Raw genomic sequence first — 55,923 nt, 5'->3', positions numbered from 1 at the left:
ATGCAGGTCTACCTGCTGGCCGTCGAGGTAGGGCGCCATCAGCGCCTGGTTTTCCTTGCGCAGCACCAGCCCGCCGCTGACCACACCCAGCGACGGCATGGAAAAACGCACGTATTCGGCCCGTTCCGGGGTCCATAGCAGGGTCGGGTCGCAGGTGAAGCTGTTGCGGTCTTGCAGCATCTGAAGGCCGCGGGCGCGGTTGACCCGCAAAATGGTGTGGTCGTACTCGGGCATCTGCCCGATCAGCAGTGGCAACAACTGGTCGATCACCCCCTGGCCTTTTTCCGGGCCTTCGAAAATGGTGAACGGCGGCAGGTCGCGCACCAGCCAGAAGATGTGTTCCTTGGCACTGACAGGCTGTAGCAGCAGTGCGGGCAATAGCCCGCACAGCAGGACCAGGTGACGTAGGCAGCGGGCCGCGCGCATGAAACCGGGCAGCGCCAGAGTCAGACCGTGCCTGCTACGCGCAGGCTGGCGATGGCCGCCGCGTCATAGCCCAGGCTGGCGAGCAGTGCCTCGGTGTGCTCGCCAAGGGCCGGGCCGACCCATTCGCTGGAACCGGGGGTCTCCGACAACTTGGGCACAATGCCGGGCATGCGAAATGGCTTGCCATCCGGCAGCTTGGCCTGCAGGAACATCTCGCGTGCCAGGTACTGCGGGTCGTTGAACATGTCTTCGGCTGAATAGATACGGCTGGCCGGTACTTCGGCGGTGGTAAGCACCTGCATCAATTGCTCCAGCGGCAGGCTGTTGGCCCAGCGATCGATCACCCCGTACAACTCGTCACGACGCAGGTCGCGGCCGTCGTTGCTGGCCAGGGTCGGGTCGTCGGCCAGGTCGTCGCGGCCGATCGCTTGCATGAAGCGCTTGAAGATCGCATCGCCGTTGGCGCCGATCTGCACATGCTTGCCGTCGGCGCTGGTGTGGATGGAGGAGGGCGTAATGCCTGGCATGATGTTGCCAGTGCGTTCGCGGATAAAACCGAACACATCGAATTCCGGGACCATGCTTTCCATCATGGCAAAGATCGCTTCGTACAGCGCCACGTCCACCACCTGGCCCTGGCCGCCATTGACTTCCCGGTGGCGCAACGCCATTAGTGCGCCGATCACCCCCCACAGGGCGGCAATCGAATCACCGATGGAAATGCCCGTGCGCACCGGCGGGCGGTCGTCGAAACCGGTGATGTAGCGCAGGCCGCCCATCGACTCGCCCACCGCGCCGAAGCCCGGCTGGTCTTTCATCGGCCCGGTTTGGCCAAAGCCTGACAGGCGCACCATTACCAGGCGCGGGTTCAGCGCATGCAGTACATCCCAGCCCAGGCCAAGCTTTTCCAGCACGCCTGGGCGAAAGTTTTCGATCAGGATGTCGGCCTCGGCCAGCAGGCGCTTGAGAATCTCGCGCCCCTCGGGGTGCTTGAGGTTGAGGGTGAGCGACTGTTTGTTGCGGGCCTGCACGAACCACCATAGCGACGTGCCCTCGTACAGCTTGCGCCACTTGCGCAACGGGTCGCCGCCATCGGGCGATTCGACCTTGACCACCTCGGCGCCGAATTCGGCACAGATACGCGAGGCGAAAGGCCCGGCGATCAAGGTGCCGAGTTCGACAACTTTAAGGCCGGCGAGGGGTTTGCTGGGCGTCGACATGGGGCATCCGTGGCAGTTGGGCAGTGCCGTGGTTTTATCACACGTCGGTTTCGCCGGGTACTGCTGCGGCGCATGGAAGGTGCGGATGGGGTAGACTGTGCCACTTTTCTTTTGCACGAAGCCCGTCGACCATGGCCCAGCCGTCCACCACCTACAAGTTCGAATTGAATCTCACCGACCTTGACCGCAACGTCTACGAAAGCGTCAAGCAGACCATCGCTCGCCACCCTTCGGAAACCGAAGAGCGTATGGCGGTTCGTCTGTTGGCGTATGCGCTCTGGTACAACGAGAACTTGTCGTTTGGCCGTGGCCTGTCGGATGTCGATGAGCCGGCGCTTTGGGAAAAGAGCCTGGACGATCGCGTGTTGCATTGGATCGAAGTGGGCCAGCCAGACGCCGACCGCCTGACCTGGTGCTCGCGCCGTACCGAACGCACCAGCCTGCTGGCCTACGGCAGCCTGCGGGTGTGGGAGGGCAAAGTGGTGAGCGCGGTCAAGAACCTGAAGAACCTGAGCATTGCCGCTGTACCGCAAGAGGTGCTGGAAACCTTGGCGACCGACATGCCGCGCAGCATCAAGTGGGACGTGATGATCAGCGAAGGCACGGTATTCGTCACCGACGACCGTGGCCAGCATGAGGTACAACTGCAGTGGCTGCTTGGTGAGCGTGGCTGAAGCAACCCATGCGCATCGAACCTCGCCCTCTGCCGCCGACCCTGCCATTTCTGGGTAATCTGCCACCTTTGCTCACCCGTCTGTACGCCGCGCGCGGCGTGCAGAGCGAGGCCGAGCTGGACAAAAGCCTGGCGCGCCTGCTGCCGTACCAGCAGCTAAAGGGCATCGAGGCAGGTGTCGACCTGCTGGTCGAGGCGCTCGACCAGCGCCAGCGTATCCTCATTGTTGGCGATTTCGATGCCGACGGTGCCACCGCAAGCACCGTAGGGGTGCTGGGCCTGCGCCTACTGGGTGCGGCCCATGTCGATTACCTGGTACCCAACCGCTTCGAGTATGGCTATGGCCTGACCCCGGAAATCGTCGAAGTGGCGCTGCAACGCCAGCCGCAACTGCTGATTACCGTGGACAATGGCATTTCCAGCGTCGAGGGTGTGGCGGCGGCCAAGGCCGCTGGGCTCAAGGTGCTGGTCACCGACCATCACCTGCCAGGCCAGCAGTTGCCCGACGCAGACGCCATCATCAACCCCAATCAGCCGGGCTGTACGTTCCCCAGCAAGTCGTTGGCCGGAGTAGGGGTGATCTTCTACGTGCTGATGGCCCTGCGCGCGCGACTGCGCAGCCTGGGCCGTTACGAGACGCAAGCACAGCCGAACATAGGCGAACTGCTCGACCTGGTCGCGTTGGGCAGCGTTGCCGACGTGGTGCCGCTGGATGCCAACAACCGCATCCTGGTGCACCAGGGCCTCGAGCGCATCCGCGCCGGTCGTGCCCGGCCAGGGCTGAAGGCGATTCTCGAAGTGGCCCGCCGCGATCACCGGCGTATCACCTCGACTGACCTGGGTTTCATCCTCGGCCCACGGCTGAACGCCGCCGGTCGCCTGGACGACATGAGCCTGGGCATTGAATGCCTGCTGTGCGAAGACGCGGCACTGGCCCAGGACATGGCCCAGCAGCTAGACGACCTGAACCAGGACCGCAAGTCCATCGAGCAGGGGATGCAGCGCGAAGCCCTGGCCCAGCTCAAGGACCTGCCGGTCGAGTCGATGCCGTATGGTCTGTGTTTGTTCGATGCCGACTGGCACCAGGGTGTAATCGGTATTTTGGCGTCGCGCCTTAAAGAGCGTTATCACCGTCCAACCATTGCCTTTGCCGATGCCGGCGAAGGCATGCTGAAAGGCTCGGCGCGTTCGGTACCAGGGTTCCATATCCGCGACGCGCTGGATGCCGTAGCGGCCCGCCACCCGCAACTGATCAGCAAATTCGGCGGCCACGCCATGGCGGCGGGGTTGTCGTTGCCTGAAGGCAATTTCCAGGCGTTTGCCGAGGCGTTCGACGAAGAAGTGCGGCGCCAGCTGCGCGAGGAAGACCTGACAGGCCGGCTGTTGTCTGATGGCAGCCTGGCCGTGGAGGAATTCCACCTCGACCTGGCCAAGGCCTTGCGCCATGCCGGGCCGTGGGGCCAGCATTTCCCCGAGCCGCTGTTCCACGGCGTGTTCCAACTGGTGGAGCAGCGCGTGGTGGGCGAGCGGCACCTGAAGGTGGTGCTCAAGAGCGAGTGTGGTTCGGTGCGACTGGATGGCATCGCCTTCGGCGTTGACCGCGAAGTGTGGCCGAACCCGACCGTGCGCTGGGTCGAACTGGCGTACAAGCTGGATGTGAACGAGTTTCGTGGCAATGAAAGTGTGCAGTTGATGATTGCCCACATGGAGCCACGCTGAGCCCAACGCGAAACCTGTGTGAGCGGGCATGCCCGCTCCCAGAGGGCCGGCGGCGGGTTCAGGGCTTGTGCAGTACCTGTGGGAGCGGGTTTACCCGCGAACACCGGCAAAGCCGGTACCATTCACCGCGTCACATTCTTCGCGGGTAAACCCGCCCCCGGTGTCAGGTGCAACGGCTATTGACTGATCTCGGATTGTTTTTTCCGCTGCCGGTTTTGCCAGTGCATTACGCCTGCTGCGACAAACGAGGCCAAACCAAGCAGTGAGAAGAACACAATGCCTTCCACTGCTTCCCGGTTGTACGTCTCGATCACATACTTTTTGATTGATGGATCGTACAGAATCTCTTCGCTGGTCGATAGTCGCCTGACAGTTGGACCGGATAAAGAATCTTCGATTTCAACAAACAGCGGTGTTGCCTTACTCAGATCGGCGGCGTCGAAGCGAGCTTTCTCTGCATAAACCCATGTTTCGATCCGCTTACCGGCTGGTTCGTTGTAAGCAATTCCAAAACCGTAATACGACCTGTCATGGCTCCAAATTTGAGGCTTGGATACAAGGGTGGCTGGGACGCGTACCCATGGGGCGTTTACTAGTTGTGTGCTATCTCTCCAGCTTGTTAGGTAGAAAGGGATAAAACATAAGAAAATGGAGCCGATGAGTAACATGCATGTCATGCGCCTATGTGGCTCTAATTCCTTCATCATTTCGATCCACGCACGCCAAGTCAGCATCAGTAAAATTTCTCCTAAGGATGATGTTTTCTAACGATACTTGTCCTGCTGAGGTGCGGTGCAGCAAGCGTATTTGTCTTGGCCCCCACCAATTATGGTGGTGATCGATGGAGGCGGGCCTACGGGTGGTTGGCCATTGATGCTTTCAATTCCCAGAGTAATTGTGGCGCCACCACCAGTAGGCAAAGGGGGTTGAACAGGTAGGTTTACGCCACCGTAAATAAGTGACTGGGCCCCATTGTTGATTTGAAATAGGTCCAGCTTTCTGGTATCTAGCTGGATCTCCAGGGTGTCAGGGTGCCATGTAATTACTTGTATCAATCCACCGAAATGACTTTTTATGGCGTCTGGATCCGTAATTTCTAAGCTTGGGGATAGTATCGATGTGCCCGTTTCATTGGATATGTCATGTGATTTTAAGCTGCTCATGATCGGAGCTATTGCGGTCGCGATATTTTTTGCTAGCTCCGAGTTGTATGTGCCTACCAAACTGGCACCCAGCGCGACACCGGTGAACACGCCTGCGGTCAAAGGGGCCCCCGCCAGTAGCGCAAACCCCGCTACCACGCCCGCCACGTTGCCTACAAGGTTAATGTAATCACCATAATTCGGCTCTTTTCCAGGCTTGGATTCAGCAACGATCTTCAAAAATGTGACTGTGCCCGCCAGTGTGTTAGTAACGATATTTAGAAATGGCACCGCTCCCGCAGTCATTTGCGTAACAGACAGCACGGAGGCAATGGCGCTGCTGGTCTGTGCAGTTTGCACGACTAGCGAGAAGCCTTGGTTGTCGGTGTTAAACTGGTCATGCACCGCGGCAGCTGCGCCCGCATTAAATCCCGATTTTCCGATCCTATCGACCATTGCGACAAATATTTCGAATCGTTTGCTCATAACTTGAAATCCTTGTTCACAGTCTTAAATGCAATGGTCGTGCGCAGGCGGTCGCAATCTATGGTTGGCGATTTGGCACGGTGCGGCATTTCGCCATTAAAAATGGCAAAACGCCCTGGTTTCGGCAGTGCTGCGGCAATGACGTCGGTCTTGGCATCATTGCAAAAAAGAAGCTCACCTCCCCATGTCGTAGCCCAATAGTCGTTACAGAAAAGGACTGCTGTATGCCCTGGTTCACTGGGTAGGTTGTCCCGGTGGATCGGACTGTCTTGCCCGGAGGTTTGGCCGTTTGCATATACGCCAACCAATCTGGCATTTTGCATGTGCAGGGCGGATAAACGTTGCCAAATGCTGGCGAGAAATCCCCAACTTGGGTTTTTGCTCAGCTCTTCCTCACAGCATCCCAATGATTCTCGCTTGCTTCCGGCGATGAAAAAGTGCCAGCAGGGGCGGGCGAATGGTGTGGAGTTTACTGGCCAGTCATATCGCCAATGAGCGTTTGAGAACGCATTGTTAAGCTGGGCTTGCTCTTCGGGTGTGATGATGTTGTCTATGATGCCTACATCGCTAGATGTAAATTGTCGTTTCATTAGCTATCTCTCTATCGTGCTCATCTTCATTGCCTTGCAGGCGGTAGTTTCGGGTGCAAGGAAACGTTAAATAATTTCAGCTGACTAATCGATAGGGTGAGAGAGTTGCTGGTTGAGAAGACTTTCGGAAGCGGATGTGGCTCTTCAGGCAATTGTGCGTGCGAAATTTCCAGTATGCCCGGCATGCCGGGGCAAACAGGTATATACGGGGGTGGCAAACCTTCCATGTTTGGACGGATCGCTGATCCTTAACAGAAAATTATTAGCGTGGTCGTCAATGCGCCATGCCTAATTCAGCATCATCCATGAGTGCTTTGGCCATTGCGCTGAGAGAGTGCGCAGCCCAGATCATCATGGGCTTTTCATCCATCAGGCCGACGATAGTGAGTTCTCTTACGTAGCCCATCAGCTCCGAAGCCTGTTCTCGGGCGTCTCGGCACGGAATGCCTGCTTCGATACGAAACAGTGGATGGGTCTGGTTTTCACTTTGAAGGAAAGTGGTCTTGCCGACGGTGAATTGGGTGTCTTCGGTGCTCATTGATCCTCTCCTGATATTTTTCGAGAGTCTGTCCTGGCGTCTTTGCGGGTGAACCCGATCCCACGGGGGACCACATACATTAAGTCATGCACAGCACTTGCGGGAGCGGGCTCACCCGCGAAGGCCGGTGAATAAAGCCTCAATGCTTGCAGTGTGTTGTCAGAGGAGGAGAAATGAGGGGTGGATCAGGAACTGTCTGTTTCATATCAATCACTCGTAGATTTGCTGATTGACCGCCTTCTCCGATTCCACACGAAGGGTGGCAATTGTACGCGGTGTGGAATCCAGGCTACGAGCAAACCCGGTAGGCTTTGCGGCCTTCCGCGCACAACTGCCATGACGACAGCTACTCGGTAATGGGTCGGGATTCCACCCCCGGACGCTGACGATCAGCGACCAGCCAAGGCTAGAGAATCAGTATTCCAGCAACAATCAGACGCGAGTCGACAGGACTTGTAGGTTATTTCCTCAGGCTAGGTTTCACCAGATCTGAGTCGTAGGGAACATCTGAAATTCCTATCAGGTATGGGCCCGCTAAAATCTGCCTTTGACCGACCGCCAGCCACCCCAAAATCCCACGGAACATCCCCCCCACCCATTCTGGTCTAGTCTGAAGTTATGACCGGACCTGGGCCAGGGACGTGCAATTGAGTGTCCGGGCCGGATCACCATTGGAGTCCTTGGGAGGTGCCCTCATGAGCCTGCTGCTTGAGCCTTACACCCTGCGTCAGCTGACCCTGCCCAACCGCATCGCCGTCTCGCCGATGTGCCAGTATTCCGCTATCGATGGCCTGGCCAACGATTGGCACCTTGTCCATTTAGGCAGCCGCGCCGTTGGTGGTGCGGGCCTGGTGATCACCGAAGCCGTGGCGGTCACCGCCGATGGCCGCATCACCGCCGAAGACCTCGGCCTGTGGGACGACACGCAGATCGCCCCGTTGCAACGCATCACTCGCTTCATCACCGCCCAAGGCGCCGTGCCCGGTATCCAGCTGGCACACGCCGGGCGCAAGGCCAGCACCTATCGCCCATGGCTGGGCAGGCAGGGTAGTGTGAAGCTCGAAGACGGCGGGTGGCAGCCGGTGGGCCCTTCGAAGATCGCCTTCGACCCGCAGCACACAGCGCCACGCGAGCTGACCGAGAACGAGATCCAGGGTGTTATCGACGCCTTCGTTGCCTCGACTGAGCGCGCCTTGAAGGCCGGTTTCAAGGTGGTGGAAATTCATGCTGCCCATGGCTACCTGTTGCACCAGTTCCTCTCGCCGCTGAGTAACCAACGCCGCGACGAGTACGGCAGCTGCTTCGAAAACCGCATCCGCCTGACCTTGCAAGTGGTGGAGGCCGTGCGCAAGGTCTGGCCGGCCGAGTTGCCATTGTTCGTGCGGGTATCGGCAACCGATTGGGTCGAAGATGGCTGGAACCCCGATGAAACCGTTGAACTGGCCCGACGTCTGCGAGGGTTGGGCGTAGACCTGATCGATGTGTCCTCTGGCGGGACCTCGGTAAACGCCGAAATCCCCACCGGCCCTGGCTATCAGACCCGCTTCGCCGAGCGCGTGCGCAAGGAATCGGAAATCGCCACCGGCACCGTGGGCATGATCACCGAACCGGCCCAGGCCGAGCATATTTTGCGCACCGGCCAGGCCGATATCATCTTCCTCGCCCGTGAACTGCTGCGCGACCCGTACTGGCCGCTGCATGCCGACGATGACCTGGGCGGCAACAAGGCGACCTGGCCTGCGCAATACCAGCGCGCGACCAGCCGGGCCAACCCGATTCACGAGTCGGATCTGCGGGACTGATCCAGGCCTTTACGCGGTTGTTGTAGGAACGCATGCGCGCACCTACAACAACCGCGTATGTTCAGCGGGCTAGTGCTTGATCATCACATGCCGCACGCAGGTGTAATCCTCAAGTCCATACATCGACATGTCCTTCCCATACCCTGAGTGCTTCTGCCCGCCATGGGGCATTTCACTGACCAGCATGAAGTGGGTATTCACCCAAGTGCAGCCGTACTGCAAGCGCGCCGCCAGGCGGTGGGCGCGGCCTGTGTCGCGGGTCCATACCGATGAGGCCAGGCCGTAGTTGGAATCGTTGGCCCACTCAAGCGCCTGCGCTTCGTCGGTAAAACGGGTGACCGACACCACCGGGCCAAACACTTCGTTGCGCACGATCTCGTCGTCCTGCAGGGCATCGGCCAGCACGGTCGGCTCGAAGAAGAAGCCATTGCCGTCAATCGCTTTGCCACCGGTTACCAGGCGAATGTGCGGCTGGGCGATGGCCCGCTGCACCAAGCCTGCGACCTTGTCGCGGTGCTGGGCACTGATCAGCGGCCCCAGCTCGGTGTCCTCGGCCTCCTGCAGGCCGGGCTTGAGGCTGGCGACGGCTTCACCCAGGCGCTCGACGAAGCGTTCGTAGATGCCGTCCTGCACATACAGGCGGCAGGCAGCGGTGCAGTCCTGGCCGGCGTTGTAGAAGCCGAAGGTGCGGATGCCATCGATGGCGGCGTCGATGTCGGCGTCGTCGAACACCAGTACAGGGGCCTTGCCGCCCAGCTCCATGTGCATGCGCTTCACACTGTCGGCGGTGGCACTGATGATGTGTGCACCCGTGGGGATCGAGCCGGTCAGCGACACCATGCGCACCTTTGGATGGTTGACCAGCGGGTTGCCGACGGTCTGGCCGCGGCCAAACAGAATGTTCAGTACACCCGGTGGCAGCAGGTCCTGGGCCAGCTCGCCCAGGCGCAGGGCCGTCAGCGGGGTCATTTCGGAGGGTTTGATCACCACGGTATTGCCGGCTGCCAGGGCCGGGGCGATCTTCCAGGCCAGCATCATCAATGGGTAGTTCCACGGGGCAATCGAGGCCACCACGCCCAGCGGGTCGCGGCGGATCATCGAGGTGTGGCCTGGCAGGTATTCGCCGGCCGCCAAGCCGCCCAGGCAACGCGCCGCACCGGCGAAGTAGCGGAACACATCGGCAATCGCCGGGATTTCGTCGTTCAGCGCGGCGCTCAGGGGCTTGCCGCAGTTCTGAGATTCCAGCCGGGCCAGTTCATCGCCGTGGGCTTCGATGGCGTCCGCCAGCGCCAGCAAGGCCTGCGAGCGCTCTTTGGGGCTGGTTTGCGACCAGCTGTCGAAGGCCAGGTCGGCAGCGCGCACGGCGCTGTCCACCTGGGCCTCGGTGGCTTCGTTGATCTGCGCCAGGGCGGTGCCCTGCGCCGGGTCGAGCACGGTCCAGGCGGGGCCTTGGCCCGCGACCAGTTGGCCATTGATCAGCATCTGCGTTTGCATCGGGGACTCCTCCAGGGTCATTTGCCACTGCCCGCGACGCTTTCGCCGCCACGGGTCAGGTAATAGGCGCCAAGGATTGGCAGCATGGTCACCAGCATCACCAGCATGGCGACCACGTTGGTCACCGGTACGTCACGCGGGCGGCTGAGTTGGTTGAGCAGCCAGATCGGCAGCGTGCGCTCGTGGCCGGCGGTGAAGGTGGTGACGATGATTTCATCGAACGACAGGGCAAAGGCCAGCATGCCGCCGGCCAGCAGCGCCGAACCGAGGTTGGGCAGGATGATGTAGCGGAAGGTCTGCCAGCCATCGGCGCCCAGGTCCATCGACGCTTCGATCAGGCTCTGCGAGGTGCGCCGCAGGCGGGCGATCACGTTGTTGTAGACGATCACCACGCAGAACGTGGCGTGGCCGACCACGATGGTGAACACACCAGGCTCGATCCCCAAGGTCTTGAACGCCGAGAGCAGGGCGATGCCGGTGATGATGCCGGGCAGGGCGATGGGCAGGATCAGCATCAGCGAAATGCTCTCCTTGCCGAAAAAGCTGCGCCGGTACAGCGCAGCCGAGGCTAGTGTGCCCAGTACCAGCGCGATCAGCGTGGCGAGGCAGGCCACCTGCAGTGACAGCTTGATTGCCTCCAGCACATCGGGCCGGGCGAAGGCCACGCCAATCCACTTCAGGGTGAAGCCCTTGGGCGGGAAGCTGAACGCGGCGTCTTCGGTGTTGAAGGCGTACAGAAAGATGATCAGGATCGGGAAGTGCAGGAACAGCAACCCGCCCCAGGCCGCCAGGCGCAGCCCCGGTGATGCTTTTTCAGAGTGCATCGAAGGCCCCCAGGCGCTTGACGATGGACAGGTACACCGCGATCAGCACGATGGGCACCAAGGTGAACGCGGCAGCCATCGGCATGTTGCCAATCGCCCCCTGCTGGGCATAGACCATGCTGCCGATGAAGTAGCCGGGCGGGCCGACCAGTTGCGGCACGATGAAGTCGCCCAGGGTGAGCGAGAAGGTGAAGATCGAGCCGGCGGCGATGCCGGGGATCGACAACGGCAGGATCACCTGCACGAACGTTTGCCCCGGCCGTGCGCCGAGGTCGGCCGAAGCTTGCAGCAGCGACGGTGGCAAGCGCTCCAGCGAGGCCTGGATGGGCAGGATCATGAACGGCAGCCAGATGTACACGAACACCAGAAAGCGCCCCAGGTGCGAGGTCGACAGCGTGCTGCCGCCCACGCCAGGCACCGCCAACAGCGCCTGCAGCAGGGCATCCAGGTGCAACAACTGGACGAACCACTGGGCCACGCCGCCCTTGGCCAACAGCAGGGTCCAGGCATAGGTTTTGACGATATAGCTGGCCCACATCGGCATCATCACCGCGATGTAGAAAAATGCCTTGGTCTTGCCGCTGGTATAGCGCGCCATGTAGTAGGCGATGGGGAAGGCCAGCACCGCACTGGCCAGCGACACCGCCACTGCCATGCCCAGGGTGCGCAGGATGATGTCGAAGTTCGACGGGTTGAACAGCGCGGCGAAGTTGCCCAGGGTCAGGTCCGGGGTCACCGCCATGGTGAAATCGTCGAAGGTATAGAAACCCTGCCACAGCAGGTTCAGCAGCGAGCCCAGGTAGATTGCGCCGAACCAGGTCAGCGGCGGTATCAATAGCAGTGCCAGGTACAGGTTGGGGCGCCGGTACAGCAGGTTGGATAGGCCGCGCAGTGTGCTCATGTCAGCGGCCCTCGGTTTCCTGCAGCACCGTCATTGCCTCGCGGGGCCAGTGCGCCTGCAGCCGCTGCCCGGTCTGCCAGGCCTGTGCCTGTGCCTGCCAGCGGTCGTTGGCCTGGCTTACCGCCAGCAGTTGGCCGTTGTCCAATTGCAGCTCGTAGCGGGTGGCGCTGCCCTGGTACTGGATATCGCGCAACAGGCCGCTTACCTGCACTTCGTGGCTGGTGACCACAAGGTCGCCCAGGCGGATGTGCTCGGGACGGATGGAGAAGGGGGCCGGGCTGCCGTTGAGCTGCATGGCCAGCTCGCCACGTACCACGTTGGAGGTGCCGACGAATTCGGCGACGAAGGTGGTGGCGGGCTTCATGTACAGATTGCGCGGGGTGTCGACCTGTTCGATGCGGCCACGGTTGAACACCGCGACCCGGTCGGACATCGACAGCGCTTCGGTCTGGTCGTGGGTGACGAAGATGAAGGTGATGCCCAGCTGGCGTTGCAGCTTTTTCAGCTCCCCTTGCATCTGTTCGCGCAACTTCAGGTCCAGTGCGCCCAGCGGCTCGTCCAGCAGCAGCACGCGCGGCCGGTTGACCAGTGCACGGGCCAGGGCCACACGCTGGCGCTGGCCGCCAGACAGTTGCGCTGGTTTGCGCGTGCCGTAGCCGGCCAGGGCCACCATGGCCAGGGCTTCTTCGGCGCGACTATGGCGTTCGGCCTTGGCCACGCCCTTTACCTTCAGGCCATAGGCGATGTTGTCCAACACGTTCATGTGCGGGAACAGTGCGTAGTCCTGGAACACGGTGTTGACGTCACGTTGGTAGGGCGGCATGCCAGCGGCCTCCACCCCGTGGATGCGGATCGAACCGCTGGAGGGTTGTTCGAAGCCGGCGATCAGGCGCAGGCAAGTGGTCTTACCCGAGCCGGAAGGGCCAAGCATGGAGAAGAACTCGCCATCGATGATATCGATGCTGACCTGGTCGACGGCCTTGACCTCGCCGAAGGTGCGGGAAACCTGGGTGAACTGGACGGCTAGGGGCATGCGTGGGCTCCGGGCAATGGGCTTGCTCCTGATCCTGCCTTTGCGCGGGTAAACCCGCGAAAAGGCAGGATCAGGCATTCAGGCAACCTCAGCGCCCACCCATGATTGCAATGTAGTCCTGGGTCCAGCGGCTATACGGCACGAACTTGCCGCCCTGGGCCTGCGGGGTTTTCCAGAAGGCAATCTTGTCGAAATTGTCGAAGCCATTGGTCTTGCAGCCCTCGGCGCCCAGCAATTGGCTGCCTGTACAGGCAGCCGGCACCGCCGGCAACGAGCCGAACCAGGCCGCCACGTCGCCCTGCACCTTCGGCTGCAGCGACCAGTCCATCCACTTGTAGGCGCAGTTGGGGTGCTTGGCCTCGGCGTGCAGCATGGTGGTGTCGGCCCAGCCGGTCGCACCCTCCTTGGGAATGGTCGAGGCCACTGGCTGGTTCTCGGCCTTCAGGCCATTGACCATGTAGCCCCATGAACTGGAGGCGACCACGCCTTCGTTCTTCACGTCGCTCATCTGCACCGTGGCGTCATGCCAGTAGCGGTGGATCAGCGGTTGCTGCTGGCGCAGCAGTTCCAGCACGGCCTTGTATTGCTCCTCGTTCAGTTCGTACGGGTCCTTGATACCCAGTTCGGGCTTGGCCGACTTCAAGTACAGGGCGGCGTCGGCGATGTAGATCGGCCCGTCATAGGCTTGCACGCGCCCCTTGTTCGGTTTGCCGTCAGGCAGGTCCTGCGGCTGGAACACAACGCTCCAGCTGGTTGGCGCCTGCTTGAAGGTATTGGTGTTGTACAGCAGCACGTTCGGCCCCCATTGATACGGGGTGCCATACACTTGCTTGTCGACCACGTACCAGCCGCCGTTCTGCAGGCGTGGGTCGATGTTTTTCCAGTTGGGGATCAAGGCGGTGTTGATCGGCTGTACGCGCTTGCCGACGATCAGCCGCAGCGAGGCGTCGCCCGAGGCGGTCACCAGGTCATAGCCGCCCTTGGTCATCAGGCTGACCATTTCGTCCGAGGTGGCGGCGGTTTTCACGCTGACCTTGCAGCCGGTTTCCTTCTCGAAACCGGTCACCCAGTCGTAGGCCTTGTCGCTTTCACCGCGCTCGATGTAGCCGGGCCAGGCGACGATGTCCAGGCGCCCCTCGCCGGCCCCCAGGGCCTTGGGCGGTTCGGCGGCCTGCAGGCTGGCGCTGGCCAGCACGGCGCCAGTCATGGCGCCGAGCAATGCGGTCTTGTGCACTGACATGGTGTTCCCTCTTCTTGGCGATCTTGTTCGGGGCAGTCATCAAGCAAGCGGTGAAGCAATCGTTATAAGCGTAGTGCGCGGGTGCGAGGTATTGGCGATATCGAGTCTAGTTGGCTTTTTGCCAGCTAACGCAACATCCGGAAGCAAATCCCTGCATGGCGTGTGCTGCGCCAAGCCTTACTCTGGCGCTTGAATCTTCTTACGTGGAGACACGCGCATGAATACTCGGGGTTTGCTTGATCAGCTCCTCAAGTCCGGCCAGCAATTGCTTGAAAAACAAGGCGGCGCCAACAAGCCTGGCGGCGCGTCAGGCGGGCTTGGCGGGCTGTTGTCTGGAGCAGGCGGCGGCCTGTTGGGTGGGGGGGCGCTGGGCTTGTTGCTGGGGAACAAGAAGGCGCGCAAGTACGGCGGCAAGGCTCTGACTTACGGTGGCTTGGCCGCGCTGGGCGTGTTGGCCTACAAAGCTTACGGCAACTGGCAGGCCAATCAGCGGGTAGCTGCAAGCGAGCCGCAAACCGTCGACCGCCTGCCGCCGGCCCAGGTCGAGCAGCACAGCCAGGCGGTGCTGAGGGCGCTGGTGGCAGCGGCCAAGTCCGATGGCCATATCGACGAGCGCGAGCGGGCGTTGATCGAGGGCGAGTTCACCCGCCTGGACAGCGACCGCGAATTGCAGCACTGGCTGCATGCCGAGTTGAACAAGCCGCTGGACCCGGCTGAAGTGGCCCGCGCCGCGCAAACGCCGGAGATGGCTGCCGAGATGTACCTGGCTAGCGTGATGATGGTCGACGAGGAAAACTTCATGGAGCGGGCCTACCTGGACGAGCTGGCCCGTCAGTTGCGCCTGGACCCAGGCTTGCGCCAGGCGCTGGATAGCCAGGCGCGGCTTGCCGCAGGTTAGTGATCGGGGCCGCGCAGCGGCCCCAATTGCCTTTGCCCAAATGGCGTGTCCATCAGCACTGCTGCCTGTTTACCCTTCACTTCACCCGCAAAACCGTAAGGCCTCTAGGCTATACTTCGGCGATTTTTCCCGCTCGTTGTGAATTCCTGAGGGCTGAATGTGAAAAACTGGACCTTGCGCCAACGGATCCTGGCAAGTTTCGCCGTGATCATCGCCATCATGCTGCTGATGATCGTGGCCGCCTATTCGCGGTTGGTGACCATCGAAACCGCCGAAGAGGCGGTAGGGACCGACAGCATTCCCGGGGTCTACTACAGCTCGATGATCCGCAGCGCCTGGGTCGATAGCTACGTCACCAGCCAGCAACTGGTGGGCCTGTCCAACCACCGTGAAATCACTTCGGCCGACATGGAGCTGTTCAAAAGCTTCGAAGACCGGCTCAAGCAACACATGGCCAGCTACCAGGCCACCATCCAGGACAAGGATGATCAAACCCGCTTCGACAACTTCGTGCAGTTGGAAGAGGGCTACCTGAAGATCGTCAACCAGGTGCTGGATACTTACCGCCAGCACAACTACGCCGAAGCCGAACGGCTGATCATCGAAGTGCTGACCCCGGCCTGGGTAGATGGGCGCAAGCACTTGAATGAAGTGATCGAGAACAACCGGGCATCAGCCGACGCCGCCACCAACGAGATCGTCAGCGCCGTGAGCACGGCCAAGGGCAGCATGGTCGTTTCGCTGCTGCTGGCAATCGTTGCCGCTGGCATCTGCGGCTTGCTGCTGATGCGCGCCATCACCGCGCCCATGCAACGTATCGTGCATGCCCTCGACAAGCTGCGCTCGGGCGACCTGAGCATGCGCCTGAGCCTGGACCGCAAGGACGAGTTCGGTGCCATCGAAAGCGGTTTCAACGAGATGGCCGAAGCACTGGCCAACCTGGTAGCCCAGGCGCAACGTTCGTCGGTGCAGGTGACCACCTCGGTTACCGAAATTGCCGCCACGTCCAAGCAACAGCAGGCCACCGCCACCGAAACGGCCGCCACCACCACCGAAATCGGCGCCACCTCGCGAGAAATCGCCGCCACTTCGCGCGACCTGGTGCGCACCATGACCGAAGTGACGACCGCCGCTGACCAGGCCTCCAGCCTGGCAGGCTCCGGGCAGCAGGGCCTGGCGCGCATGGAAGAGACCATGCACCAGGTGATGGGCGCAGCCGATCTGGTCAACGCCAAGCTTGGCATCCTCAACGAGAAAGCCAGCAACATCACGCAGATGGTGGTCACCATCGTCAAGGTTGCCGACCAGACCAACCTGCTGTCGCTCAACGCCGCCATCGAGGCAGAAAAGGCCGGCGAATATGGCCGCGGCTTTGCCGTGGTCGCCACCGAAGTGCGCCGCCTGGCCGACCAGACCGCCGTCGCCACCTACGACATCGAGCAGATGGTGCGCGAGATCCAGTCGGCCGTGTCGGCTGGGGTCATGGGCATGGACAAGTTCTCCGAAGAAGTGCGCCGCGGCATGTTCGAAGTACAACAGGTGGGCGAGCAGCTCAGCCAGATCATCCACCAGGTGCAGGCCCTGGCACCGCGCGTGCTGATGGTCAACGAAGGCATGCAGGCCCAGGCCACCGGTGCCGAGCAGATCAACCAGGCGCTGGCCCAGCTCAGCGATGCCAGCACCCAGACCGTCGAGTCGCTGCGCCAGGCCAGTTTTGCCATCGATGAGCTAAGCCAGGTGGCCGCGGGCCTGCGTGGCGGCGTGTCGCGCTTCAAAGTCTGACCGCGATGAACGACTTGCAACCGCGCCCCGCGCGGGCGAAAAACGCCAAGGGGGCGTTGTACCTGCAGTTTCGCATCAGGGCGCAGCGTTTTGCCCTGAGCGTGCACGAGGTGATCGAGGTGTTGCCGCGTCAGCCGCTCAAGCCGATTGCCCAGGCACCTGCCTGGGTCGCCGGTATCCTCGCTCATCGTGGCCAGCTGGTGCCGGTGATCGACCTTGCCGCGCTGAGCTTTGGCCAGCCAGCGGCGCAGCGCACCAGCACCCGCCTGGTGTTGGTGCACTACCGTGGCAGCCTGCAGCTTGGTTTGATTCTGGAGCAGGCCACCGAAACCCTGCGTTGCCAACCCGACGAGTTTCAGCCCTATGGGGTGGACACCGGCGATGCGCCTTATCTGGGCCCGGTGCGCCAGGATGCCCAGGGCATGCTGCAGCGCATCGAAGTCAATGACCTGCTGCCCGACGCTGTGCACGAATTGCTGTACACGCAAGACCCGACAGGGATGCCTACATGAACGAACAGCGTTTCTTCCGCTTCTTGCGCGAGCGCATTGGTCTGGACGTGGAGTCGGTGGGCGCGCCCATGGTCGAGCGCGCACTGCGCCAGCGCTGCGTGGCTGCAGGCGCGATGGACCTGGACGATTACTGGCTGCGCCTGCAGCAGTCGGCGGATGAGCAACAGGCGCTGATCGAAGCGGTGATCGTCCCGGAAACCTGGTTTTTCCGTTACCCCGAATCCTTCACTGCGCTGGCCAGCCTGGCCCATAAACGCCTGGCCCAGCTGGCGGGTGCACGCCCATTGCGCCTGCTCAGCCTGCCGTGCTCGACCGGCGAGGAGCCGTATTCGCTGGCCATGGCCTTGCTCGACGCTGGCATCGCGCCGGGGGCATTGCTGATTGATGCTATGGACATCAGCCCCAGTTCGGTAGCCAAGGCAAGGCTGGCCGTGTATGGGCGCAATGCCTTTCGTGGCAGCGAACTGGGCTTTCGTGAGCGCTACTTCGATGCCCTCGACGAAGGCCATCGCCTGCATGAACGGGTACGCCAGCAAGTCAGCCTGCAGGTGGGCAACGTGCTTGACCCGGCGTTGGCCAGCCGCGATGGCCTGTATGACTTCGTGTTCTGTCGCAACCTGTTGATTTATTTCGACGTGCCGACCCAGCAGCGTGTGTTCGAGGTGCTCAAACGCCTGCTGCATCCGCAGGGTGTGCTGTTCATCGGCCCGGCCGAGGGCAGCTTGCTGGCACGCCTGGGCATGCGTCCGCTGGGGATCCCCCAGTCGTTTGCCTATGTGCGTCAGGAAGGCGACAGCGCCCCGATGGACGTGGTACCCGCCCAACCGGTGAAGCGAACGTTGGCGACGTTGCCCACAGCGGGGTATCCACCGCCCAGCGCGCCGTTGCCACCGCCGCTGCGAGTGTTGCCTGTGGCGGCCAGGCCGGCGCCGGCCCGCGAGCACAAGCACGAGGGGGCCAGTGAGTTGCTGGCCAGCATTGCCCGCCTGGCCAATGCCGGTGCCAGCGAGCAGGCCCGGGGCGAGTGCCAGCGCTACCTGGGCCAGTACCCGCCGTCGGCGCAGGTGTACTACTGGCTGGGGCTGCTCAGTGATACCGAAGGCGATGCGCAGCAGGCGCTGACCCACTACCGCAAGGCCCTGTACCTGGAACCACAGCACCCCGAGGCGCTGGTGCACCTGGCGGCCTTGCTGGCGGCCCAGGGTGACCTGGCCGGTGCCCGGCGCCTGCAGGAACGGGCGGCGCGGGCTGGCCGGGAGTCTGAACGATGAACAGTGAATCCGCGATGCAGTTGCTGGCCGAGGATGACGCGCACATCGACGACTGCTGGAACCGCATTGGCGTGCATGGCGACAAGCAGTGCCCGCTGCTGGAGCAGCATGTTCATTGCCGCAATTGCGAGGTGTATGCCGCCGCGGCCACGCGTTTGCTCGACCGCTATGCGCTGATGCAGGACCACCAGGCTGCAGTAGCGCAGCCGGTCGAAGAAAACACCGGCCGCTCCGTGCTGCTGTTCCGCCTGGGCGAAGAGTGGCTGGCGCTGGCTACCGCCTGCCTGGCCGAGATCGCCCCGTTGCAGGCGGTGCATTCGCTGCCGCATCAGCGCTCGCGGCTGCTGCAGGGGGTTGCCAATGTGCGCGGTGCGTTGGTGCCGTGCCTGTCACTGGCTGACTTGCTGGGTGTGCAAGCCGGTACCGCCGAGCAGCGTGGTGGCCGGGCGATGCCACGCATGCTGATTCTGGCCGCCGAAGGTGGGCCGGTGGTGATGGCCGTCGAGGAAATCGACGGTATTCACCGGCTCGACCCACTGTTGCTTGGCAGCGGCCAGGACGCCACACGCTTCACCTCCGCAGTCCTGCAGTGGCGCGGCCGCAGTGTGCGGGTGCTGGACGATCAACACTTACTGTCTGCCGTGCAGCGGAGCTTGTCATGACCCCAGAGCAAATGCGCGACGCATCGTTGCTCGAACTGTTCAGCCTGGAGGCCGAGGCGCAGACCCAGGTGCTCAGTGCCGGCCTGATGGCATTGGAGCGCAATCCCACCCAGGCCGACCAGCTCGAGGCCTGCATGCGCGCCGCCCACTCGCTCAAGGGGGCCGCGCGCATCGTCGGGGTGGATGCGGGCGTCAGTGTCGCCCATGTCATGGAGGATTGCCTGGTAGCGGCCCAGGAAGGCCGTCTGCGGCTGACCGCCGAGCATATCGATGCACTATTGCAAGGCACCGACCTGCTGATGCGCATCGCCACGCCAGGCGATGCCGGCGCGCAGGCGACCTTGCCGGTGTTTCTTGCGCAAATGGCCAACCTGCTTGACCCAGGCGCTGCTGCCATCCCTGCGGCGCCGCTGGTGGCACCCGTGCTGCCGGAGCCCCCCCCGGCAATTCCGACGTCGGCACCGTTGGTGGTGCCAGCCGAACCGCCGGAACCAGAGCCCGAGCCCCAGCCGGCCCTGCGGCGCAAGGCCGGCAAGCGCGCCGGGGAAGGTGCCGAGCGGGTACTGCGTGTTACCGCCGACCGCCTCAATAGCCTGCTCGACCTGTCCAGCAAGTCGCTGGTGGAAACCCAGCGGCTCAAGCCTTACCTGGCCACCCTGCAGCGCCTCAAACGCATGCACGGCCAAGGCATGCAGGCGCTCGATGGCTTGCGTATGCAGCTGGAAGACAGTGGCCAGCGCAGCGAGGTGCTCGAAGCCCTGGCGCAAACCCAGCGCCTGCTGGCGGAAACCCAGCAGATCCTGCAGCAACAGGCTGCGGACCTGGACGAATTCGGCTGGCAGGCCAGCCAGCGTGCACAATTACTGTATGACACGGCTCTGGCTTGCCGAATGCGGCCGTTTGCCGACGTGCTGACTGGGCAGAGCCGCATGGTCCGTGACCTGGGCCGCTCGCTGGGCAAACCGGTGCGCTTGGTGGTGGAAGGGGAGAAAACCCAGGTCGACCGCGATGTGCTGGAAAAACTCGAAGCACCGCTGACCCACTTGTTGCGCAATGCCGTCGACCACGGCATCGAACTGCCCGAGCGGCGCCTGCTGGCGGCCAAGCCGGACGAAGGGGAGATCCGCCTGCGGGCGTCGCACCAGGCCGGCATGCTCAGCCTGGAGCTGATCGACGATGGCGCCGGCATCGACCTGGAGCGCTTGCGCAGCAGCATCGTCGAGCGTGCCCTGTCGCCGGCCGACACGGTGGCGCGGATGAGTGAAGCGGAGCTGCTGACGTTCCTGTTCCTGCCCGGTTTCAGCCTGCGCGACAAGGTTACCGAAGTGTCCGGGCGCGGCGTGGGGCTGGATGCGGTGCAGCACATGATCCGCGAGCTGCGCGGCTCGATCGAGCTGACTCAGGTGGCGGGGCAGGGGTGTCGCTTCCATCTGCAGGTGCCACTGACCTTGTCGGTGGTGCGCAGCCTGGTGGTCGAGGTGGGCGGTGAGGCTTACGCTTTCCCGCTGGCCCATATCGAACGCACGCTGGAAGTGACCGCCGAACAGATCGTGCAGATCGAAGGGCGTCAGCACTTCTGGCACGAAGGCCGGCATATTGGCCTGGTGGCCGCCAGCCAGTTGCTCAACCGCCCGGCCGGGCAAAGCGACGAAGCCAGCCTGCGGGTGGTGGTGATCCGTGAGCGCGAGCAGCTGTACGGCGTGGCCGTGGAGCGGCTGGTGGGCGAGCGGGTGCTGGTGGTGATGCCCCTCGACCCACGGCTGGGCAAGGTACAGGACATTTCCTCCGGTGCCTTGCTCGATGATGGCTCGGTGGTGCTGATCGTCGATGTCGAAGACTTGCTGCGGTCGGTGGAAAAACTGCTCAGTACCGGTAGCCTGGAGCGCATCGAGCGCGGCAGCAGCGGTGCCCGTGGGGTGGCCCGCAAGCGCATCCTGGTGGTCGACGATTCGCTGACCGTGCGCGAACTGCAGCGCAAGCTGTTGGGTAACCGTGGCTACGACGTGGCAGTGGCAGTCGATGGCATGGACGGCTGGAACGCCCTGCGCGGTGAGGACTTCGATTTGCTGATCACCGACATCGACATGCCGCGCATGGACGGCATCGAGCTGGTCACCCTGGTGCGTCGCGACCAGCGGCTGCAGTCGTTGCCGGTGATGGTGGTGTCCTACAAAGACCGTGAGGAAGACCGACGGCGTGGTCTGGATGCTGGCGCGGACTACTATTTGGCGAAAGCCAGTTTCCACGACGATGCGTTGCTGGATGCTGTAGTCGAGCTGATCGGAGGTGCTCAGGGATGAAGATCGCCATCGTCAATGACATGCCCATGGCCGTGGAGGCGTTACGCCGGGCAGTGGCCTTCGAGCCCGCGCACCAGGTGGTGTGGGTGGCCAGCAATGGTGCCGAGGCGGTGCAGCGCTGCTGCGAACAACTGCCCGACCTGATTCTCATGGACCTGATCATGCCGGTGATGGACGGTGTCGAGGCGACCCGGCGGATCATGGCCGAAACCCCGTGCGCCATCGTCATCGTCACGGTCGACCGCAAGCAAAACGTGCACCGGGTGTTCGAGGCGATGGGCCATGGCGCTCTCGATGTGGTCGACACCCCGGCGTTGGGTGCTGGCGATGCCCGCGAAGCGGCGCCCCCCCTGCTGCGCAAAATCCTCAATATCGGCTGGCTGGTCGGTCAGCAGCGTGCCCCAGCCGCAAGGCCGGTAGCCGCTCCGCTGCGCGAGGCTTCGCAGCGTCGCGGGCTGGTGGCAATTGGCTCGTCGGCGGGCGGCCCGGCGGCGCTCGAAGTGTTGCTCAAGAGCTTGCCGGCAGCGTTTCCGGCGGCCGTCGTGCTGGTCCAGCATGTGGACCAGGTGTTTGCCGCAGGCATGGCCGAATGGCTCAGCAGCGCAGCCGGCCTGCCGGTGCGCCTGGCCCGTGAAGGTGAACCGCCGCAGCCAGGGCAGGTGTTGCTGGCGGGGACCAACCACCACATTCGCCTGCTACAGAACGGCCAACTGGCCTACACTGCCGAGCCTGTCAATGAAATCTACCGGCCCTCGATCGATGTGTTCTTCGAGAGTGTGGCACGTTACTGGAATGGTGATGCCGTGGGCGTGCTGCTCACCGGCATGGGCCGTGACGGTGCCCAAGGCCTGAAGCTGATGCGTCAGCAGGGCTTTTTGACCATTGCCCAGGACCAGGCCAGCAGCGCGGTGTACGGCATGCCCAAAGCTGCTGCGGCCATTGATGCCGCAGTGGAAATTCGCCCGCTGGAACGCATAGCCGGGCGCTTGACGGACTTTTTCGCAAAATGACGAAACGTATTGAATCACGCCGCAAGGCCGGTAGTGATCGGGTGAACAGGTATGAATGACTTACCGATCGAAGGTTTCGCGACCACCAACGAGAACTCGGCGATGGTGCTGTTGGTCGACGATCAGGCAATGATCGGCGAAGCGGTGCGGCGTGGTCTGGCCAATGAGGACAACATCGACTTCCACTTCTGTGCCGACCCGCACCAGGCGGTGCTTCAGGCCATGCGCATCAAGCCTACGGTCATTCTCCAGGACCTGATCATGCCTGGCCTGGACGGTTTGACCCTGGTGCGCGAGTACCGCAACAACCCGGCGACCCAGGACATTCCGATCATCGTCCTGTCGACCAAGGAAGACCCACTGGTCAAGAGCGCGGCGTTTGCCGCCGGGGCCAACGATTACCTGGTCAAGCTGCCGGACACCATCGAACTGGTGGCGCGTATCCGCTACCACTCGCGCTCCTACCTGACGCTGCTGCAGCGCGACGAGGCCTACCGCGCCTTGCGCGTCAGCCAGCAGCAACTGCTCGATTCCAACCTGATGCTGCAGCGGCTGATGAACTCCGATGGCCTGACCGGGCTGTCCAACCGCCGCCATTTCGACGAGTACCTGGAGCTGGAATGGCGCCGGGCGATGCGTGAACAGCAGCAGCTGTCGTTGCTGATGATCGACGTGGACTACTTCAAGGCCTATAACGACAGCTTCGGCCACCTGGCCGGCGACGAGGCCTTGCGCCAGGTGGCCGAAGCCATTCGTGGCTCGTGCTCGCGGCCGACCGACCTGCCGGCGCGCTATGGCGGTGAAGAGTTCGCCCTGGTGCTGCCCAACACCTCGCCAGGCGGGGCACGCCTGGTGGCCGAAAAGCTGCGCCAGACCGTGCTTGGCCTGGGCATCCCGCATACTGCGCCGGTGGCCGAATCGTTCCTGACCGTGAGCATTGGCCTGGCTACCCAGACCCCGGCCGTCGGCAGCCATTGCCGGCAGCTGATCTCGGCAGCGGACAAAGGCCTGTACCAAGCCAAGAACAGCGGGCGTAATCAGGTTGGCATCGCCTGAGCAGGATTGCGCGGACCGTGTAGGCGCGGTGCAGCTTTCTGAACAGACTACCGCCCGGCGGGTCTGCCGCCATGCAGCGGACTCGGTTATACTCGCAGGCTTTTCACCGAATTCGTGCGAGTAGCCAGCCCATGGAAATCCAACCGATCCTGAACACCATCAAGGACCTCACCGAGCGTTCCCAGTCCATTCGGGGGTATCTTTGACTACGATCACAAGCATGACCGCCTGATCGAAGTCAACCGCGAGCTGGAAGACCCCAACGTCTGGAACAAGCCCGAGTACGCCCAGGCCCTGGGCCGCGAGCGTGCCATGCTGGCGCAGGTGGTCGAGACCCTGGACAAATTGTCCAACGGCCTGGGTGACTGCCAGGACCTGCTCGACATGGCCGTCGAGGAAAATGACGAAAACGCCGTCGGCGACGTCGTGGCCGAGCTGGAAGAGCTGGAAGAAAACCTGGCCAAGCTTGAGTTCCGTCGCATGTTCAGCGGCGAGATGGACATGAACAACGCCTACCTGGACATCCAGGCCGGCTCTGGTGGTACCGAAGCGCAGGACTGGGCCAACATCCTGCTGCGCATGTACCTGCGCTGGGCTGACAAGCGCGGTTTCGACGCCACCATCATCGAGCTTTCCGAAGGTGAAGTCGCCGGCATCAAGGGCGCCACCGTGCACATCAAGGGCGAGTACGCCTTCGGCTGGCTGCGTACCGAAATCGGTGTGCACCGCCTGGTGCGCAAGAGCCCGTTCGACTCCGGTGCCCGTCGCCACACCTCGTTCTCGGCAGTGTTCGTGTCGCCCGAAATCGACGACAAGGTCGAGATCGAGATCAACCCGTCCGACCTGCGCATTGACACCTACCGCTCCTCCGGTGCCGGTGGTCAGCACGTGAACACCACCGACTCGGCCGTACGTATCACCCACGTACCGACCAACACCGTGGTGGCGTGCCAGAACGAACGCTCCCAGCACGCCAACAAAGACACCGCCATGAAAATGCTGCGGGCCAAGTTGTACGAGCTGGAAATGCAGAAGCGCAACGCCGCATCGCAGGCGCTGGAAGACAGCAAGTCGGACATCGGCTGGGGCCACCAGATCCGTTCCTACGTACTGGATGACTCGCGCATCAAAGACCTGCGCACAGGCGTAGAGCGCAGCGACTGCCAGAAAGTGCTGGACGGCGACCTCGACCAGTACCTGGAAGCAAGCCTCAAGCAAGGGCTGTAAGCCGCACTCCACTGCCGCGATACCTGGCTGCCCGCCGGTATCGCGTGCCCTGCCCGAAAAGGGCAACGAATACCTGATGGAAAGAATGACGACATGAGCGACCTCAAGACCGAATCGCAAGACCTGCAACAGGAAGAAAATGCCCTGATCGCCCTGCGCAAGGAAAAACTTGCCGCCGAGCGCGCCAAGGGCAACGCCTTCCCCAACGACTTCCGTCGCGACAGCTACTGCAACGACCTGCAGAAACAGTACGCGGACAAGACCAAGGAAGAGCTGGAAGCAGCCGCGATCCCGGTCAAGGTTGCCGGCCGTATCATGCTCAACCGTGGCTCGTTCATGGTTATCCAGGACATGACTGGCCGTATCCAGGTCTACGTCAACCGCAAAACCCTGCCCGAAGAAACCCTGGCTGCGGTCAAGACTTGGGACCTGGGCGACATCATCAGTGCCGAAGGCACCCTGGCCCGTTCCGGCAAGGGCGACCTGTACGTCGAAATGACCAATGTGCGCCTGTTGACCAAGTCGCTGCGCCCGCTGCCCGACAAGCACCACGGCCTGACCGACACCGAGCAGCGCTACCGTCAGCGTTACGTCGACCTGATGGTCAACGAAGAAACCCGCCACACCTTCCGTGTGCGTTCGCAGGTGATCTCGCACATCCGCAAGTTCCTCATCGAGCGTGACTTCCTCGAAGTCGAAACGCCGATGCTGCAGACCATTCCAGGCGGCGCGGCGGCCAAGCCGTTCGAAACTCACCACAACGCCCTGGACATGGCCATGTTCCTGCGCATCGCGCCGGAGCTGTACCTCAAGCGCCTGGTGGTGGGTGGCTTTGAAAAGGTGTTCGAGATCAACCGCAACTTCCGTAACGAAGGCGTTTCGACTCGTCACAACCCTGAATTCACCATGCTCGAGTTCTACCAGGCCTACGCTGACTACCGCGACAACATGGACCTCACCGAGGAACTGTTCCGTGAGCTGGCGCAGCTGGTACTGGGCAGCACCGACGTGCCGTACGGTGACAAGGTGTTCCACTTTGGCGAGCCGTTCGTGCGCCTGTCGGTGTTCGACTCGATCCTCAAGTACAACCCCGAGCTGACCGCTGCCGACCTGCAGGACGTCGACCGCGCCCGCGACATCGCCAAGAAGGCCGGTGCCAAGGTGCTGGGCCACGAAGGCCTGGGCAAGCTGCAGGTGATGATTTTCGAAGAACTGGTCGAGCACAAGCTGGAGCAGCCGCACTTCATTACCGAGTACCCGTTCGAAGTGTCGCCGCTGGCCCGTCGCAACGACGACAACCCAGCCGTTACCGACCGCTTCGAGCTGTTCATCGGTGGCCGTGAAATCGCCAACGCCTACTCCGAGCTCAACGATGCCGAAGACCAGGCCGAGCGCTTCCTGGCCCAGGTGGCCGAGAAGGACGCCGGTGACGACGAAGCCATGCACTACGACGCCGACTTCGTGCGTGCACTGGAGTACGGCATGCCGCCGACCGCCGGTGAGGGTATCGGCATCGACCGCCTGGTGATGCTGCTGACCAACTCGCCGTCGATCCGCGACGTGATCCTGTTCCCGCACATGCGTCCGCAGGCCTGAGTGATTTGAACGAGCCGCCTTTCGAGGCGGCTTTTTCTTGCCTGAAGCTTTATGTTGTTTGTACTGGCCTCTTTGCGGGCACGCCCGCAAAGAGGCCGGCACTGATGAAACGTTGTCCAATGAGGTATACCCGTGACACCCGCCATGCCTGACCAGGGCGCCGCCGGCATTGCCACCGCCGTCGCCGAAAGCGTGCAATACCAAGGGCGCAAGACTGCCCGCCAAGGCAGCGAACAGCGTCGCCAGCTGATCCTCGACGCCGCCATGCGCATCGTCGTGCGCGATGGTGTACGCGGCGTGCGCCACCGCGCAGTGGCCGCCGAGGCTGGTGTGCCATTGTCGGCCACCACCTACTACTTCAAGGACATCGAGGACCTGCTCACCGATACCTTCGCCCAGTACGTCGAGCGGAGCGCGGCCTACATGGCCAAGCTGTGGGCCAACACCGAGGTGGTGTTGCGCCAGTTGCTGGCCCAGGGCGATGGCAGCCAGCAGGCACGGGCGCGGTTGGCCGACGAAGTGGCGCGCATGACCGCTGACTATGTGCAGCGGCAACTGCTGAACCGCCGTGACTTCCTGATGGCCGAGCAGGCCTTCCGCCAGGAGGCGCTGCTTTGCCCGCGCCTGGCCGAGCTGGTGTGCGCCCATGAGCAGATCCTGTTGCACGGCACCCGGCAATTGCTGCAGGTAGTGGGTTCGCGGCAACCGGAACAGGACGCCCAGATGTTGACGGCGATTATCGAGCAGATGGAATATCAGGGCCTGCTCAAGGATGCGAATGCGCAAGCCGATGGGCAGATGCTCGCTATGCTTACCCGATACCTGCAGCTTGTGCTGGCATCGGCCTGAGCCGAGATCGACTTTTCAAGGAGAACCTGATGAAAGCCTGGCGTGTGGTGTTGTTGACTCTGTCATTCCTGCTGCTGGGCGGTTGTCTGGTGACCTTCCATGAGCCATTGCCCAGCAACCAGGCGGCGCCCAAGGCCCTGCTCGGCAAGTGGAGCAGCAAGGACGCCTGGGGCGAGCCGCTGAAGCTGACCATCAGCCGCAGCGGTGGCGATGCCTACAAGGCAGTGGCCACGGCCAAGGGCAAGGCCCCTGAAGAATACGTGTTCATTGTGTCGCGCCACGGCAACCGCTGGTACCTGTCGGCTGGTGTGCCCAAGCGCCTGGGTGGCAACTTCCTGATTGGCGGTTTCGACATCGTCGATGGCAAGGAACTGGTGGTCTACAACCTGGATGTCGAGCAGGTGCAGCAGGCGGTGGACAAGAAAGAACTGACCGGGCGTAGCACCGAGGTGCCAGAAGACAACGGCGATGGCGTGTTGATCGACAGCCCGTCGGCGCGGGTGCTGGCGTATCTGGACGACCCGGCCAACTCCGACCTGTTCGTCGAGGTGGCGCGGTTCCAGCGCTCCGGCAAATGACCGTGTTGGCTTCCTCGCGGGCAGGTTTCTTGTACTAGAAAGGAGTCCCCGGTGGACGAATACCAGCAAACCATCCGCGCCCTGTCCGACCGCATCGTCGCGGCGCAGACCCCGATCCGGGTCCTGGACGCGGTGAAGTGGGACGACAACATTCGCCAGGGCTTCCTCAAGGCCAAGGGCAAGGAGCCGCCGGCGGTTGACCGCGCCTACTACCAGTCGCGCCCGCTGTCGTTCGACTCCAGCGCGGTCAAGGCCGAGTTTCAGGGCATCGAGCGCGACATCATTCGCCAGCTCGGCCAGTTCAACCCGGTTGGCCAGATCATGAAGCGCATGTGCCGCGAGTACCGCATGGTCGTGCGCATGCTCGAAGCGCGCGGCACCGAGGACTTCGGGTTGATCTCCCAGGAGCTGTACGGCGCGGCCTCGGATGCCTTCCACGCCGGTGACCCGACCCTGGCCGACCTCGGCATGATGTTCTCAGACTACCTGAACAACATTGACGGCCGTGGCGACCTCAAGGACGAACCCAAGAATCTGACGGCCAAGGAGGCCGTGGACATTCTCCAGCGCCGGCTGAACAAGGTGTTCGGCGAGGCCGAGGAAACCATTCGCGTATTCGAGTCTGACGGCATCGTCGCCGATGCTGCGGCCGGTGCCGACTACATCAAGGTGCGCGCCGACGCCATGTTCAACGTCCGCGACGTGCGCGCCCTGGAGGTGCACGAAGGGCTGGTGCACGTGGGCACCACACTGAATGGCCAGAACCAGCCTATCTGTACCTTTCTGGCCAAGGGCCCGCCCTCGTCGACGGTGACCCAGGAAGGCCTGGCCATCCTCATGGAAGTGATCGCCTTTGCGTCCTACCCCAGCCGCTTGCGCAAGCTCACCAACCGCACCCGCGCGATCCACATGGTCGAGGAGGGCGCCGATTTCCTCCAGGTGTTCAACTTCTTCCGCGAGCAGGGCTTCGAGATGGCGCAGAGCTACAGCAACGCCAGCCGGGTGTTCCGCGGCTCGGTGCCCAATGGCCTGCCATTCACCAAGGACTTGTCCTATCTCAAGGGCTTCATCATGGTTTACAACTACATTCAGTTGGCCGTGAAGAAGGGCAAGCTCGAACAGATCCCGTTGCTGTTCTGTGGCAAGACCACCCTGGAAGACATGCGCACCCTGCGTCAGCTGGTCGAGGAGGGTTTGGTCGAGCCACCCAAGTACCTGCCCGAACAGTTCCGCGACCTTAACGCGCTGTCGGCCTGGATGTGCTTCTCCAACTTCCTCAACCACCTGAGCCTGGATCGTATTGAAGCCGACTACGCGAACATTCTCTGAGTGCTGCCGCCTGCTGGCCCTGGGCGTGGTTCTGCTGGGGCTTGGCGGCTGCAGCAGCCTGCTGTTCTACCCCGAGCGTGGCCAGGCCTTCACCCCTGAGCGGGCCAAGCTGGCGTATCGCGATGTCACCCTGAACACTGCTGATGGCCTGCGCCTGCACGGCTGGTGGCTGCCGGCCAAGGCCGGGGTCGATGTCAAAGGCACGGTGCTGCACCTGCATGGAAACGGCGGCAACCTGCCTGGACACCTGGGGGGGAGCTACTGGCTGCCGGAGCAGGGTTACCAGGTGTTGATGATCGATTATCGCGGCTACGGCTTGTCCCAGGGCCAGCCGAGCCTGCCGGACGTGTACCAGGACATTGCCGCCGCCATGGTTTGGCTGAACCAGGCACCCGAGGTAAAGGGCAAGCCACTGGTGCTGCTGGGGCAGAGCCTGGGTGGCGCCATGGCCATTCATTATCTGGCGGCCCACCCTGAGCAGCGCCAGCGCTTCAGCGCGCTGGTGTTCGATGGCGTGCCGGCCAGTTACCGCGAGGTGGGGCGCTATGCCCTCAGCACCTCGTGGATGACTTGGCCGCTGCAGGTGCCGCTGTCGTGGCTGGTGCCGGACGGCGACAGCGCGATCCGTTCGATCGAGCAGCTAAGCAGCCCGCCCAAACTGTTCTTCCACAGCATCGACGACAACCTGGTGCCGATGGACAACGGCATTCGCCTGTACCAGCACGCACCAGCACCAAGGGTGCTGCAACTGACCCGAGGCGGCCATGTACAGACCTTCGCTGACCCAACCTGGCGCCAGGTGATGCTGCGTTTCCTTGATGACCCCAGCCATTTCAACGGCCTGCGGCGGCTTGCCGAAGTGCCCAATTTCCCTGACGAGAAGAACAAGCAATGAGTGAAGAACGCAACGCCATCCCGCTGATCCTGACCGGCATCGGTAGCATCATCGTGACGGTGGGGGCTTTGTGGTACTACGGTTACCTGCATTTCGCCAAACCCGAGGATGCCCTGTTGCTGCAGGACTTCACCATGCTCAAGACCATCCCCGGCGAAGACTACAAGGTGTCGCTGGACCCGGCGGCGCAGGTGGCCCAGTGTGTGGACGGCGTGCTGGTGCTGTTCGACACCCAGCAAAAAGGCCTGACCGGCGTGCTGGTGGACAACCGCAAGCGCGCCGTGCGTTGCATGGGCGAGGAAACCCCACAGCAGGTGCAGTGATGTTGCCTGTATCGGCCCCGTAGCGGGTGTGCCCGCGAGAGGTCGGAACAGGCAAAAGAAAGCCCCGCGTCGATCGCGGGGCTTGTCATTTCAGCTGGCCAGTCTTACTGCTGGGCCTGACTCACCGTACGCGGTGCCACCGGCTGGTTGTCGTTGGAGATGGTCACCTCCACCCGACGGTTTTGCGCCCGCCCCGAGTTGCTGCCGTTGTCCGCTACCGGGTACTCCTTGCCATAACCCTGGGACACGATGCGTGCAGGGTCCACGCCGGCGCGCACCAGTGCCATGCGCACGGAGCCTGCGCGGCGTTCGGACAGGCTCTGGTTGTAGTTGGCCGAGCCGACACTGTCGGTGTAGCCCTCGACAATCACCTTGCGCTCCGGGTTCTCCTGGAGGAACTGGGCCAGCTTGGTGATGTTCGGGTAGGCGTTGCTCTTGAGTTCGGCTTTGTTGAAGTCGAACAGCACGTCGCCGAAGGTCACCAGCGTACCGCGGTCGGTCTGCTTGGCATTGAGGCTGTCCTGCAGCTTGGCGATCTGCGCGTCGCGGGCATCCAGCTTGGCCTGGGCACGCTGGGCCGAGGCATTTTTCAGCTCGCCTTCGGCGGTGCGCAGGGCAATGGTCTGTTTCGCCACTTCAATACGTTGGTTGGTCAGGTAGGCGAGCTGGTCGACCTGCTTCTGGTCTTCACGGTCCATGTAGGCCTTGTCGGCCTTGTTCAGCCAGTCCTGGGCGTCCTTGGTCTCCAGGGCCGCGACCTTGCTCGATTGCGGGTCGCTCTGCAGCGAGGAGAAATTGGTGCGGGCCGCTTCCAGGTTGGCATTCGGGTCGTGCGAGCAGGCAGCGAGACCGACGCTCAGGGCCAGCAGGGCGGGAATCATGACGTGTTTGCGCATAGTGTTCATCCTTTGATCGTGTGCGAAGGCTAAGGTTGGCGGGGCAGGGCTCACTGAGCGCTGCGCAGGCCTTCCTCACGTACGTCCTGAATGCCCTGGCGGGCATCCTGCACGGCCTTCTGGGCCTTGGCCGCCTGGGCCTTGCGTTCGGCGAGGCGTGCGTCCCACTCGGCCTGTTGGGCCAGGCGCTTGGCCTCGTCGTACTTCTTGTCATGCATGGCGATCTCGGCCTGCTTGAACTTGTCCTGGGCCGCTTTCATTTCCACGGCGGCAAACTCGGTACCGCCAGCACTGACGGCGGAGTTCACAGCAGACTGGGTAACGGCATACTGCTCGGTGGGTGGGTTGCCCGCACAGCCGGCCAGGACCAGGCTACTGCCGAGGGCCAGCGCGGCCAGCTTGAACCCGCGCACATGAGTGGATGACAGTTTGCGGGTGCGGGTCTTCATGATGGTCAGCTCCATTGGATCACTCCTGATAACGACGATGTCCGTAGCAGTCCATCGCTCAATCCCTGACAAAACCGCGCGCTTCAGCTCAACGGTGCACGAGGGCAGTGTGCAGGGTTTTAGCGTGATGGCTATTGGCTCCGACTCGACCGTTTTTCGAATGGTTCAGAAAAAAATGCGCTGCGAGCGGATTTTTTTCTGACTGATTGGTCAGCGAGGATTTGCTGGAACTTTCTCGGCCGAGGGCGGTATTCCGGGCCTTTCAGGGGCCCGGAACATGGAGGGCAGGCTATTTTTCGTTATCGACGGCAGTGTTGCTCAAGCTGTGCAGGTGCTGGCGCGACAGGGTGAGAAAGCGTGGAGTAGGGCCGACATCCTCGTACAGCGGGTCGCCTTCTTCATCGGTGGCGATGACCTGCCGGCCCTGCACATAGGGGAAGCTGGCTTCAAGTTCTTCGAGGGCGGCGGCGACCAGTTCGCCGAGCAGTTCTTCGGCGGTGCGCTTGGGGTACATGTCGATCAGCGCGGCCAGGCGCGCCTCGGACTCCAGGTCCAGATGCAAGACATGCCCTGTGCGACTGAGCGTGCCAGCGGCATTCTGTTCCCAGTGCTGGGCGAGTTCACGGATTTTCATGATGACCTCTGTTTACGCCTGCTAAGGCTGCATGGCATGGGAGTGCTGTGCTTTCACTTTAGTTTGCTTTGACCGATCACGGCTTGCCATGGCTGCGCGGCAAGGGGCACTCTTTGACAGAGCTGTGTACAGGAGTGCGCCAGAGCCGCGCCAAAGAGAGGGCCAATGACCGATATCGATGTGCGTTTGCGTGAAGATGTCCATGTGTTGGGTGAACTGCTTGGCGAAACCATTCGCCAGCAGCACGGTGATGCGTTCCTGCAGAAGATCGAGGACATTCGCCACAGTGCCAAGGCCGACCGCCGTGGCCCCGGTGAGCAACTGAGCTCGACCCTGGCGGACCTTGCCGAAGACGACCTGTTGCCTGTGGCCAGGGCCTTCAACCAGTTCCTCAACCTGGCCAACATGGCCGAACAGTACCAGTTGATCCGCCGCCGCGACGCCGATCAGCCCGAGCCTTTCGAAGCGCGGGTGTTGCCTGAGTTGCTGGCGCGTCTGAAGCAGGCTGGCCACAGCAACGATGCCTTGGCCCGACAACTGGCCAAGCTCGACATCCAATTGGTGCTCACCGCTCACCCCACCGAGGTAGCCCGCCGCACGCTGATCCAGAAATACGACGCCATTGCAGGTCAACTGGCCGCGCAGGACCACCGCGACCTGAGCCCGGCCGAGCGCCAGCAGGTTCGCGAACGCCTGCGCCGGCTGATCGCCGAAGCCTGGCACACCGAAGAAATCCGCCGCACCCGCCCCACGCCGGTAGACGAAGCCAAGTGGGGCTTCGCAGTGATCGAGCATTCGCTGTGGCACGCCATCCCCAGCCATCTGCGCAAGGTCGACAAGGCCCTGCTGGAGGCCACTGGCCTGCGCCTGCCGCTGGAGGCCGCGCCAATCCGCTTTGCCTCGTGGATGGGCGGTGACCGTGATGGCAACCCCAACGTGACCGCTGCCGTCACCCGCGAAGTGCTGCTGTTGGCGCGCTGGATGGCCGCCGACCTGTTCTTGCGCGACATCGATGCATTGGCTGCGGAGCTGTCGATGCAGCAGGCCAACGACGCCCTGCGCGAACGGGTCGGCGACAGTGCCGAGCCTTACCGCGCCGTGCTCAAGCAACTGCGCGACCGCTTGCGGGCGACACGAGCCTGGGCGCACTCGGCCCTGGCCAGCAACCAGCCGGCCGGTGCCGAGGTGCTGGTGGATAACCGCGACCTGATCGCGCCGCTGGAGCTGTGCTACCAGTCGCTGCATGATTGCGGCATGGGTGTGATCGCCGAGGGGCCGCTGCTCGACTGCCTGCGCCGCGCCGTTACCTTCGGCCTGTTCCTGGGCCGCCTGGACGTGCGCCAGGACGCTGCCCGCCACCGTGATGCGCTGACCGAGATCACCGATTACCTGGGCCTGGGGCGTTATGCCGATTGGGACGAAGAGCAGCGAATCGGGTTCCTCCAGGCCGAGCTGAAAAACCGCCGGCCGCTGTTACCTGCGCATTTCAAACCGCAGGCGGATACCGCCGAAGTGCTGGCCACTTGCAGAGAAGTCGCCGCCGCGCCGGCTGCCTCGCTGGGCTCGTATGTCATCTCCATGGCGGGTGCCGCCTCGGATGTGCTGGCCGTGCAACTGCTGCTCAAGGAAGCTGGCCTGACTCGCCCCATGCGCGTGGTGCCGCTGTTCGAAACCCTGGCCGACCTCGACAACGCCGGCCCGGTGATGCAGCGCCTGCTCGGCCTGCCGGGCTATCGCGCCGGCCTGCGTGGCCCGCAGGAAGTGATGATCGGTTACTCGGACTCGGCCAAGGACGCTGGCACCACCGCCGCTGCCTGGGCACAGTACCGTGCCCAGGAAAACCTGGTGCGAATCTGCGCCGAGCATCAGGTCGAGCTGCTGCTGTTCCACGGCCGTGGCGGCACCGTTGGGCGCGGCGGTGGCCCGGCGCATGCGGCGATTCTGTCGCAGCCACCGGGTTCGGTGGCGGGGCGTTTTCGCACTACCGAGCAGGGCGAAATGATCCGTTTCAAGTTCGGCTTGCCGGGTATCGCCGAACAAAACCTCAACCTGTACCTGGCGGCCGTACTCGAAGCCACACTACTGCCACCTCCGCCACCGCAGCCGGCTTGGCGCGAGTTGATGGACCAGTTGGCCGCCGATGGTGTGAAGGCTTACCGCAGCGTGGTGCGGGAGAACCCCGATTTCGTCGAGTACTTCCGCCAGTCGACGCCAGAACAGGAGCTGGGGCGCCTGCCGCTGGGCAGCCGCCCGGCCAAGCGCCGCGCCGGGGGCATCGAAAGCCTGCGGGCCATCCCATGGATCTTCGGCTGGACCCAGACCCGGCTGATGTTGCCGGCCTGGCTGGGCTGGGAGACCGCACTGAGCAACGCCTTGGCCCGTGGCCAGGGTGAGTTGCTGGCGCAGATGCGCGAGCAGTGGCCGTTCTTCCGCACCCGCATCGATATGTTGGAAATGGTGCTGGCCAAGGCCGATGCGCAAATTGCCGAGGCCTACGACGAACGTCTAGTGCAACCGCACTTGCTTCCTTTAGGTGCGCACCTGCGCGACCTATTGTCGCAGTCGTGCCAGGTGGTGCTGGGCCTGACCGGGCAGCCGGTGCTACTGGCGCACAGCCCCGAGACGCTGGAATTCATCAGCCTGCGCAATACCTACCTGGACCCACTGCACCGCCTGCAGGCCGAGTTGCTGGCTCGCTCGCGCAGCCGCGAAGCCGCTCTGGACAGCCCGTTGGAGCAGGCCTTGCTGGTGACCGTGGCGGGTATTGCCGCCGGGTTGCGCAACACCGGCTGAGGGCATGCCCGGGCCATGCCTGGCGAGTGCCGAGCAGGCCCGGCACAAGGACGGGGAGGGTGGTTGCGCCGGGCGCAACCGCCAGTCTGCTGAGCCGCAAGTGGCGCATTCCTGCAACTTTGGGACGCTTGTCTGGCTGCCGAGCGCTGTGTATCTTGAGCAGCCTTCTGACCGATTTATGGTCATACCCGATTTTCCGGACTTGGCCCTGGTTGCCGAATCCATTGAATTTCATAAAAAAATTTGAGGAGCACGAGATGCGCGTAATTCTGCTGGGAGCTCCCGGGGCCGGTAAAGGTACTCAGGCAAAGTTCATCACCGAAAAGTTCGGTATCCCTCAGATCTCCACCGGTGACATGCTGCGTGCCGCCGTCAAGGCCGGCACCCCGCTGGGCCTGGAACTGAAGAAAGTCATGGATGCCGGCCAGCTGGTTTCCGACGAGTTGATCATCAGCCTGGTCAAGGAGCGCATCGCCCAGCCTGATTGCGCCAACGGCTGCCTGTTCGATGGCTTCCCACGCACCATCCCGCAAGCCGAAGCCATGGTGGCTGCTGGTGTCGACATCGACGCCGTGGTCGAAATTGCCGTGGATGACGAAGAAATCGTCGGCCGCATGGCTGGCCGCCGTGTGCACCTGGCCTCGGGCCGCACCTACCACATTCAGTACAACCCGCCGAAAGTGGAAGGCAAGGACGACGTCACTGGCGAAGACCTGATCCAGCGCGACGACGACAAGGAAGAAACCGTTCGCCATCGCCTGTCGGTCTACCACACCCAGACCAAGCCGCTGGTGGACTTCTACCAGAAGCTGTCGGCCGCCAATGCTGGCAAGCCGAAGTACAGCCACATCGAAGGTGTCGGTTCGGTCGACGCCATCACTGCCAAGGTCCTGGCAGCCCTGAGCTGATCCTGGATTGACGCACATCGACAACGGCCCGCTTGCGGGCCGTTGTCGTTTATACTGCCGCTCTTTTCATTCGCACCTGGATACCCGTTCGATGACCACCCTGCTGGCCCTGGATACCGCCACCGAAGCCTGTTCCGTCGCGCTGCTGCATGACGGCAAGGTAACCAGCCATTACGAGGTGATCCCGCGCATGCATGCCCAGAAGCTGCTGCCGATGATCAAGCAACTGCTGGCCGAATCTGGCGTGGCATTGAATGCGTTGGATGCCATTGCCTTCGGCCGTGGCCCAGGTGCGTTCACCGGTGTGCGCATCGCCATCGGCGTGGTCCAGGGCCTGGCCTTTGCCCTCGAGCGCCCGGTGCTGCCGGTGTCCAACCTGGCCGCACTGGCCCAGGGTGCGTTGCGCGAGCAGGGCGTGCAGCAGGTGGCGGCTGCCATTGATGCGCGCATGGATGAAGTGTACTGGGGCTGCTACCAGGCTACGGCGGGCGAAATGCGCCTGGTCGGCCGTGAGGCGGTATTGCCGCCTGAGCAGGTGGCTCTGCCGGCGGGCAGCAATGGCGAGTGGTTCGGTGCCGGCACCGGGTGGGGCTACGCAGAGCGGCTGGCGGTGCAGGTGGCGGCCAGCAACCCTGGCGCGTTGCCCAATGCCCTGGACGTGCTCAGCCTGGCGACCTTTGCCTGGGCACGTGGCGAGGCAATCGTCGCCGAGCAGGCGCAACCGGTGTATCTGCGCGATAATGTAGCTACGCCCAAGAAGCACTGAGTGCTGTTCGTCGGTTATCGCCGATCACGCTAAAACCTTTTGTGCGATCTGTGGTCCAGTTATCACTCAAGCATTAGCGACGGAACTCTGATGCTGCTAAATTGCCATCATTGGTCCTGAGTGCTCATGCCATGCGTATCGACGGTTTCTCCTCGCAGTCCTATCCGGTCAAGCGCGCCCCGCGCAAGGCAGCGGTGCGTGACGAGGCCATCGACGATGCCGAGGTGGTCGAGGAGGCCGAAACCGCCCCGCAGGAAGCCACCGCCCGCCGCCGCAGCGGTGGCCTGCCAGCCCGCCAGCAGGACATGGTCTTCCCCCGCGCCCGTGACCGCCGCACTGCCACCGCGCTGGCCAGCTACCTGAGCACCGCCGGTTTTAACGACTGGGACATGGAAGTACTGGGGCTCGACCTGTACATTTAGTGGATGAGTCCATCCCCACTGCCTTACTTTCTCGGTTGCCCGTCATGGAGCGAAAACGCCTGGCGCGACTACCTGTACCCCGCCGACGCCAGCAGCAATGAAATGCTTGGCTTCTACAGCCAGGTGTTCAACGCCGTCGAAGGCAACACCACCTTCTACGCACGCCCCGCCCCCGGCACCATTGCCCGCTGGGCGCAGGTGATGCCCGCGCACTTTCGCTTTACCGCCAAGTTTCCAAGGGACGTCAGCCACGAGGGCGACCTGCGCGATCAGCTTGAGCCTGCCTTCGATTTCACCCGGCTGATGGCCCCGCTGGGCCAGCGCGTATCGCCCTACTGGCTGCAGCTTCCGGCTCAGTTCGGCCCTGCACGCCTGGGCGAGCTATGCCACTTCCTCGATGAAATTGCCGTGCCAGTGGCGGTGGAAGTGCGCAACCAGGCCTTTTTCGCCAAGGGGGAGGAAGAGCGGCTGCTCAACCGCTTGCTGCACGAACGTGGCGTCGAACGTATCTGCCTTGACCCGCGTGCGCTGTTCAGTTGCACCTCCCGCGACCCTGCCGTGCTGCATGCGCAGTCCAAGAAGCCCAAGGTGCCGCCACGGCCGGCCGCCTTCAGCCAGCATCCGCAGGTGCGCTTCATTGGCCATCCCGAACTGCAGGCCAACGAAACCTTCCTTACGCCCTGGGTAGACAAGGTTGCTGGCTGGATCGAGGAGGGCCGCAACCCGTACATCTTCCTGCACACATCGGACAACCGCTTGGCAGCCGCCTTGGCTCAGCGCTTTCACCAGCGGCTGATGGCACGCCTGCCGGGCCTTGCACCTTTGCCGGAATTGCCCCGCGCGCCCGAGGTCGAACAACTGGGGCTACTCTGACCTTTCCCTGACTGCCGGAGGTTGAACCATGGACGTGCAAACCCTGAGAGCCGAAGCTTTCAAGGCGCTACACGCGCGCGAAGGCGCGTTCGTCATCCCCAACCCGTGGGATGCCGGCTCTGCCAAGTTGCTCGCCAGCCTGGGGTTCGAAGCGCTGGCCACCACCAGTGCGGGCCTGGCCTTCAGCCTGGGTCGGCCAGACGCCGAAGGCGCCTTGAGCCTGGACGATACCCTGGACAATGCCGGCGAGATCGTCGATGCCACCGCGTTGCCGGTGGCCGCCGATCTGGAGAACGGCTTTGGCGACTTGCCTGAAACCTGTGCCCAGACCATCCTGCGTGCTGCCGAAGTCGGCCTGGTCGGTGGCTCCATCGAAGATGCCAGTGGCCGCAGTGATGCGCCCATCTACGATTTAGGGTTGGCCGTGGAGCGTGTGCGCGCCGCTGTGCAGGCGGCGCGTAGCCTGCCATTCCCGTTCACCTTGTGCGCCAGGGCAGAAAACCTGCTGCACGGCCGCATGGACCTGGACGACACCATCCTGCGTCTGCAAGCCTATGCCGAGGCCGGCGCCGATGTGCTGTACGCCCCCGGCCTGCGCACGGTGGAAGAAGTGCGCGCGGTGGTGCAAGCCGTCGCACCGCGCCCGGTGAATGTGCTGATGGGCATGGCGGGCGTGCCGCTGAGCGTGAACCAGTTGCAGGACCTGGGGGTGCGCCGTATCAGTGTTGGTTCGTCGCTGGCCCGTGCTGCACTCGGGGCCTTGCACCGGGCCGCGCTGGAAATTCGTGATGAGGGCACGTTCGGCTATGGTGAGCAGGCACTGCCGTTCGCTCAGCTCAACGACCTGTTTCGCCGCTGATGAGGGCAGTGCTGGCGCTGTTGGCCGGCCTGCTGCTATTGGCGGGCCTGGCCTGGCACCTCGGCTGGCGCCTGCCTGGCGCATGGAACCCGTGGGCGCCGCTGGACGTGCGCCAGCCGCCCAACCTGCTGACGCCGTACAAGCTTTCGCGCTTGCGCGATGACCCGGCGTTGTGCCGTCAAGCGCTTGAAACCAGCCAACTGCGCTACCGGGCACAAGCTGACAGTCAGGCTTCGGCCGACTGCCCGCTGCAAAATATCTGGCGCATTGACGGCGGCCAGGCGCGGCTCAGCAGCAGCTTCCTGGCCAGTTGCCCGTTGGCGGTGGCCTATGCGCTGTTCGAGAAGCATGGGTTGCAACCGGTGGCGCAGCGGTTACTGGGCCAACCCGTGGCGCAAGTCGATCACCTGGGCAGCTTTGCCTGCCGCAATGTCTACCACCGCAAGCAAGGCCGCTTGAGCCAGCACGCGACGGCCAATGCGCTGGATATAAGCGGTTTCCGCTTGCAGGACGGTCAGCGCATCGTGCTGGCGCGTGACTGGCAGGCGGGTGGGCAGAGGGCGGAGTTCTTGCGTCAGGTGCAGCAGGCGGCTTGCAAGAGTTTCAGCACGGTGCTTGGCCCGGACTACAACGCCGCGCACCGTAATCACTATCACATGGACATGGGGCGCTGGCAGATCTGCCGTTAGCCTCAGGCGTGAACGCGCACATTGTTCAGCACCACCGGGCGCGCCCAGTGCATGTCGAACTCCAGGTCGTTCTGCTGCTTGGCCAGGGTGGCATGGTCGAACGGCTCGGGTGCTGGGTCCAGCAGGTTGGTCTCGAACTCGGCGATGGGCAGGAACAGCGAGCGCGGAGCAGGGCCTGGGCCGGGCTCGGCAAGCGGTTGGCCCTGGTTCATCACGACGGGGCGCAGCCAGCTGTTGTTGATGTCCAGCTGGCGTTGCTGCTCGATCAGCTCGATGGCGCTGAACGGCTCGGGGGCCGGTGGCAGCAACTTGGCTTCAAGCTCTGCCTTGGGCAGGAACAGCGGTTCGGGTGGTGCCACCACGGTGTCTTGCACCGGGCAGGCGCGCTGGGCGTCGATCATGGCCAGCGCACGCGCACCGCCGACGGGTTCGCCGCTGTGCTGGTCGTATTGCGCGAACGACTGGCTGACGCTGTCTACCGGCTCTTCCTGTTGCTCGGCCATGGCCCGGGCAAAAAAATCCTGCCACAGGTGGCTGACGCCCCCGAGTGCCTGGGTGTTGTGCTGACTGTAGTTGCCGACTGGCGACAAATAGGTCAAGCCGATGGGAAGAGTATCTGACATGGCAGTCGCGCGCGTTGTGCTCTGGCAGAATAGCGGGATATTGCCTGTATCGGCTGTGACGGCCGATACATTAATGGCGGGGTTCAATTTTCAGGTGTATGTGATGGAAGAGCAGGGCACAGGTATCCGGGTCGAGGCGTTGTCGGCTGAATTTGCGGCGCAAGCCGCTGCGTGGGCTGAGCGCCTGGAGCTGCCGCTGCACGACGAGGCCGCTGATTTCGCCGTGCAGGTTGGCGCTGATGGCTTGCAGATTCAACAGTTGGGGCCCCAGGCGCCTGGGCCGGTGCGGGTGGACTTCGTTGAAGGCCAGGCCGCGCACCGGCGCCAGTTTGGCGGTGGCAACGGGCAAATGATCGCCAAGGCCGTGGGCATTGCCCAAGGCGTGCGGCCACAAGTGCTGGACGCCACGGCGGGGCTGGGCAAGGACGCGTTCGTACTGGCCAGCCTGGGCTGCCAGATGACCCTGATCGAACGCCAGCCGCTGATTGCCGCGCTGCTGGAGGATGGCCTGGCACGGGCTCGCGCGGATGAAGAAGTGGGGGCGATCGTCGGGCGCATGCGCCTGCTGACCGGCAACGCCATCGAGCGCATGCGCGCCTGGGAAGGCGAGCCACCACAGGTGATCTACCTCGACCCGATGTTCCCGCACCGGGACAAGAGTGCGCTGGTGAAAAAAGAAATGCGCGTATTCCGGCCGTTGGTGGGTGATGACCTGGATGCCCCGGCCCTGCTCGAAGCAGCCTTGGCGCTGGCCAGCCACCGGGTGGTGGTGAAGCGCCCGCGCAAGGCGCCGATCATCGACGGGCCGAAGCCCAGCCATAGCCTGGAAGGCAAGTCGAGCCGGTATGACATTTACCCGAAGAAAGCGCTGAAAGCCTGATTCCTGAAATCTGACCGGCAAGCGCGGTCGTTGTAGGAGCGGCCTTGTGTCGCGAAAGGGCTGCAACGCAGCCCCAGGATTTTGGCGCTCACGCGAAAATTGCCGGGGCCGCTTTGCGGCCCTTTCGCGACACAAGGCCGCTCCTACAGTGATTGCATCGCCTGACAGCTTTACGTTCTACCTGTGGGGGCCGGCTTGCCAGCGATAGGCTCAGTACAGTCAGCCTGCTGCCTCAGGGTTTGAATGCCCGCAAGAACACCCCTACCACCTCGCGCACATGCGCCTCGGCTTCATCCCCTTCCAGTGGTGCTGCGCACCCCAGTAGCAAGCGGTAATCCGGGGCACCCTTGACCAGGCAGAAAAAGTGCTCCGCCGCTCGCAACGGGTTGTCGACGCGCAGCAGCCCGCGCTCATGTGCGCCGCGCAGCAGCGCTTCCATCCCGGCCAGCACACGCTTGGGTCCGGCTTCGTAGAAGTACTCGCCAAAACTCGGGTCCAGGCTGCCCTGGGCCATGATCAGGCGGCTGAGCTTGACCGCCTCGTCACTGCTGATCAGCGCCTGGAAGCCACGGGCAATGGTCAGCAGCACTTCGTCCACCGGTGCCCCCTCGGGGTACTCGAACAGCAGGTCTGGCAGCTGGATCTGGCAGGTGGCCATGACCGCCGAGCAGAACAGGGTCTGCTTGTCGGTGAAGTGGCTGTACACGGTAAGTTTTGAAACACCTGCCGCCGCAGCGACCGCATCCATGCTGGTGTTGGCGTAGCCAAGGCTGAGGAACAGCGTCTTGGCCGCTTCGAGAATCGCCTCGCGCTTGGCCAGGTCCTTGGGCCGGCCCGGGCCGATGGGTGCGTCGTTGGACATTGTGGTCTGCATCTGGTTGAAGAATCACCATCTTAACGGGTCAAGCGCGATCCGGCTAAAACCCGGTCACATTGCCTGCTGTCCGCCAGCCGACAGTTGATCGACAGTGATGTCGTCGTTCAGGCACCAGGTTGTTGTGTTTTTAAATAAATTACTGATTTATAAGCATTATTTTGTTGGCATGAATCGTGTTGATAGAGCATCAAGGGTGCCTGACAAGGGTGCCGAGCCTATTGAACAGGAGTCCCCATGCCACGTGAAATTCGTTTGAACGCCTTCGAGATGAACTGTGTCGGCCATCAGTCGCCCGGCCTGTGGCGCCACCCCAAGGACCGCGCTTGGCAATACAAGGACCTGGACTACTGGACCGACCTGGCCAAGCTGCTGGAACGCGGCAAGTTCGACGGTGTGTTCATCGCCGACGTGATCGGCATCTACGATGTGCTGGGCGGCAATGGCGACGCGGCCATCCGTCAGGCGGCCCAGGTGCCGGTGAACGACCCCTTGGCCCTGATCACCCCGATGGCACTGGTGACCGAGCACCTTGGTTTCGGCCTGACCGCCTCGCTCACCTTCGAGCACCCGTACCCGTTCGCCCGTCGGTTATCGACCCTGGATCACCTGACCAAGGGCCGCATCGGCTGGAACATCGTCACGTCTTACCTCGACAGCGGTGCACGCAACCTGGGACAGAAGGCGCTGAGCGACCATGATGCTCGCTACGACTACGCCGACGAGTACCTGGAGGTGCTGTACAAGCTGTTCGAGGGCAGCTGGGAGGACGGTGCGGTGGTGCGCGACCGCGAGACCGGCCTGTTCACCGACCCGCGCAAAGTCCACGAGATCCGTCATCAGGGCAAGCACTTCCAGGTTCCGGGCATACACCTGTGCGAACCGTCCCCGCAACGCACTCCCGTGCTGTATCAGGCAGGGGCGTCCAGCCGTGGTAAAAACTTCGCCGCGGGCCACGCCGAGTGCGTGTTCGTCGCCGCGCCCTCCAAGGTCATCCTGAAAAAGACCGTGGCCGACATTCGTCGCCGGGCCGCCGAGGCAGGGCGCGATCCGCGCAAGGTGCTGATCTTCAACATGCAGACGGTGATAGTCGACGAAACCGACGCCAAGGCCCAAGCCAAATGGCAGGAGTTGAAAAGCTACGCCAGCTACGAAGGCGCCCTGGCGCTGATTTCAGGCTGGACCGGCATCGACTTCAGCGAGTACCAGCCCGATCAGGTGCTGGAGCATATCCACACCAATGCCATCCAATCGGCTGTGGAGGCGTTTTCCACCGCCGACCCGAACAAGCAGTGGACGGTGCAGGAACTGGCCGACTGGGTCGGCATTGGCGGCTTTGGCCCGCTGATCGTCGGCAGTGCGCAAACTGTGGCGGATGAACTGCAGGCCTGGGTCGAAGAAACCGATGTCGATGGCTTCAACCTGACCTATGCCCTGGCCCACGAAACCTTCCGCGATGTGGTCGAGCTGCTGGTGCCCGAGCTGCAGCAACGTGGCGCCTACAAGACCGAGTACCGCCCCGGCACCCTGCGCGAGAAACTGTTCGGCGACGGCCCACGGCTGCCGGCCAGCCACCCGGCCGCTGGCTACCGCGACCTTGCCCGTCAAGCCGAACCTGTCTGAAATACCCGGGGCTGCGCAGCAGCCCCAGTCGATGACTCAGGACTGCTTGGCACCCCCACCAATCTGCCATACATACGGTGGTTCGGTACCGTTCACCTGCCAGTCGCCGATAATCCGCTCCTTGTAGATCACCGGGTTGTGTGAAGCCGCCGTGCGGGCGTTGCGCCAGTGGCGGTCGAGCTGGCGGCTGGTGCTGGTGGTGGAAGCGCCCAAGGCATTGAACAGGTCGCTGGTGGCGCGCAGTACCAGATCGATGGTGGCCACTTGCGCCTGGGCCGATTCCAGCTCGGCAACCACATTGGCCTGCTGCTCAGCGGCCGAATCATTGGCGAAGCGTGCCAGGTAGGCCTGCTGGATGGCCTCGGCGGCACGCAGGGTCGCAGCTTCGGCGGCATACACCTGGCCCGAGGCCTTGCCGATCACTTGCAGCACCTGTGGGTCCTGGCTGACGGCAGCACCGTTGCCATGGCTGAATACCCGTGTGCGCTTGCTGGTTTCCTGGCCGAAGTCGCGCACGGCTGCACGCCCGGAGCCGGTGATCACCGCCAGCAGCACCAGTTGGTAGAACGCGGTCTGGTATTTGAAACGGGTGGCGAAATCGATGATGTTCTCTTCCTCGACCACGGCATTTTCAAACACCGAAGTACCGCTGCCGGTGGTGCGCTGGCCGAAGCCGTCCCAATCATCGTTCTGGCGGATACCGGGCTGCTGAGTGCGGATGGCAGCGATTACATCGGCGCCGGTGTCCTCGCGCCGGGCGAACAGGTCGATCCAGTCGGAGAACAGGCTGCCAGTGCTGTAGTACTTGGTGCCGTTGACTACCCACTGCTCACCCAGGCGCGAAACGCGGGTGATGACATCGCCAATCTTCACTGCGCCGATCTCGGTCCAGGCACAACCCACCAGGTCACCGGCGACAAAACGCTGGAACCAGACATCCTGCGGTGCGCTGGCGTGGGCATTGAGGCGGTCTTCGACGAAGGCGAAATGGCCGCGCAGGGCCTGGGGCACGTTGGAGTCGGCTTCGGCCAGCTCGATCAGCAACTGGAACAACTGCGGCAAGGATGCCCCGCCACCGCCATGCTTGATCGGCACGCGCACGGCGCCAAAGCCGGCCTCCTTCAGCCACTGGATAGGTGCATGGGGCAAGGTACGGTTGCGCTCGCGCTCCACGCTGCTATCGGCAATGCGGGTGAAGATGGGCCTGAAGCGTGCGGCAAGCGTGGCGTAGTCGGTGCCGTTGGCGGGGACGGGCAGGTGTTGTTCGAGGGCAGTCATCGGAATACTCCAGGTACATGAAGGAGGGGTATGTACCCGGTGATTGCACAGGTCGTGCCGAGCGCTGAAACGCACGGGGGCCGGGGTTTGCGGCGTGTTTCGCAGTTTGCGGGCTGTGGCGGGACAGGGCAAGTTGTTGATTGGCTGTGGGCCGAACAACAGCGGGTAGCGGTTGGAAAAGCGCCAGGATTTCTTTGTAACGCTGGCTTCACGCCATCGCTCGGCTGACTTAATATACCCGCCAGTACAAATATTCGAAGTGCCCACCGCGAAAGGATTCATCATGTTGCGCCATGCCTTGTCCATCGCCTTGCCCGCCGCCGCCGTGCTGTTTCTGGCGGCGTGCGGCCAGGAAGCCGCCCCACCTGCCGCGCCCCGCCCGGCGCTGGTGGTGCAGCCGCAGCCGGCCGCAGCCGCTGCCGACAGTTACCCCGGTGAAGTGCGTGCGCGCTTCGAGCCGGAGCTGGCTTTCCGCATTGGCGGCAAGGTCAGCAAGCGCTTGGTCGAAGAGGGCCAGCGGGTCAAGGCCGACCAGCCGCTGGCCGAACTGGACCCGCAAGACGTGCGCTTGCAATTGGAAGCCAACCGCGCCCAGATGGCGGCCGCCGAGGCCAACCTGTCGCTGGTGCGTGCCGAGCGCGACCGCTACCAGAAGCTGCTGGAGCGGCAGATGGTCAGCCACTCGCAGTACGACAATGCCGAAAACCTCTACCGTGCAGGCCTTGCCCGCTTGAAGCAGGCCAAGGCCGAGTTCGACGTGGCCGGCAACCAGGCCGAGTACGCCGTGCTGCGTGCGCCACAGGCCGGGGTGATTGCCAAGCGCCAGGTTGAAGTGGGCCAGGTGGTCGCCGCCGGGCAGACCGTGTTCACCCTCGCCGCCGATGGCGAGCGGGAAGTGGCCATCGGCCTGCCGGAGCAGCAGTTCGCCCGCTTTGCCGTGGGCCAACCGGTAAGCGTGGAGCTGTGGTCGCACCCGCAGGAGCGTTTCCAGGGGCGCATCCGCGAGCTGTCACCGGCTGCCGACCCGCGTTCGCGCACCTTCGCGGCGCGTATCGCCTTTGCCACGGCGGCCACACCGGCCGAGCTGGGCCAGAGCGCCCGGGTGTTCATTGCCCATGAAGGCCAGATCCCGCTGGCGGTACCGCTGTCGGCTGTGACGGCGGAAAACGGCCAGGCCTACGTGTGGCGGGTGAACAAGGACAGCCGCCTGGAGCGGGCAGTGGTGCGCTTGGGCGCCTACGGCAGCGACAGCGTACCGGTGCTCGAGGGCCTTGCCCCCGGCGACTGGGTGGTTGCCGCCGGTGGCCATGTACTGCGCGAGGGCCAGGCGGTACGGCCTGTGGACCGCAGCAACCGTGTAGTGAACCTGACGGCCAAGGAGTAAGTCCCGATGGGTTTCAACCTTTCTGCCTGGGCGCTGCGCAACCGCCAGATCGTCCTGTTCCTGATGATTTTGCTGGCGGCCATTGGCGCCATGTCCTACACCAAGCTCGGCCAGAGCGAGGATCCGCCGTTCACCTTCAAGGCCATGGTCATTCGCACCCTGTGGCCCGGCGCCACCGCCGAAGAAGTGTCGCGCCAGGTGACCGAGCGTATTGAGAAGAAGCTGATGGAAACCGGCGAGTACGAGAAGATTGTCTCGTTCTCCCGCCCCGGCGAATCGCAGGTCACCTTCATGGCCCGCGACTCGTTGCATTCCAAGGACATCCCCGAGCTGTGGTACCAGATCCGCAAGAAGGTCGCGGACATCCGCCACACCTTGCCGCCGGAAATCCAGGGCCCGTTCTTCAACGATGAATTCGGCACCACCTTCGGCAATATCTATGCGTTGACTGGCGAGGGCTTCGACTATGCGGTGCTCAAGGACTACGCCGACCGTATCCAGATCCAGCTGCAACGGGTCAAGGACGTGGGCAAGGTCGAGCTGATCGGCCTGCAGGACGAGAAAGTCTGGATCGAGCTGTCCAACCTCAAGCTGGCCACCTTGGGCGTGCCGCTGGAAGCCGTGCAGAAGGCGTTGCAAGAGCAGAACGCGGTGAGCACCGCCGGCTTCTTCGAGACGCCCAGCGAGCGCCTGCAGCTGCGCGTGAGCGGGCGATTCGACAGCGTCGAGCAGATCCGCCAGTTCCCTATTCGCGTGGGTGACCGCACCTTCCGCATCGGCGATGTGGCCGAGGTGCACCGTGGCTTCAACGACCCGCCCGCGCCGCGCATGCGCTTCATGGGCGAGGATGCCATTGGCCTGGCGGTGTCGATGAAAGACGGCGGCGATATCCTGGTACTGGGCAAGGCCCTGGAAGGTGAGTTCGAACGCCTGGCGCACAACCTGCCGGCCGGTATGGAGCTGCGCAAGGTCTCGGACCAGCCGGCGGCGGTGAAGGCCGGCGTGGGGGAGTTCGTCCAGGTGTTGGCCGAGGCGCTGGTCATCGTGCTGCTGGTGAGTTTCTTCTCGCTGGGCCTGCGCACCGGCCTGGTGGTGGCGCTGGCCATCCCGCTGGTGCTGGCCATGACCTTTGCCGCCATGCATTACTTTGGCATCGGCCTGCACAAGATCTCCCTCGGTGCGCTGGTGCTGGCCCTGGGCCTGCTGGTGGACGATGCGATCATTGCCGTGGAGATGATGGCGATCAAGATGGAGCAGGGCTACGACCGCCTTAAAGCGGCCAGTTATGCCTGGACCAGCACGGCCTTCCCGATGCTCACCGGCACCCTGATCACGGCGGCAGGTTTTCTGCCGATTGCCACGGCGGCCTCCAGCACCGGCGAATACACCCGGTCGATCTTCCAGGTGGTCACTATTGCGTTGCTGGCCTCGTGGGTGGCGGCCGTGGTGTTCGTGCCGTACCTGGGCGAGCGCCTGCTGCCAGACCTGGCCAAGCTGCATGCCGCGCGCCACGGCAAGGACGGCCACGCGCCAGACCCTTACGCCACGCCGTTCTACCAGCGTGTGCGGCGGGTGGTGGAGTGGTGTGTACGGCGGCGCAAGACGGTGATTCTGCTGACCGTTGCCGCCTTTGTCGGCAGCATCGTGCTGTTCCGCTTTGTGCCCCAGCAGTTTTTCCCGGCATCCGGGCGCCCGGAGTTGATGGTTGACCTGAAGCTGGCCGAAGGCGCTTCGCTGGCCAATACCGCAGAGCGGGTCAAGCAGTTGGAGGCGCTGCTCAAGCAGCAGGACGGCATCGACAATTATGTGGCCTATGTGGGCACCGGTTCACCGCGCTTCTACCTGCCGCTGGACCAGCAACTGCCGGCAGCCAGCTTTGCCCAGTTCGTGGTGCTGGCCAAGTCGATGGAAGACCGCGAGCGCCTGCGCAGCTGGCTGATCGACACCGTGGACCAGCAGTTCCCAGACTTGCGTGCCCGGGTCACGCGCCTGGAAAACGGCCCACCCGTGGGCTACCCAGTGCAGTTCCGGGTCACCGGCGAACACATCGAGAAGGCCCGTGCCTTGGCCAGGGAAGTGGCTGACAAGGTGCGTGAGAACCCGCATGTGGTGAACGTGCATCTGGATTGGGAGGAGCCGAGCAAGGCCGTGTTCCTTGAAATCGACCAGGACCGTGCCCGCGCCCTGGGCGTGAGTACCGCGCACCTGGCGAGCTTCCTGCAGAGTTCGCTGATCGGCAGCACGGTCAGTCAGTACCGCGAGGACAATGAGCTGATCGAGATCCTGCTGCGCGGCACCCTGCAGGAACGCAGCGAACTGGGCAACCTCGGCAGCCTGGCGCTGCCCACCGACAACGGCCAGAGCGTGGCCCTGTCGCAGGTAGCGACCCTGCAGTACGGCTTTGAAGAAGGCATTATCTGGCACCGCAACCGCTTGCCGACGGTGACCGTGCGCGCCGATATCTACGACAAGGAGCAGCCGGCCACACTGGTGAAACAGATTCTGCCGACCCTGCAGGACATCCGTGCCAAGCTGCCCGATGGTTACCTGCTGGAAGTGGGTGGCACGGTTGAAGACGCCGAGCGTGGGCAGAAGTCGGTGAACGCCGGCATGCCGTTGTTCGTGGTGGTGGTGCTAAGCCTGCTGATGATCCAGTTGCGCAGCTTCTCGCGCACGGTGATGGTGTTCCTCACCGCGCCGCTGGGGCTGATTGGCGTGACCCTGTTCCTGCTGGTGTTCCGCCAGCCGTTCGGCTTTGTCGCCATGCTCGGCACCATTGCCCTGGCGGGGATGATCATGCGCAACTCGGTGATCCTGGTGGACCAGATCGAGCAGGACATCGCGGCGGGGATGGAGCGTTGGCAGGCGATCATCGAGGCCACGGTGCGGCGCTTCCGGCCAATCGTGCTGACCGCGTTGGCGGCGGTGCTGGCGATGATCCCGTTGTCGCGCAGTGTGTTCTACGGGCCGATGGCGGTGGCGATCATGGGCGGTTTGATCGTGGCCACGGTGCTGACGCTGTTGTTCCTGCCGGCGTTGTATGCGGCGTGGTTCAGGGTGAAAAAGGGCTGAAGGCGCGGGGGAGGGCATAGCCCTCCCCCTGGGCCGTCACAGGGCGCCGAAGACCTTCTTGGCCAGGCTGGTAGCCGCCTGCGCCGGGTTCTGGCGAATGCTCTGCTCCTGCTTGCCAATCATCTCGAACAGGCCATCCAGCGCCTTTTCGGTCACGTAGTTCTCAATGCTGGCGCTCTTGGCGTCGACCACGCCCAGTGCCACCGCCTGCCCGGCAAAGTTGTTGTACTGCTGGGCCAGGCCGACCTTGTCGGTCGCCTGCTTGACGATTGGCAGGAACTTGGCGCGGATCTGCTCGCGGCTGCTCTTGTTCAGGTACTGGGTGGCCGAGTCGTCACCACCGCTGAGAATGCCCTTGGCATCGGTCACGCTCATGTTCTTCACGGCATCCACCAAAATCGCCTGGGCCTGCGGCACGGCGGCTTCGGCGGCCTTGTTCATGCTGGCTTCAAGGGCATCGACCTGTTCACCTTTGCCGAACATCTTCATGGCCTTGGCCGCTTTGCCCAGGTTGCCAGGCAATTCGATGCGCACGTCGGGGTTGTTGCTGAAGCCACCTGGGGTGCTCAACTGCTTGACGGCGAGCTGTGCGCCTTGGGTCAGGGTATCTTTCAGGCCGCCAGTGGCGTCTTTCTGGCTCAGGTCGCCCAGCGACAAGGCCAGGGCGCTGGCCGACAGCAGCAGGCCGGCGCACAGGGTAGTGAAGCGCAGGGAAGTGCGGATCATGAAGCTTTCCTTGTAAACGGATGAATACGGGTATCAGCGAATCGGGTCGACTTTGATACGTACCGATTGTGGGTCACTGCCGTCGAGCGCGACACCATGGTGTTCGGTATTGATGAACAGCAGCTTTCCATCCAGCTCGATGCGCGCGCTTACCGCGTAGCGGTGGCCAGGTTTGACCTGGGCCGGGTCGTAGGTGAGGTGGAACGGCAACGGTACGTTGCCTTTGACCGGGCCGGCCTGGCGGGCCAGGGTTACGGCGGGTGCGTCCATCAGCGACACGTCCTGCAGTTCCACGCTCAGGGTGGCGGCAGGTGGCAGGGCGATACGCTGCAGGTAGAAGACTTCACCGTCCAGGCTGGCCTGGTTGGATGGGGTTTGGCTGGAACAGGCTGCGAGCAGGGATGCGCAACACAGCATAAAGAGCTTTTTCATGGTATCTCCGAAGTCCTTGGCGTTGGCTTGTGGCCAACCCCAGGGACTGTAGCGGATTTTCCCGACGGATAAAGCCTCAGATGGTCGAAGATTCCAGCCCGTCGTCACGGTGCAGGGCCACCTGGCGGATCGACAGGCGCAATTCGGCCGACAGCACACGCTTGGCCACGCCCTCGGCCAGCTCGCCGAGCTTGTCGTGATACCCCAGCTTGCCTTGTGTGTCGGTGTGCAGCACGCCTTGCTGCAGCAGGGTCTGGATGAAGTGGCGGAACAGCGTCTTGTCGAAGAATTCCGGGGCGTTCAAGCCATGCAAAATCGACAGGCGCTGGGCCATCATCACGCACAGGTCTTCCAGCGCTTCGGCGCTGAGGCTGTTCTGCCCGCTGTTGATCAGCAGCGAAGTGGCCATGTAGAAGCGCTGCAGGGTCTGGGTGATAGTGCGGGCGAGCAGGGTTAGTAGCACGAACTGCCGCGAGCTTGGCGCCGGGCGTACGTACACGTCGTTCTCCTGGCGTAGCAGGCCTTGCTCGACCAGCGCGGCCAGCCATTGGTCGATGACCTCGTCCAGCTGCTCCGGCGCCCAGCGCAGGAACAGCTCGGCCTGCAGGTAGGGGTAAAGCGCGTGCACATACTGGCCCAGCAGTTCGCGGCTCATGCGCGAGCTGCTGAGGAAGAAGCTGGCCAGCAGCGCCGGCAGGGCGAAGATGTGCAGCACGTTGTTGCGGTAATAGGTCATCAGTACCGCATTGCCTTCATCCAGGAAGAGGATGCGGCCCAGGGCGTCCTTCTGCTCAGCCACCAGGTTCATGCTGCGCACGTGTTCGATCAGCGCCTGGCCGTCGCCATCGGGCAAGGTGGTGTGCGGCGAGTAGGGCACCTGGCGCAGCAGGGCCAGGTACAGGTCGAGCACGCGGGGCAGGGCGCGCTCGTCCAGGGCCAGGCGGCTGGTGGACAGCAAAGCCAGGGCCACCAGGTTGACCGGGTTGATGGCGGCCGCCTCGTTGAGGTGACGGGCCACGGTTTCACCCAGGCGGGTGGTGGTGGCGTTGAGCCAATCCGGGCGGTACTGCGGGCCGTGATCCTGTTCGCGCCAGCCGGGCTGCTGCTGGTCGAGGAAACCGGCCAGGCGGATCGGTTCGCCGAAGTTGACGTAGACCTGGCCAAAGCGCTGCTTGAGTGCACCGAACACCTTGAAGATGTCGAGCACCGATTCTTTCTTCTTGCTGGCGCCGCGCAGTTCGCCCAGGTAGGTGCGGCCTTCGAGCACGCGCTCGTAGCCGATGTACACCGGCACGAACACGATTGGCGTACGTGACGAACGCAGGAAGCTGCGCAGGGTAATGGCCAGCATCCCGGTGCGCGGCTGCAGCATGCGCCCGGTACGCGAGCGGCCGCCTTCGACGAAGTACTCGACCGGGAAGCCCTTGGTGTACAGGGTGTGCAGGTACTCGTTGAACACCGCCGTGTAAAGCGGGTTGCCCTTGAAGGTGCGGCGCATGAAGAACGCGCCACCGCGGCGCAGCAGGTTGCCCACCACTGGCATGTTGAGGTTGATGCCCGCAGCCACGTGCGGCGGGGTGAGGCCGTTGCGGAACAGCAGGTACGACAGCAGCAGGTAATCGATGTGGCTGCGGTGGCACGGCACGTAGATCACTTCGTGGCCGGGGGCTATGCCCTGAACCTGTTCGATGTGGTTGACCTTGATGCCGTCGTAGATCTTGTTCCAGAACCAGCTGAGTACCACTTCGAGAAAGCGTATGACGGTGTAGGTGTAGTCCGAGGCGATTTCGTTGCCGTAGCGCAGTGCCTGGGCTTCGGCCTTGGCAAGCGGCAGGTTTTCTCGCTGGGCCTCGTCGGCGATGGCCTGGCGCACCAGTGGCGCGTGAACCAACCCCTTGACCAGGTTGCGCCGGTGCGAGATGTCCGGGCCGATGACGGCAGTCTTGAGGTTGCGAAAATGCACGCGCATCAGGCGCTGGGCCATGCGCACGGTGCGCGCGTGGCCTTTGTTGTGCTGCACCAGTTCACGCAGGTGGATCGGCGCGGAGAACTGCACCCGAGTCTTGCGCCCCAGAATCAGTACGGTCAGCAGCCGGCGCAGGCGCCCGGTCACCGCCCAGCTGTCGGCGAACAGCAGCTTCCATGGGCTGGATTCGCTGGCCGGGGTCTGCCCCCAGAACACGCTGACTGGAATGATCTGCGCATCTTCTTCGGCATGCTGGCTGACCGCCGCCACCAGGCGCTCAAGCGTAGGCGGGGCACCACTTTTGTCCTGGCGCCCGAGCCAGTCCGGGTCGGGGGTCAGGTAGAAGAACGCGGCCGGCTCTTGCAGTGGGCCGACGGCTACCGGCAGCACCGGGCGCGGCAGCCCCGCCTTGGTGCATTCGTGGTCGAGCACGGCCAGGTCGGTGAGCGACGGCGAGGGCAGGGCATAGAACACTGGCCGGCTGCGGTCGAGGTTGAGGGTCATGGAAGACTGGTTGATGGTCTCGGAGCGCACCCACAGGTACAACAGGCGACGCAGGCCGCCGAAGATCAGGCGGTGCAGGGGGGAACGGGTCATGGGGTGTGTGCCCTGGGTGTGATTTTCAGGTGAGTATCCAGCTATTTAGTCTGCCGTATCGGCGTAAGTTCAGCAAAAATCGGCCAACTGCGGGACCGTCATCAATTTTTTTTGTTCTGTGTCATATACTCGGCCTGCCACTTGCAGGATATTTCAGCAAGCGGCGTTGGCACGGGGCAGGTCGCCTCATGCCTGCAAGGCGATCTTCACAATAAAAAACCGGAGTAGTTCAGATGTCGTCTCGTGAGACTGGGAATGTAAAGTGGTTCAACGATGCCAAGGGTTATGGCTTCATTCAGCGCGAAGGTGGTGCGGATGTATTCGTCCACTATCGGGCGATCCGCGGTGAGGGGCATCGTACCCTGGTCGAAGGGCAGCGGGTGGAATACGCCTGCGTGCAGGGCCAGAAAGGCCTGCAAGCCGAAGACGTAGTGGGCCTCTGAGCCTTTTGCGGTAGGCCTCAAGCTGCAAGTTGACCGTGTAACTTGCAGCCTGAAGCAACCTGTTTCAGCTGGTACGCCAGGTGATTTCCTCTTCACCATCGGCACTGATGCGGACCCAGCGGTCGGCATCTTCTTCCCCGTCTTCCTCGACCCAGCCACCCGGCGCGCAGCGTACTTCCACACCGAGTGCGGCGAATGCGGCGTGGGCGCAGGCCACGTCATCAGCCCACGGCGTCTGGTCGCTTTCCAAGTAAAGGCTGTTCCATTTCCCTACAGCCTTGGGTAACCAGGTGACCGGAATGTTACCGGCCCGACATTTGAAGGTATGGCCTTTCTGCTGCCATTCGCTGCACGGGCCGATTGCCTGGGTGAGCCACTCGGCAATCTGCTTGTGGTCGACGTCGGCGTCCTTCAGGTAGATCTCGATATCAGGTTGGCGCATAAAGGGCTCCGGGTGTGCTCAGTCTTGGCGCACGAAATAGTCATAACGCATGGAAACCGTAACTTCGAACGGCTCGGGCTGGTCGATCACCCGGGCACGTTTTTCGGCGCTGGCGCGCCAGCCGTGCGGGGTCATGGCCAGCAGGTCGGCGCGGGCCTTGGGCGCAGCCAGGCTCAGGCGGAACTCGAGGGTTTCGCTGTGGGCATGGGCCATGCCTTCAGGGATCAAGGCCAGGTGTTTGTCGTCGGCGTAAGGGCGCACTTCATCGTAGAGCACTTCGCGCAGTTCCATCAGGTGGCCGCTGGTCGGTCCGACCCGCATCAGCCCACCGCCAGGGCTGAGCAGGCGCTTGGCCTCGGCCCAGTCCAGCGGGCTGAACACACTGGCGATGAACTGGCAGCTGGCGTCGGCCAGCGGCACACGGGCCATGCTGGCGACCATCCAGGTGACTTCCGGTGCACGGCGGCAGGCACGCTTGACCGCTTCGCGGGAAATGTCCAGTGCATAACCGTCGGCGGCCGGCAGGGCCTGGGCGAGCTGCGCGGTGTAGTAACCCTCGCCGCAGCCAATGTCCAGCCAGGCGCCAGGTTGACGCTCGGCAGCCAGCTCGGCCAGGCGACGGGCGACCGGCGCGTAGTGGCCACCGTCGAGGAAGTCGCGGCGGGCCTCGACCATAGCCTGGTTGTCACCTGGGTCGCGGCTGTTCTTGTGCTGCACCGGCAGCAGGTTCAGGTAACCCTGGCGGGCGCGGTCGAAGCGGTGGCCTGCCGGGCACGCCACACCGTTGTCGACTTGCGCCAGGGGCGCCTGGCAAAGAGGGCAGGCGAGCATCAGGCGAGCAACCGGACCAGGGTCTGGTAGTAGATCTCGGTCAGCAGGTCGAGGTCGCTGGCCAGGATCCGCTCGTCCACCTGGTGAATGGTGGCATTGACCGGGCCCAGTTCGACCACCTGGGTACCCATGGTGGCGATGAAGCGACCATCGGAAGTGCCACCGCTGGTGGACGGCTGAGTGTCGCGCCCGGTGACGCCCTTGATGCTGGACGCTACCGCGTCGAGCAGTTCGCCCGGTTCGGTGAGGAATGGCAGGCCCGACAGTGCCCAGTCGATCGACCAGTCCAGTTCATGCTTGTCGAGAATCGCCGACACCCGCGCCTGCAGGCCTTCGACGGTGGACTCGGTGGAGAAGCGGAAGTTGAACAGCGCGGTCAGCTCGCCCGGGACCACGTTGGTAGCGCCGGTACCGGAATTGAGGTTGGAGATCTGGAAGCTGGTGGGTGGGAAGAATGCGTTGCCTTCATCCCAGTGCTCGGCGGCCAGTTCTGCCAGCGCCGGGGCGGCGAGGTGGATCGGGTTGCGTGCCAGGTGCGGGTAAGCCACATGGCCCTGCTTGCCGCGCACGGTCAGTTTGGCGCCCAGCGAGCCACGGCGGCCGTTTTTCACCACATCACCCAGCAGGGTAGTGCTGGACGGTTCGCCGACAATGCACCAGTCCAGGCGCTCGTTACGCGCTTTCAGGCGCTCGACCACTGCCTTGGTGCCGTGGTGGGCCGGGCCTTCTTCGTCGCTGGTGATCAGGAACGCGACCTTGCCGCGGTGGTTGGGGTAGTCCTGCACGAAGCGCTCGCTGGCGATCACCATGGATGCCAGGCTGCCCTTCATGTCGGCGGCGCCTCGGCCGCAGAGCATGCCGTCGGCGTCGATCAGTGCTTCGAACGGTTCATGCTGCCATTGCTGCACCGGGCCGGTGGGCACTACGTCGGTGTGGCCGGCGAAACACAGAACCGGGCCGTCCTGGCTGCCGTGGGTGGCCCAGAAGTTGTCGACGTCTTCAATGCGCATTGGTTCCAGCTCGAAGCCCACGGCGCCCAGGCGGTTCATCATCTGCGCCTGGCAGTCGGCGTCGACGGGGGTGACCG

At 63.2% G+C, this 55,923-nt stretch carries 53 protein-coding genes (2 of these 53 cut by a window edge); 30 read left to right on the top strand and 23 right to left on the bottom strand.

Annotation, left to right across the window (positions count from 1 at the left end; translation table 11 throughout):
* Both Q9451_RS24995 and Q9451_RS24990 read right to left on the bottom strand, forming a co-directional pair.
* Positions 1-426, bottom strand: the start of a protein-coding gene (locus tag Q9451_RS24995) for a TIGR02285 family protein (RefSeq protein ID WP_012270769.1). The gene continues 450 nt to the left of window position 1, outside the view; the window shows 426 of its 876 coding nt (coding positions 1-426); its start codon is at positions 424-426; its stop codon lies beyond the left edge, outside the window.
* Between the two features lie 20 nt (positions 427-446).
* The gene (locus Q9451_RS24990) at positions 447-1,646 is read right to left on the bottom strand and encodes a CaiB/BaiF CoA-transferase family protein (RefSeq protein WP_012270770.1); all 1,200 of its coding nucleotides are present in this window, start codon (positions 1,644-1,646) and stop codon (positions 447-449) included.
* A gap of 131 nt (positions 1,647-1,777) precedes the next feature.
* On the opposite strand from Q9451_RS24990, the gene Q9451_RS24985 reads away from it, so the two are divergent.
* Together Q9451_RS24985 and recJ are read left to right on the top strand one after the other, a co-directional pair.
* The gene (locus Q9451_RS24985; protein WP_003252169.1) at positions 1,778-2,320 is read left to right on the top strand and encodes a YaeQ family protein; all 543 of its coding nucleotides are present in this window, start codon (positions 1,778-1,780) and stop codon (positions 2,318-2,320) included.
* Between the two features lie 8 nt (positions 2,321-2,328).
* A complete protein-coding gene (gene recJ, locus Q9451_RS24980) occupies positions 2,329-4,038 on the top strand; it encodes a single-stranded-DNA-specific exonuclease RecJ (RefSeq protein ID WP_012270771.1) in 1,710 nt (569 codons plus the stop codon).
* Between the two features lie 176 nt (positions 4,039-4,214).
* Here the strand turns inward: recJ and Q9451_RS24975 are convergent, their stop codons facing one another.
* The 4 genes from Q9451_RS24975 to Q9451_RS24960 all read right to left on the bottom strand — a co-directional run bounded on the left by Q9451_RS24975 (position 4,215) and on the right by Q9451_RS24960 (position 6,794).
* A complete protein-coding gene (locus Q9451_RS24975) occupies positions 4,215-4,772 on the bottom strand; it encodes a hypothetical protein (protein WP_041166390.1) in 558 nt (185 codons plus the stop codon).
* A gap of 30 nt (positions 4,773-4,802) precedes the next feature.
* Positions 4,803-5,666, bottom strand: coding sequence for a hypothetical protein (locus Q9451_RS24970; RefSeq protein ID WP_123109229.1), 864 nt, complete (start codon positions 5,664-5,666; stop codon positions 4,803-4,805).
* Positions 5,663-6,256, bottom strand: a complete 594-nt coding sequence (locus tag Q9451_RS24965) for a 2OG-Fe(II) oxygenase (protein WP_012270773.1) — start codon at positions 6,254-6,256, stop codon at positions 5,663-5,665. The genes Q9451_RS24970 and Q9451_RS24965 overlap by 4 nt, the downstream gene beginning before the upstream one ends.
* 274 nt (positions 6,257-6,530) lie before the next feature.
* Entirely contained in the window at positions 6,531-6,794 is a 264-nt protein-coding gene (locus Q9451_RS24960) for a DUF3077 domain-containing protein (RefSeq protein WP_012270774.1), read from the bottom strand.
* Positions 6,795-7,489: 695 nt separating this feature from the next.
* Between Q9451_RS24960 and Q9451_RS24955 the strand changes: the two genes are divergently transcribed.
* A complete protein-coding gene (locus Q9451_RS24955) occupies positions 7,490-8,596 on the top strand; it encodes an NADH:flavin oxidoreductase/NADH oxidase (RefSeq protein WP_012270775.1) in 1,107 nt (368 codons plus the stop codon).
* 69 nt (positions 8,597-8,665) lie between these two features.
* On the opposite strand, the gene Q9451_RS24950 is transcribed toward Q9451_RS24955, so the two are convergent.
* The 5 genes from Q9451_RS24950 to ydcS form a co-directional block, all read right to left on the bottom strand.
* Positions 8,666-10,090 carry a gamma-aminobutyraldehyde dehydrogenase gene (locus Q9451_RS24950; RefSeq protein ID WP_041166391.1) on the bottom strand — a complete coding sequence of 475 codons (1,425 nt, stop codon included), beginning with the start codon at positions 10,088-10,090 and terminating at the stop codon, positions 8,666-8,668.
* 17 nt (positions 10,091-10,107) lie between these two features.
* Positions 10,108-10,914, bottom strand: coding sequence for an ABC transporter permease (locus tag Q9451_RS24945; RefSeq protein WP_012270777.1), 807 nt, complete (start codon positions 10,912-10,914; stop codon positions 10,108-10,110).
* On the bottom strand, positions 10,904-11,815 hold the full coding sequence (locus Q9451_RS24940) for an ABC transporter permease (protein ID WP_012270778.1): 912 nt from the start codon (positions 11,813-11,815) through the stop codon (positions 10,904-10,906). The genes Q9451_RS24945 and Q9451_RS24940 overlap by 11 nt, the downstream gene beginning before the upstream one ends.
* Before the next feature lies 1 nt (position 11,816).
* Positions 11,817-12,848, bottom strand: coding sequence for an ABC transporter ATP-binding protein (locus Q9451_RS24935; protein ID WP_041166392.1), 1,032 nt, complete (start codon positions 12,846-12,848; stop codon positions 11,817-11,819).
* Positions 12,849-12,936: 88 nt separating this feature from the next.
* On the bottom strand, positions 12,937-14,088 hold the full coding sequence (ydcS, locus tag Q9451_RS24930) for a putative ABC transporter substrate-binding protein YdcS (RefSeq protein ID WP_012270780.1): 1,152 nt from the start codon (positions 14,086-14,088) through the stop codon (positions 12,937-12,939).
* Positions 14,089-14,305: 217 nt separating this feature from the next.
* On the opposite strand from ydcS, the gene Q9451_RS24925 reads away from it, so the two are divergent.
* From Q9451_RS24925 to Q9451_RS24855, 15 genes are all read left to right on the top strand, one after another.
* On the top strand, positions 14,306-14,986 hold the full coding sequence (locus Q9451_RS24925; protein ID WP_012270781.1) for a tellurite resistance TerB family protein: 681 nt from the start codon (positions 14,306-14,308) through the stop codon (positions 14,984-14,986).
* Positions 14,987-15,145: 159 nt separating this feature from the next.
* A complete protein-coding gene (locus Q9451_RS24920; RefSeq protein WP_012270782.1) occupies positions 15,146-16,768 on the top strand; it encodes a methyl-accepting chemotaxis protein in 1,623 nt (540 codons plus the stop codon).
* A gap of 5 nt (positions 16,769-16,773) precedes the next feature.
* Positions 16,774-17,280, top strand: coding sequence for a chemotaxis protein CheW (locus Q9451_RS24915; protein WP_012270783.1), 507 nt, complete (start codon positions 16,774-16,776; stop codon positions 17,278-17,280).
* Complete coding sequence (locus Q9451_RS24910; RefSeq protein WP_012270784.1) at positions 17,277-18,551, top strand: CheR family methyltransferase; 1,275 nt, start codon at positions 17,277-17,279, stop codon at positions 18,549-18,551. The genes Q9451_RS24915 and Q9451_RS24910 overlap by 4 nt, the downstream gene beginning before the upstream one ends.
* Positions 18,548-19,213 (top strand): chemotaxis protein CheW, encoded by a 666-nt coding sequence (locus tag Q9451_RS24905; protein ID WP_012270785.1) that lies wholly within the window; start codon positions 18,548-18,550, stop codon positions 19,211-19,213. Before Q9451_RS24910 ends, Q9451_RS24905 begins: the two co-directional genes overlap by 4 nt.
* Positions 19,210-21,513, top strand: a complete 2,304-nt coding sequence (locus Q9451_RS24900; RefSeq protein ID WP_012270786.1) for a hybrid sensor histidine kinase/response regulator — start codon at positions 19,210-19,212, stop codon at positions 21,511-21,513. The genes Q9451_RS24905 and Q9451_RS24900 overlap by 4 nt, the downstream gene beginning before the upstream one ends.
* On the top strand, positions 21,510-22,523 hold the full coding sequence (gene wspF, locus Q9451_RS24895) for a Wsp signal transduction system protein-glutamate methylesterase WspF (protein ID WP_345960801.1): 1,014 nt from the start codon (positions 21,510-21,512) through the stop codon (positions 22,521-22,523). The genes Q9451_RS24900 and wspF overlap by 4 nt, the downstream gene beginning before the upstream one ends.
* A 51-nt stretch (positions 22,524-22,574) precedes the next feature.
* Positions 22,575-23,579: a Wsp signal transduction system regulator diguanylate cyclase WspR gene (gene wspR / locus Q9451_RS24890; protein WP_012270788.1), complete on the top strand. Its 1,005-nt coding sequence runs from the start codon at positions 22,575-22,577 to the stop codon at positions 23,577-23,579.
* Between the two features lie 131 nt (positions 23,580-23,710).
* Positions 23,711-24,806, top strand: a protein-coding gene (gene prfB, locus Q9451_RS24885) for a peptide chain release factor 2 (RefSeq protein WP_123109230.1) whose coding sequence is annotated in 2 segments (ribosomal slippage) — positions 23,711-23,782 and positions 23,784-24,806 — 1,095 coding nt in all. Because the reading frame shifts where the segments join, the coding sequence is not laid out codon by codon here.
* 93 nt (positions 24,807-24,899) lie between these two features.
* The gene (gene lysS, locus Q9451_RS24880; protein WP_012270790.1) at positions 24,900-26,402 is read left to right on the top strand and encodes a lysine--tRNA ligase; all 1,503 of its coding nucleotides are present in this window, start codon (positions 24,900-24,902) and stop codon (positions 26,400-26,402) included.
* A 144-nt stretch (positions 26,403-26,546) separates the two neighbouring features.
* Complete coding sequence (locus Q9451_RS24875) at positions 26,547-27,251, top strand: TetR family transcriptional regulator (protein ID WP_012270791.1); 705 nt, start codon at positions 26,547-26,549, stop codon at positions 27,249-27,251.
* A 29-nt stretch (positions 27,252-27,280) separates the two neighbouring features.
* Complete coding sequence (locus tag Q9451_RS24870; RefSeq protein ID WP_012270792.1) at positions 27,281-27,829, top strand: hypothetical protein; 549 nt, start codon at positions 27,281-27,283, stop codon at positions 27,827-27,829.
* Between the two features lie 51 nt (positions 27,830-27,880).
* Positions 27,881-29,158: a flavohemoglobin expression-modulating QEGLA motif protein gene (locus Q9451_RS24865; RefSeq protein ID WP_012270793.1), complete on the top strand. Its 1,278-nt coding sequence runs from the start codon at positions 27,881-27,883 to the stop codon at positions 29,156-29,158.
* A complete protein-coding gene (locus Q9451_RS24860) occupies positions 29,130-30,053 on the top strand; it encodes an alpha/beta hydrolase (RefSeq protein ID WP_012270794.1) in 924 nt (307 codons plus the stop codon). The genes Q9451_RS24865 and Q9451_RS24860 overlap by 29 nt, the downstream gene beginning before the upstream one ends.
* Positions 30,050-30,376 (top strand): hypothetical protein, encoded by a 327-nt coding sequence (locus Q9451_RS24855; RefSeq protein ID WP_012270795.1) that lies wholly within the window; start codon positions 30,050-30,052, stop codon positions 30,374-30,376. Before Q9451_RS24860 ends, Q9451_RS24855 begins: the two co-directional genes overlap by 4 nt.
* A 104-nt stretch (positions 30,377-30,480) precedes the next feature.
* On the opposite strand, the gene Q9451_RS24850 is transcribed toward Q9451_RS24855, so the two are convergent.
* The 3 genes from Q9451_RS24850 to Q9451_RS24840 form a co-directional block, all read right to left on the bottom strand.
* Entirely contained in the window at positions 30,481-31,272 is a 792-nt protein-coding gene (locus Q9451_RS24850; RefSeq protein ID WP_012270796.1) for an OmpA family protein, read from the bottom strand.
* A 50-nt stretch (positions 31,273-31,322) separates the two neighbouring features.
* On the bottom strand, positions 31,323-31,736 hold the full coding sequence (locus tag Q9451_RS24845; RefSeq protein ID WP_012270797.1) for a DUF4398 domain-containing protein: 414 nt from the start codon (positions 31,734-31,736) through the stop codon (positions 31,323-31,325).
* Positions 31,737-32,010: 274 nt separating this feature from the next.
* Positions 32,011-32,355: a hypothetical protein gene (locus Q9451_RS24840; protein ID WP_012270798.1), complete on the bottom strand. Its 345-nt coding sequence runs from the start codon at positions 32,353-32,355 to the stop codon at positions 32,011-32,013.
* Between the two features lie 165 nt (positions 32,356-32,520).
* On the opposite strand from Q9451_RS24840, the gene ppc reads away from it, so the two are divergent.
* The 7 genes from ppc (at position 32,521) to Q9451_RS24805 (ending at position 39,665) form a co-directional block, all read left to right on the top strand.
* A complete protein-coding gene (gene ppc, locus Q9451_RS24835; RefSeq protein ID WP_012270799.1) occupies positions 32,521-35,148 on the top strand; it encodes a phosphoenolpyruvate carboxylase in 2,628 nt (875 codons plus the stop codon).
* Between the two features lie 257 nt (positions 35,149-35,405).
* Positions 35,406-36,056, top strand: a complete 651-nt coding sequence (adk, locus tag Q9451_RS24830; RefSeq protein WP_012270800.1) for an adenylate kinase — start codon at positions 35,406-35,408, stop codon at positions 36,054-36,056.
* A gap of 91 nt (positions 36,057-36,147) precedes the next feature.
* Positions 36,148-36,822: a tRNA (adenosine(37)-N6)-threonylcarbamoyltransferase complex dimerization subunit type 1 TsaB gene (tsaB, locus tag Q9451_RS24825; protein WP_012270801.1), complete on the top strand. Its 675-nt coding sequence runs from the start codon at positions 36,148-36,150 to the stop codon at positions 36,820-36,822.
* A 131-nt stretch (positions 36,823-36,953) separates the two neighbouring features.
* Positions 36,954-37,244 carry a hypothetical protein gene (locus Q9451_RS24820; protein ID WP_012270802.1) on the top strand — a complete coding sequence of 97 codons (291 nt, stop codon included), beginning with the start codon at positions 36,954-36,956 and terminating at the stop codon, positions 37,242-37,244.
* 3 nt (positions 37,245-37,247) lie between these two features.
* A complete protein-coding gene (locus Q9451_RS24815) occupies positions 37,248-38,117 on the top strand; it encodes a DUF72 domain-containing protein (RefSeq protein WP_012270803.1) in 870 nt (289 codons plus the stop codon).
* 28 nt (positions 38,118-38,145) lie between these two features.
* A complete protein-coding gene (locus Q9451_RS24810; RefSeq protein WP_012270804.1) occupies positions 38,146-38,976 on the top strand; it encodes an isocitrate lyase/phosphoenolpyruvate mutase family protein in 831 nt (276 codons plus the stop codon).
* Positions 38,976-39,665, top strand: coding sequence for an extensin family protein (locus Q9451_RS24805; protein WP_012270805.1), 690 nt, complete (start codon positions 38,976-38,978; stop codon positions 39,663-39,665). The genes Q9451_RS24810 and Q9451_RS24805 overlap by 1 nt, the downstream gene beginning before the upstream one ends.
* A 2-nt stretch (positions 39,666-39,667) precedes the next feature.
* On the opposite strand, the gene Q9451_RS24800 is transcribed toward Q9451_RS24805, so the two are convergent.
* Entirely contained in the window at positions 39,668-40,288 is a 621-nt protein-coding gene (locus Q9451_RS24800) for a hypothetical protein (RefSeq protein WP_012270806.1), read from the bottom strand.
* 103 nt (positions 40,289-40,391) lie between these two features.
* On the opposite strand from Q9451_RS24800, the gene Q9451_RS24795 reads away from it, so the two are divergent.
* Positions 40,392-41,168, top strand: coding sequence for a class I SAM-dependent methyltransferase (locus tag Q9451_RS24795; RefSeq protein ID WP_012270807.1), 777 nt, complete (start codon positions 40,392-40,394; stop codon positions 41,166-41,168).
* A 232-nt stretch (positions 41,169-41,400) separates the two neighbouring features.
* On the opposite strand, the gene Q9451_RS24790 is transcribed toward Q9451_RS24795, so the two are convergent.
* Positions 41,401-42,042, bottom strand: a complete 642-nt coding sequence (locus Q9451_RS24790; protein ID WP_012270808.1) for a TetR/AcrR family transcriptional regulator — start codon at positions 42,040-42,042, stop codon at positions 41,401-41,403.
* A gap of 237 nt (positions 42,043-42,279) precedes the next feature.
* On the opposite strand from Q9451_RS24790, the gene Q9451_RS24785 reads away from it, so the two are divergent.
* Positions 42,280-43,665: an LLM class flavin-dependent oxidoreductase gene (locus Q9451_RS24785; RefSeq protein WP_012270809.1), complete on the top strand. Its 1,386-nt coding sequence runs from the start codon at positions 42,280-42,282 to the stop codon at positions 43,663-43,665.
* 36 nt (positions 43,666-43,701) lie between these two features.
* Here Q9451_RS24785 and Q9451_RS24780 read toward each other — a convergent pair whose 3' ends face one another.
* A complete protein-coding gene (locus Q9451_RS24780; RefSeq protein WP_012270810.1) occupies positions 43,702-44,943 on the bottom strand; it encodes an acyl-CoA dehydrogenase family protein in 1,242 nt (413 codons plus the stop codon).
* A 283-nt stretch (positions 44,944-45,226) separates the two neighbouring features.
* Here Q9451_RS24780 and Q9451_RS24775 point away from each other — a divergent pair, with 283 nt between their 5' ends.
* Both Q9451_RS24775 and Q9451_RS24770 read left to right on the top strand, forming a co-directional pair.
* Positions 45,227-46,327, top strand: coding sequence for an efflux RND transporter periplasmic adaptor subunit (locus tag Q9451_RS24775; protein WP_012270811.1), 1,101 nt, complete (start codon positions 45,227-45,229; stop codon positions 46,325-46,327).
* Between the two features lie 6 nt (positions 46,328-46,333).
* Positions 46,334-49,399 (top strand): efflux RND transporter permease subunit, encoded by a 3,066-nt coding sequence (locus Q9451_RS24770; RefSeq protein ID WP_012270812.1) that lies wholly within the window; start codon positions 46,334-46,336, stop codon positions 49,397-49,399.
* 36 nt (positions 49,400-49,435) lie between these two features.
* Here Q9451_RS24770 and Q9451_RS24765 read toward each other — a convergent pair whose 3' ends face one another.
* From Q9451_RS24765 to plsB, 3 genes are all read right to left on the bottom strand, one after another.
* The gene (locus Q9451_RS24765; RefSeq protein ID WP_012270813.1) at positions 49,436-50,125 is read right to left on the bottom strand and encodes a DUF4197 domain-containing protein; all 690 of its coding nucleotides are present in this window, start codon (positions 50,123-50,125) and stop codon (positions 49,436-49,438) included.
* Between the two features lie 33 nt (positions 50,126-50,158).
* Positions 50,159-50,557 carry a YbaY family lipoprotein gene (locus tag Q9451_RS24760; RefSeq protein ID WP_012270814.1) on the bottom strand — a complete coding sequence of 133 codons (399 nt, stop codon included), beginning with the start codon at positions 50,555-50,557 and terminating at the stop codon, positions 50,159-50,161.
* 76 nt (positions 50,558-50,633) lie between these two features.
* Positions 50,634-53,120 carry a glycerol-3-phosphate 1-O-acyltransferase PlsB gene (gene plsB, locus Q9451_RS24755; RefSeq protein ID WP_345960800.1) on the bottom strand — a complete coding sequence of 829 codons (2,487 nt, stop codon included), beginning with the start codon at positions 53,118-53,120 and terminating at the stop codon, positions 50,634-50,636.
* Positions 53,121-53,353: 233 nt separating this feature from the next.
* Here plsB and Q9451_RS24750 point away from each other — a divergent pair, with 233 nt between their 5' ends.
* Positions 53,354-53,563: a cold-shock protein gene (locus tag Q9451_RS24750; RefSeq protein ID WP_003252255.1), complete on the top strand. Its 210-nt coding sequence runs from the start codon at positions 53,354-53,356 to the stop codon at positions 53,561-53,563.
* Between the two features lie 64 nt (positions 53,564-53,627).
* Here the strand turns inward: Q9451_RS24750 and Q9451_RS24745 are convergent, their stop codons facing one another.
* The 3 genes in view from Q9451_RS24745 to dapE are tightly spaced (at most 18 nt apart) and all read right to left on the bottom strand, a layout consistent with a single transcriptional unit that may run on beyond the window.
* Positions 53,628-54,005 (bottom strand): hypothetical protein, encoded by a 378-nt coding sequence (locus Q9451_RS24745; RefSeq protein ID WP_012270816.1) that lies wholly within the window; start codon positions 54,003-54,005, stop codon positions 53,628-53,630.
* Between the two features lie 18 nt (positions 54,006-54,023).
* Positions 54,024-54,836 carry a putative RNA methyltransferase gene (locus Q9451_RS24740; protein WP_012270817.1) on the bottom strand — a complete coding sequence of 271 codons (813 nt, stop codon included), beginning with the start codon at positions 54,834-54,836 and terminating at the stop codon, positions 54,024-54,026.
* A protein-coding gene (dapE, locus tag Q9451_RS24735; RefSeq protein WP_012270818.1) for a succinyl-diaminopimelate desuccinylase crosses the window boundary here: on the bottom strand, positions 54,836-55,923 show its 3' portion. The gene runs 64 nt beyond the window's last position; only the last 1,088 of its 1,152 coding nucleotides appear in the window; its start codon lies beyond the right edge, outside the window; the stop codon is at positions 54,836-54,838. Before dapE ends, Q9451_RS24740 begins: the two co-directional genes overlap by 1 nt.

The organism is Pseudomonas sp. NY8896, assembly GCF_039634505.1.
The sequence above is the reverse complement of the archived record's forward strand: the minus strand, read 5'-3'. Positions and strand labels throughout refer to the sequence as shown.

Bases quoted from the DNA above. Each gene is read 5' to 3' on its own strand.
- ydcS (WP_012270780.1), bottom strand. From the start codon at position 14,088: ATGTCAGTGCACAAGACCGCATTGCTCGGCGCCATGACTGGCGCCGTG.
- Q9451_RS24960 (WP_012270774.1), bottom strand. From the start codon at position 6,794: ATGAGCACCGAAGACACCCAATTCACCGTCGGCAAGACCACTTTCCTT.
- Q9451_RS24985 (WP_003252169.1), top strand. From the start codon at position 1,778: ATGGCCCAGCCGTCCACCACCTACAAGTTCGAATTGAATCTCACCGAC.
- Q9451_RS24970 (WP_123109229.1), bottom strand. From the start codon at position 5,666: ATGAGCAAACGATTCGAAATATTTGTCGCAATGGTCGATAGGATCGGA.
- tsaB (WP_012270801.1), top strand. From the start codon at position 36,148: ATGACCACCCTGCTGGCCCTGGATACCGCCACCGAAGCCTGTTCCGTC.
- Q9451_RS24945 (WP_012270777.1), bottom strand. From the start codon at position 10,914: ATGCACTCTGAAAAAGCATCACCGGGGCTGCGCCTGGCGGCCTGGGGC.
- Q9451_RS24925 (WP_012270781.1), top strand. From the start codon at position 14,306: ATGAATACTCGGGGTTTGCTTGATCAGCTCCTCAAGTCCGGCCAGCAA.
- Q9451_RS24750 (WP_003252255.1), top strand. From the start codon at position 53,354: ATGTCGTCTCGTGAGACTGGGAATGTAAAGTGGTTCAACGATGCCAAG.
- Q9451_RS24850 (WP_012270796.1), bottom strand. From the start codon at position 31,272: ATGCGCAAACACGTCATGATTCCCGCCCTGCTGGCCCTGAGCGTCGGT.
- Q9451_RS24820 (WP_012270802.1), top strand. From the start codon at position 36,954: ATGCGTATCGACGGTTTCTCCTCGCAGTCCTATCCGGTCAAGCGCGCC.
- Q9451_RS24845 (WP_012270797.1), bottom strand. From the start codon at position 31,736: ATGGAGCTGACCATCATGAAGACCCGCACCCGCAAACTGTCATCCACT.
- Q9451_RS24810 (WP_012270804.1), top strand. From the start codon at position 38,146: ATGGACGTGCAAACCCTGAGAGCCGAAGCTTTCAAGGCGCTACACGCG.
- Q9451_RS24840 (WP_012270798.1), bottom strand. From the start codon at position 32,355: ATGAAAATCCGTGAACTCGCCCAGCACTGGGAACAGAATGCCGCTGGC.
- Q9451_RS24740 (WP_012270817.1), bottom strand. From the start codon at position 54,836: ATGCTCGCCTGCCCTCTTTGCCAGGCGCCCCTGGCGCAAGTCGACAAC.
- Q9451_RS24790 (WP_012270808.1), bottom strand. From the start codon at position 42,042: ATGCAGACCACAATGTCCAACGACGCACCCATCGGCCCGGGCCGGCCC.
- lysS (WP_012270790.1), top strand. From the start codon at position 24,900: ATGAGCGACCTCAAGACCGAATCGCAAGACCTGCAACAGGAAGAAAAT.
- Q9451_RS24950 (WP_041166391.1), bottom strand. From the start codon at position 10,090: ATGCAAACGCAGATGCTGATCAATGGCCAACTGGTCGCGGGCCAAGGC.
- recJ (WP_012270771.1), top strand. From the start codon at position 2,329: ATGCGCATCGAACCTCGCCCTCTGCCGCCGACCCTGCCATTTCTGGGT.
- Q9451_RS24940 (WP_012270778.1), bottom strand. From the start codon at position 11,815: ATGAGCACACTGCGCGGCCTATCCAACCTGCTGTACCGGCGCCCCAAC.
- Q9451_RS24900 (WP_012270786.1), top strand. From the start codon at position 19,210: ATGACCCCAGAGCAAATGCGCGACGCATCGTTGCTCGAACTGTTCAGC.
- Q9451_RS24795 (WP_012270807.1), top strand. From the start codon at position 40,392: ATGGAAGAGCAGGGCACAGGTATCCGGGTCGAGGCGTTGTCGGCTGAA.
- wspF (WP_345960801.1), top strand. From the start codon at position 21,510: ATGAAGATCGCCATCGTCAATGACATGCCCATGGCCGTGGAGGCGTTA.
- Q9451_RS24870 (WP_012270792.1), top strand. From the start codon at position 27,281: ATGAAAGCCTGGCGTGTGGTGTTGTTGACTCTGTCATTCCTGCTGCTG.
- Q9451_RS24935 (WP_041166392.1), bottom strand. From the start codon at position 12,848: ATGCCCCTAGCCGTCCAGTTCACCCAGGTTTCCCGCACCTTCGGCGAG.
- adk (WP_012270800.1), top strand. From the start codon at position 35,406: ATGCGCGTAATTCTGCTGGGAGCTCCCGGGGCCGGTAAAGGTACTCAG.
- Q9451_RS24855 (WP_012270795.1), top strand. From the start codon at position 30,050: ATGAGTGAAGAACGCAACGCCATCCCGCTGATCCTGACCGGCATCGGT.
- Q9451_RS24770 (WP_012270812.1), top strand. From the start codon at position 46,334: ATGGGTTTCAACCTTTCTGCCTGGGCGCTGCGCAACCGCCAGATCGTC.
- Q9451_RS24875 (WP_012270791.1), top strand. From the start codon at position 26,547: ATGCCTGACCAGGGCGCCGCCGGCATTGCCACCGCCGTCGCCGAAAGC.
- Q9451_RS24800 (WP_012270806.1), bottom strand. From the start codon at position 40,288: ATGTCAGATACTCTTCCCATCGGCTTGACCTATTTGTCGCCAGTCGGC.
- Q9451_RS24965 (WP_012270773.1), bottom strand. From the start codon at position 6,256: ATGAAACGACAATTTACATCTAGCGATGTAGGCATCATAGACAACATC.
- Q9451_RS24765 (WP_012270813.1), bottom strand. From the start codon at position 50,125: ATGATCCGCACTTCCCTGCGCTTCACTACCCTGTGCGCCGGCCTGCTG.
- wspR (WP_012270788.1), top strand. From the start codon at position 22,575: ATGAATGACTTACCGATCGAAGGTTTCGCGACCACCAACGAGAACTCG.
- ppc (WP_012270799.1), top strand. From the start codon at position 32,521: ATGACCGATATCGATGTGCGTTTGCGTGAAGATGTCCATGTGTTGGGT.
- Q9451_RS24775 (WP_012270811.1), top strand. From the start codon at position 45,227: ATGTTGCGCCATGCCTTGTCCATCGCCTTGCCCGCCGCCGCCGTGCTG.
- plsB (WP_345960800.1), bottom strand. From the start codon at position 53,120: ATGACCCGTTCCCCCCTGCACCGCCTGATCTTCGGCGGCCTGCGTCGC.
- Q9451_RS24745 (WP_012270816.1), bottom strand. From the start codon at position 54,005: ATGCGCCAACCTGATATCGAGATCTACCTGAAGGACGCCGACGTCGAC.
- Q9451_RS24815 (WP_012270803.1), top strand. From the start codon at position 37,248: ATGAGTCCATCCCCACTGCCTTACTTTCTCGGTTGCCCGTCATGGAGC.
- Q9451_RS24905 (WP_012270785.1), top strand. From the start codon at position 18,548: ATGAACAGTGAATCCGCGATGCAGTTGCTGGCCGAGGATGACGCGCAC.
- Q9451_RS24785 (WP_012270809.1), top strand. From the start codon at position 42,280: ATGCCACGTGAAATTCGTTTGAACGCCTTCGAGATGAACTGTGTCGGC.
- Q9451_RS24915 (WP_012270783.1), top strand. From the start codon at position 16,774: ATGAACGACTTGCAACCGCGCCCCGCGCGGGCGAAAAACGCCAAGGGG.
- Q9451_RS24975 (WP_041166390.1), bottom strand. From the start codon at position 4,772: ATGCTGACTTGGCGTGCGTGGATCGAAATGATGAAGGAATTAGAGCCA.
- Q9451_RS24805 (WP_012270805.1), top strand. From the start codon at position 38,976: ATGAGGGCAGTGCTGGCGCTGTTGGCCGGCCTGCTGCTATTGGCGGGC.
- Q9451_RS24780 (WP_012270810.1), bottom strand. From the start codon at position 44,943: ATGACTGCCCTCGAACAACACCTGCCCGTCCCCGCCAACGGCACCGAC.
- Q9451_RS24990 (WP_012270770.1), bottom strand. From the start codon at position 1,646: ATGTCGACGCCCAGCAAACCCCTCGCCGGCCTTAAAGTTGTCGAACTC.
- Q9451_RS24955 (WP_012270775.1), top strand. From the start codon at position 7,490: ATGAGCCTGCTGCTTGAGCCTTACACCCTGCGTCAGCTGACCCTGCCC.
- Q9451_RS24910 (WP_012270784.1), top strand. From the start codon at position 17,277: ATGAACGAACAGCGTTTCTTCCGCTTCTTGCGCGAGCGCATTGGTCTG.
- Q9451_RS24760 (WP_012270814.1), bottom strand. From the start codon at position 50,557: ATGAAAAAGCTCTTTATGCTGTGTTGCGCATCCCTGCTCGCAGCCTGT.